Consider the following 56,281-nt stretch of genomic DNA (forward strand, 5'->3'; position numbering starts at 1 on the left):
TGCGGTTCATGGTCGCCTTCTCCAGTGCCTTGCCGAGGGCGAAGAGGAAGGTCACCGCGGCTGATTCCCACCAGTTCTGGAGAAACAGGGCGCCAACGGCGGCGACGATGACCAGCAGGTCAATTGAGATCATCTTGATCCGCAGTGCCTGGTAGGCGGAGAGGGCGATCTGCCAACCGGCGACGACCGCTGCGGCGATCATGAACGCATCCGACAGGATCATCTCGGCAGGGGTGAGCCAGGACAGAATAATCAACAGGCCTGAGACGGCGACGATGCCCCAGGTTTTCCAGGTCTTCATGATGGGTGTCCTTTACTTTTTGAGGGTCTTTTTCTTGTGACACTCATTAAGTTAGGGGCATTCCGGGTTTAACTCCTTGATCTGGATCAATTACCCACCCACCTCCGACCTGACGAGGTGGAGCAGAAGAGCATGCCACGTGGCCTGTCAAGGCCAGAGACCCACCAGCACCGCACGGTGCTGGTGGGTTCCTAGCGTGGAGATGACGTGGCGTCGATCATGCTCCTTTCCCGGGTACTCGGATAGGGGGTGTTTAGTAGGCCGAGGGTTTGGTGGTACAGCCGGCGTCCATGAGAGGGCCGGTGTGAGTGCTCAGCCATTCCCGGATCGGGTAGCGGCCGTGTGGGTCGGGCGCCGCAAGGGAGGGGAACAGGGCGAGGTCGTCATCTACGCGTCGCTGGTAGGCGTCACGGGTCTCCTTGAGATGTCCTAGGTGATAGTGTCGTCCTGGCCCGCAGGATGGCTCACGCGGTACAACGCCGCCACACTGTGGTAGGCGGGAGTAGCCGTTGCGTATGGCATCCTGGATGTCGCCTGTATTCAGGGCTCGAGTTCTTGCGAGAAGATTCGGTCCCTGTCGTTCACGGGTCGGTGTGGGCATGAGGACAGCGCGGCTCCCACTTCGGAAAGATAGTCCAGTCGCTAATGATCGTGGGCGTTGACAATGGCGTTGACCTTGGCATCCACAGCCTCCAGTGTGCTCAAGTCCAGGCGGGCAGTGTCGGTGTCCACGCCGTGCCCCTTCATCAGGAAGTCCAGCTTCGGGTGCAGCTGGGCGAGGGTATCGTTCGCCATGCTAGAGGGGTCACCGCCGTGGGCGGCGCATAACGCGTTCGCCTTGGCGTGCAGTGAGGAGACGGATTCGAGGTCCAGATCCGACTCGTCGAAGTTCTCGACCCCGTGGTCCTTGAGCAGGAAGTTCAGTTTCTCGTGGAGACTGGCAAAGGTCACTTCGGCCATGGTGGCGTCCTTTCATGATGAAGATCAGCTGTTTTTTGTGGCACTCATTAAGTTATGGACAATCCGGAGAAAGTACCTTGATCCGCATCAAGTACCCGCAAAGTGAGATCTGGATCGCAAAAAGACTGTGGTGCTCGTAGCCCGGGGACACAGATGGCCCGCCGGCACTTTCTGGTGCGGGCGGGTTTGTGGGGTCGGGAGTGCGTCAGATCGCCGACGGCTTGGCGGTGTAACCGACCTCGGCTACCGCGGTAACCAGGTCACGTACGGAGGCCTTCTGTGGGTCGTGGGTGACCAGGATGCGTCCGGAGGAGAACTTCACCTCTGCATTCTCCACGCCATCCAAACCATGCAGCTTGTTTTCGATCTTGGCAACACAGCTCGGACAGGTGAACTCATCAGAGCGCAAGGTGGTGTTCTTCAGCATGGCCGGGGCGGTCATCGTAACCAGGTCCTTTCATCTTTTATCGTCATGTTCCTGTGCTTGCACCTTTAAAGATACGGTCCTTTCCGGGTTAATTCCTTGACCTGGATCAAACAACGACAAATCTCTCCTACCAGGAAATTGTTCTGGAAAAGAGAGAGGGATGTGGGCGTTTTAAAGGCCGGTGACCAGGTCGGCCAGGGCCTGGTGGTTGGTAATGGCGATCCATTCGCGGCCAGAGTCGATGACACCGGTTTTCTTCATCCGCGCCATTGCCCGGGAGGCGGACTCGACGGTGGTGCCGGCCATTCCGGCCACATCGTCGCGGCGCAGGCGGACCTGCAGCAGGCTGGATCCGTCTTGTCGGATTTGCCCGAGCTTGGCGTCCAGATGTTGGAGAGCGGCGGCCACGCGCTGCTCGACAGTCGAGGTGGTCTGTGCGGTCTCGCGTTCCCGGGACCGGACCAATTGGTCCTGCTGCATCCGCATGATCGCCAACGCCAGTTGCGGGTAGGCGACCACGACCTCGGCCAGGGCCTCGGCGGGCAGGTAGAGCGCGCAGGTGGTCTCGATCGCCCAGGCGGAGTCGGTGGCTGGGGAGCTATGGGTGTGCAGTGGGCCGATGACATCCCCGGGGGCGGCGATGTCGACGGTGATTTCGCGGCCATTGATGGTGTCCCGGGTGATCCGGGCCCGACCGGAGGCGACCATATAGCTGCCCTGAGCCTGCTCGCCGGCTAGGAGGATGGGATCACCCGCGGCCCAGGCCCAGGAGGTCAGATGCTGGTCAAGCTCCCTGTGCTGTTGTGGGTTCAGCTTCTTGGTCAGCGGAGAACGGGCTAGGACCTGCATGCGCACGTCCAGGGAGCACTGGTGCGGCTGAGCACAGGTGCGACGGACGGGATTGCGGGCCATAAGCCCCATGCTATCAAGCCCGGAGAGCAATGACCGCGGAAGCGGAGGAACAAAAGCCTCCGACACAACCGACAGCCGCGCGCCCTCACCACTCGCTGCCTGAGGAGTGGGCAGTGGAGGTGATGTCGGTGACGACCTTGATGAGCTCGTCCACAGACACCTGTTGTAGGTCATGGGACACCACGAGATGGCCGGGCTGTACTACCACTTCGACGGAGGCCACCGCGTCCAGGTCACTGAGTGCGGTCTGGGCGGTGGCCAGGCAACTCGGGCAGAAAAACCCCGACGTGGACACGGTGGTGTGCTTGAGGATGGGAGTGGTCATGATGAACTGCTCCCCAGAAGTTGGAGTAGTTCAAATGTCGGTGGGGTCCTTCGTGATCACTTCTTTCACTCTTTGATCCACGTTATGGTCTCGCGGTGATCATCTTCCTACCGTGACAGGCAAGGCCGCGAACGGCCGTGACCACAGGAAAGAAATTCACGAGGAGAGGAAGCACACGATGTCGAAGGTATACGTGTTCAACGAGTACGGCGGCCCGGACAACCAGGAACTGATCACCCGCAACACCCCCAGCCGGCCCCGGGAGAACTCGGGGTCAAGGTCCACGCGGCCGGGGTCAACCCACTTGATTGGAAGGTCCGTTCCGGGGTTGCCGGAACCCCGCGAGAGCTTCCGGCACCCCTGGGCGCGGAGGCCTCCGGGATCGTCACCGCCGTTGGAGACGATGTGGAGGGCTTCGCGGTCGGCGATCAGGTGCTCGGCCTGGTGGTCCCCGGCGTCGGCGGATATGCCGAGGACACCCTGCTGGTGGCAGAGAGTACCGTGCTCAAGCCGGAGGAGATCTCGTTCACCGACGCCGCCGCGATCCCGGTCGCTGGGGCGAGCGCCTACGCCGGCACTCACCAGGTCGAGCTTGAACCAGGCCAGTCGTTGCTGATCAATGGGGCCGGTGGTGGGGTCAGGCTGATGGCCGCGCAGATCGGACGGGTCCACAAGTTCCAGGTCGTCGGCGTTGACCACGAGGACAAGCGCGAGCTCATCGAATCCACCGGTGCTATCTTCGTCGCCACCAGCGACGCCGTCGTGGAGCAGGTGCATGCGCTGCTCCCTGACGGTGTGGACATAGTCTTCGACCTAGTAGTACTTCGTTAGGTAGGGGCGTGCCCGCACTACGATATTGGATGCAACCTGTTCTTCTCCCGCCCCATAGAAAAGAACATGGGAGCTGGTGGGTTAAGATTTGAGGGTGAAGTCCCAGCTAGTTGCCTACATCGATGAGTCCTCAGCTCGTCGCCCTCCGCGTAATCAGGAGTACATGGTTTGCGCAGCAATCCTTGACTCTGATGATTTAGATAAGGTGCGGGCGGAGTTACTTCCCCTCCTCCTTCCGGGACAGATCAAGCTGCACTGGACTGATGAACGAACCAGTCGACGTCGCAGGATAGTAGAAACACTATCGACGATTGACTCTATGCAGGCCGTTATCACTCATCGCAGTGAACTAAGCAAAAAGACCGAGCGTTATCGCCGGAAATGCCTGGAGCAGATGTATTTTGAGTTATCTTCCATGGACATCCAGAGCGTGACCTTGGAAAGTCGGCAGGAAGCACGAAACAGCAAAGACATCGAACATATCGTTGCCTTACAGGGCCAGGGTCAAGGCGCTGGTATCCGCTTACAACACGTCCGAGGTGGGGATGACCCGTTGTTATGGATTCCCGATATTGTGCTTGGCGCATTGAATTCGGTGTACCTGGGCGAGGAGCATTACTGGGAACAACTTCATGACAAAGTTATCCTCAATCGCCCCACGCCAGAATCCCTTTAAGCAAAGCGAAGACCCTAGGTCCAGTCGTCCGGCTGGGGTCCTAGGGTCGTCTTCCGATCCTGTCGTAACAGGTGGCTATGTTGGCAATTCTAACATCAATACCCAACAAATCAAGGCAAAACTACTCCGAGTCCGGGGTTGTGTCCGATAGCATGGCGTCCTTTAAGCAGTTTGGAGGGCTAATTGAAGAAATGGCTATGGCGGTCGCCCCGCTCATTGACGAAGTCCTCGTTAGCGGTGACGAATGTATCAAGTGATGAAACCTTACTAAGGTGTGGGCATCTGGCTTTCAGCGGTGCGGGTGTCGTGTGGCCTAGGGCGTGTCTTGCAAATGAATTCTGTGGGAGCTGAGATCGTGGAGGTATGTCTCGATTCCAGCTCCTCTCAGACGACCAATGGACACTGATTGCTGATTTGTTGCCTGGTCCCACGGGCAAGAAGGGCCGCCCGTTCGCCGACGCCCGACTGATGGTCGAGGGGATCATTTACCGGTATCGATGCGGGATCGCGTGGCGAGACCTTCCTGATGCTTTCGGGCCTTGGCAAACGGTCTGGGCGTGGCATAGGCGCATGGCCGACGATGGTGTCTGGGATCGGGCGCAAGCGCGTCTGCACGAGTACGCAGACCGCGAGGGCCTGCTCGACTGGTCGGTATCGGTGGATTCCACGATCGCTCGTGCGCATCAGCACGCGACCAACACCAAACGCGTAAAAAAGGGCTATATCGAATTACAAGAATCCGCTGACCGAGCCGCCTGACCACGCAGTCGGCCGTTCTCGGGGCGGCTTGTCAACGAAAACACATCAGCTCGTCGATGGGCGCGGCCTGCCGCTGGTGACGATTTGCTCAGCGGGACAGGATGGTGACTCGCCGATGTTCATCCCGCTCATGGAACAAGTGCGGGTCGGCCGTCGCACCAGGCCCGATGCCGCGCTCTGCGACAAGGCGTACTCCTCGCGGGCGAACCGGGCGTACTTGCGCAGGCGTGGCATCGAAGCGGTGATCCCCGAACCTCGTGATCAGCAGGGGCATCGGAAGCGGCGCGGCATGCAGGGTGGCAGGCCTGCGAAGTTTGATGCGGAGAAGTATCGGGGAAGGAACGTGATCGAGCGTGGCTATTGCCGGTTGAAACAGTGGCGAGGACTCGCGACTCGGTATGACAAGCTCGCGATCGTGTACCGGGCCGCAGTTGTCCTCAACGGAGTGATAGCGTGGCTCAACCTTTTACAAGACACGCCCTAGGTGGTCCGGGTGCCGTCGGTGCAGTCACCGGTGCTCACGTGGGAGGCGAAGCCCTCGTTGGCATAGTTGTTCATGTTCTTCGGGCGGGCGTAGATGTTGCTGTCCGTCTGTGTCAGCGTGCCCGCGGAGTAGTCGAGGAAGATGCTGGCGCCGTCGCAGACCTCATCGCAGAGCACCTGGAGTTTTCCGGTCGAGGGGGTGTAGTCCAGTGCCATGACGCCCTTGAACGGGGAGTCGAACTTCTGCAGCAGCTTCGGCTCGATCGCACCAAGGTCGACGAGGAGAACCTCGCCGGTTTCCTCGACCCCGGCGGCGAAGACGGTGCCCCCGAGGTGCTCGACGGTTTCCAGGCCGCCGTTCGCACCGATGTCTCCGGTGAAGTCCCGGAGATTCCATTCATCGCTCGCCTGGAGCTTTCCTGACGTTGTCGTGGGGGCATCGAAGCGCAGGATGGAGGGGCGCGAGACGGACTTGTCCTTGTTGTTGCGTTCGGTGGAGAGGTAGATCGCGCCGTCGGTACCGATGGTGATGCCCTCGCCGTCAGGGGTCCCCTGACCATCCGGGTAGGTGGTTGTCCAGTGTCCGGCCTCGGTGTAGGTGTCGGTCACCGGATCATGGTCAAGGACGAAGATGTCACCGGCGTCATTGTTGACGATCCAGGCCCTGCCGTCGGCGTCGAAGTCCACGCCGGACATGTCCTCAACGGCGAAATCGGCACCGAGTGTGAGATTCTTGATCGCAATGTCGTCATAGGGGAGTCTGGCCGTGCTCGGATCGGTGTTCTCACCCTCGGCGACGTTCGCGGCGTTCCTCGTCGGCTCGGCGGTGACGGCGAAGGCGCCTGTCTTGTCGGGGATGCGGCCCCAGGTCGTGGCCGCGTGCTCCGTCCAGGAGGTCTCGTCGATCAGGTCTCCACCGGCGTCGCGGAGGGTGACCGAGTCTTTGCCACCGAGGCCGAAGTCGCTGGGCCCGCCCTCGGTGTAGAAGGAGATGTATCCGCCGGATTCGATAGAGGTGCCGGCCGGGATGACCAGGGGCTGATGGGTGTTGTCATTGTCAATGATCGTCCACCCCGAGATGTCCACGGAGTTGATGTTGTCGGTGTTGGCCAGTTCGACCCAGTCGCCCTGCGGGTCCCCGTTCGATTCGACCTCATTGATCACGATGGACTTCTCGGGGGAGGTCTGGGCGAGGGCGGGGAGAGGGGCGAGGGTGAGTCCGGCGATGACCGGTGCCACGGTGACACTGCGGATGACGCTGCGCTTGTTCATTTTCACTTCTTTCGGGATTTCTCCTGTTGTCCTGCACAAAAAAACTGCGCCATGCCGCCGGCGGATGGCGCGTGCCAGGCAATCGTATGATCAGACAATGATCTCCAGTTGTGCAAGGGGTGAACTGTGTGTGAACGGTGGCGTTCAGGCATGCGCTGCCCGCGATGTGCCGGTTCCCGGACGCGGGTAATTCAGATCCCTTGCACACGTCTGAAAAGTGAACTAAGGTTAACGGAAAGTAAACAAACGGGTCTGGGAACATGAACAACCCGCGAGTTGAGAAAAGGAGAAGCACAATGGCCACCGAGATTACCGCAATCCGCAACATCGAAGCCGACTATCTGTGGAGCGTCCGCGAAGACCTTCAATCCCGCTTCGCCGGCATCGTCGCGGCGGAGATGATCGATGATGTCCTGGACTACGTCGCCTCGAACCGCAGCGCGCGGGTGACGGCCTTCAGCAAGATCTTCATCGAGCGCGAAGCAGCGGAGGCCCTCGTCTCGCTCGCAGGCACCCGCGGGGAACTCTCCCTGGCGGCCTAGGGCGTGTCTTGCAAATGAATTCTGTGGGAGCTGAGATCGTGGAGGTATGTCTCGATTCCAGCTCCTCTCAGACGACCAATGGACACTGATTGCTGATTTGTTGCCTGGTCCCACGGGCAAGAAGGGCCGCCCGTTCGCCGACGCCCGACTGATGGTCGAGGGGATCATTTACCGGTATCGATGCGGGATCGCGTGGCGAGACCTTCCTGATGCTTTCGGGCCTTGGCAAACGGTCTGGGCGTGGCATAGGCGCATGGCCGACGATGGTGTCTGGGATCGGGCGCAAGCGCGTCTGCACGAGTACGCAGACCGCGAGGGCCTGCTCGACTGGTCGGTATCGGTGGATTCCACGATCGCTCGTGCGCATCAGCACGCGACCAACACCAAACGCGTAAAAAAGGGCTATATCGAATTACAAGAATCCGCTGACCGAGCCGCCTGACCACGCAGTCGGCCGTTCTCGGGGCGGCTTGTCAACGAAAACACATCAGCTCGTCGATGGGCGCGGCCTGCCGCTGGTGACGATTTGCTCAGCGGGACAAGATGGTGACTCGCCGATGTTCATCCCGCTCATGGAACAAGTGCGGGTCGGCCGTCGCACCAGGCCCGATGCCGCGCTCTGCGACAAGGCGTACTCCTCGCGGGCGAACCGGGCGTACTTGCGCAGGCGTGGCATCGAAGCGGTGATCCCCGAACCTCGTGATCAGCAGGGGCATCGGAAGCGGCGCGGCATGCAGGGCGGCAGGCCTGCGAAGTTTGATGCGGAGAAGTATCGGGGAAGGAACGTGATCGAGCGTGGCTATTGCCGGTTGAAACAGTGGCGAGGACTCGCGACTCGGTATGACAAGCTCGCGATCGTGTACCGGGCCGCAGTTGTCCTCAACGGAGTGATCGCGTGGCTCAACCTTTTACAAGACACGCCCTAGGTCGTTGAACCCGGCTCCAGATTCCCGGTGGCCCCGGCACCGGGGAGCCGGCTGGACAGGTCCGGATAGGATGCCTGGGCCCCGGCGCCGCGGACCGAGTAGGCCGCGACCCGCGCCGCGTGGGTCGCGGCACGTACCAGTGAATCACCCCTGAGCAGCCGGGCGCACAGAGCCCCGGCGAAGGCGTCCCCGGCCCCAGTGGTGTCCACGGCCGCGACCCGGGGTGTGGGTACCGCGGTGATCCCGGAGGCATCCGCCACCAGCGCGCCGGCCGCACCGAGTGTGAGAACCACCGACGTGAATCCCACCCTGAGCAGCTCCCCAGCGAGCATCTCCGGATCCCGGGCAGTAACGGGCGATCCCAGCTGCCCGAGGATCAGGCCGGCCTCGTGCTCATTCGCCAGCAGCGGATCAGCGCTCAGCAGTGCATCACGGGGAACCTCGATCACGGGCGCGAGGTTGATCACCACACGCCCGCCAGCCCACCTGACCGCCTCGGCGAAGCCCTCGGCCGGGATCTCACCCTGGAGCACGATGATCGCGGCGTCACCGAGCAGGGCGCGGTGCCTGCGCACCAGGTCGGCGTCGACAAGCGCATTCGCGCCGGGGATGACCACGATGCTGTTCTCCCCGTCTGCGGCGATGGTGATCACCGCCAGGCCGGTGGTCTCCTCCTTGGTCTCCACCGCGTCCAGGTCCACCCCCGAGGCACTGAGGTACTCCAGTGCCGGCGCGGCGTAGGGATCCCGGCCGATCGCTCCGATGAAGGCGACATCGGCCCCCTGCAGGGCGGCGGACACCGCCTGGTTGGCGCCCTTGCCACCTGCGGTGATCTCCCCGCCGGTGCCCAGCAGCGTCTCCCCGGGGTTCGGATGGCGGTGGACGTGGACATTGAGATCCGCGTTGATCGAACCGACCACAACGATCCGTTTGATCATGGGATTCTCCTGACTGGGAAGGATGAAAAGCCGAATACCACCAGCATAAGTGCACGAAATCGATTTCGGAACCGATGGCGGGCGGTTCCCCCTGATCTACCATTGCTGCCATGAGCAGCGAAAGCAGAGCACAGGCGGTTCTACTGGGACAGTTGATCGGCGACAGCCTGGGAAGCCAGGTCGAGTTCGCCACCGCGGCGGAGATCTCCGAGCACCATCCCGGAGGTGTGGTCGACCTCGCGGACGGTGGACCCTTCTCGCTCCGGGCCGGACAACCCACCGATGATTCGGAGATGGCGCTGGCACTTGCCCGGAGCATTCTCCGCAACGGCGGCTTCTCGGTGGATGACGTTCTGGAAAGCTACACCCGCTGGGCGCGCAGCGGGCCCTTCGATATCGGCGCCACCACCTCCGCGGCGCTGATGGATCACCGCAGGGACGGTGCCAGCCAGGCGAACGGGGCGCTGATGCGGATCTGCCCACTGGCAATCTACATGGCGCCCTTCCCCGGCGAGACCGCAGAGGAGCTCGCCCGGATCGACGCCGCCCTGACCCACCCCAACCAGCTGTGCCAGGATATCAACGCCGTCTTCGTCAGGGTTATCGCCGCCGCGATCTACCGGGAGTACGACAGGCCGGCCATGCTCGATGCCTTCCGCGAGCATTCCGCCGGCGAGGTCAGGGATCTGATCGAGGCTTCCGTGGTCGCCCCTCCGGCGGAGTTCCAGGAGAGCATGGGATGGGTGAGGATCGCCTTCGGGAATGCGATCTTCGAGCTGGCCAACGGCACCTCCCTGGAGCAGTCGCTGATCAGGACGGTGGGCAGGGGAGGGGACACGGACACCAACGCCGCCATCTGCGGAGCACTGCTCGGTGGTCTGTACGGGGTGCAGGGACTGCCACGGCGGTGGATCGATCCGGTGCTCAGCGCACGCGCGGATGTGTACTCCCCGCGCCCGCGACCCGAGGAGTACTGGCCGGTGGATGCCCCGGATCTCGCCCTGGGGCTTCTCCGGATCGCGACGGCTTAAAACCGGCCCTTCGAGCGGCTATGATGGCCGCATGCGACTGTTTGCTGCGGTCAGGCCACCCCATGAGGTCACGGAGCATCTGGTTCGGGCCCTGCGGCCCCTGCGCGAGGAACTCCGTGGGGATCTCCGTTTCACCGATCCGGATAACTGGCACATCACCCTGGCGTTCTACGGTGAACTACCCGAGGGGGCGGTGGAGGATCTCGTTGATCATCTCGGGCTGGCAACCCGGGTGAATGACAATTTCACCATCAGCATCAAAGGAGCGGGATCCTTCGCGCAGCGTAACCTCTGGATGGGGGCGGGCGGGGAGACCCGTGCGCTGCGCACCCTCATGGCCGACTGCCTGCTCGACCCGGAGGAGCGCAAGCGCCAACGTGCGCACCTGACGGTGGCACGGGCCAGCCAGCGTTCCAGGATCCGGGGATGGGATCCCGTGATCCCGGACCTGGTTCGCGCCCTCGCGGTATACGAGGGCCCGGCCTGGCGGGTGGAGGAGATTGAACTCATCGCCTCCGAACCGGGCAGGGGGCGCGGCGGGGGGCCGCTGTACACGACGGTGGCAACGCTCTCGCTGGGCACCACCCGCTTGTCGACGCTGACCTGATCACACCCCGACGGCCGTGCCGAAGAGCGCTCCCACCGCGTAGGTCACCGCCATGGTGAGCATACCCATGCCCACGTTGCGCACGATCGCCTTGCCCGGCTGCGCCTTCCCCAGCTTCGCGCTGATCAACCCGGTCAGGAACAGACCCGCGGCCACCGAGAGCACGACGATCCAGACGCGCACAGCGGGCTCGACCGGCAGCAGAACCAGCAGCATCGGGATCGCCGCGCCCGCGGTGAAGGACACCAGGGAGGAGAATGCGGCGGCCCACGGGCTGGTCAGCGCATGGGGGTCGATGCCCAGTTCCGCATCCGCATGGGCACCGAGGGCGTCGTGGCGGGTGAGGTCACGGGCGACCAGAGCGGCCACGTCCGGGGTGACCCCGCGGCGGATGTAGATATCGGTGAGTTCCTTGAGCTCCTGATCCGGCAGGTGCTTCAACTCCCACTTCTCCTTGTCCAGCAGCGCCTTCTCGGTGTCGCGCTGGGTGCTCACGGAGACGTACTCGCCGCCCGCCATGGAAAACGCACCGGCAACCAGTGCCGCGAGTCCGGCGGTGATGATGGCGATGAGATTGGTGGTCGCGCCGGCCACGCCGATGATCACACCGGCCACCGAGACGATCCCGTCGTTCGCGCCCAGGACGCCTGCACGCAGCCAGTTCAGCCTGGAACCGACCTGCTCCAGGTGCTCCTCGCCCTCATGGGGCGAAACCGTGGGTGATTTCTCTTGCATCAGGCTCGTGCTTTCTCATAACCGACAGATGACCTCTCGATGATAGGAGACGCCTGCCAAACCTGCAAGCAAGCTGATCCTTATCCTTCACAGCACCGGAATCGCATCCAGGAGCGCTCTGGTGAACTCGCTGCGCGGGTGGTCGTAGACCTCATCGACACGCCCGCGTTCAACTATCCGCCCGTGATCCATGACCACCACCGAGGTGCAGATGTGGCGGACCACCGAGAGATCGTGGGAGACGAAGACAAGGGTCAGCCCGTACTCATCGACGAGCTGGGCCAGCAGATCGAGCACCGGTTTGCGCACGGAGACATCGAGGGCGGACACCGGCTCATCGGCGAGCAGAATCTCCGGCTTCACCGAGAGTGCACGGGCGATGCTGATGCGCTGCCGTTGCCCCCCTGAGAACTCGTGGGGGTAGCGGTCGATCACCTCGGCACCCAGCCCGACCTGCGCTAGCACCTCCAGCGCCCGCTCCCGCTTCTCCCGCGCACCCCAGCCAAGGAGCGGTTCCGCGACGATCTCACCGATGCGCATGCGCGGATTCAGGCTGGACTGCGGATCCTGGAACACCATCTGGGTTCCGCCCTCTACCCGGAGGGTGCCGGAGGTCGGACGATCCAGTCCGGCGAGCAGCTTCAACAAGGTGGTCTTACCCGAGCCGGAACCGCCGACCACCCCGAGACGCTCGCCCCTGCGCAGCGTCAGTGAGATCGAATCGAGCGCAGTGGTGCCCCGGAACTGCCTGCGCACACCGTCGAGGGTGGCCACGGTGGGGCCGTAGTCCTCCACCACGGGCGGGGTGCTGAGGGTGGAGGCGTCGACAAGGCGGCGGGTGTAGGGGTGGCGCGGGGACCGCAGCACTCCGGCCGTGGCGCCCGATTCGACTATCTCACCCGATTTCATCACCAGGAGCCGGTCGCAGGTCTGCGCGACCAGCCCGAGGTCGTGTGTGATGAACAGTAGGGAGGTGCCGCGTTCCTCGGCCATGCGCAGCAGCAGATCGATGATGTGCCTCTGCACGGTGACATCGAGGGCGGTTGTCGGTTCATCGCAGATCAGGACCTCTGGGTCGTTGGCCATCGCCATCGTGATCAGGGCGCGTTGGCGTTGGCCGCCGGAGAGTTCGTGGGGGTAGGCGCGCGCCGTGCGCGCGGGCAGGGAGACATCCGCGAGCATCTCCCCGGTGCGTCTGCGTGCCCGGGCGCGCGTGTGCCCGTGCAGCGTCATCATCTCCTCGATCTGGCGGCCCACGCGCATCAGCGGGTTGAGTGCGGTCATCGGCTCCTGGAAGATCATGGCGATCCGCTGCCCGCGGTGGCGCCAGGAATCCTCGGCGTCGAGAAGCGTGCTTCCGCTGCGTGGCAGGTCCGTCAGCCCCATGATCGCCAGCGCCGTCAGGGACTTTCCCGATCCGGATTCACCGATCAGGCCCACGCGCTCACCTGCCCCGATGCGGAAGGAGATGTTGTTGACCAGTCCCTTCCCTATACTCAGGTTCTCCACCTCAAGCATGTTCCATCTCCACTCTGGGGTCGTTGGCGTCACGGATGCCGTCACCGAGGAGATTGAACCCCAGCACGGTCACCGCGATGGCCAGCCCCGGCCACACCGCCAGCATGGGATGCACGCCCAGGGACGCCTGCGCACTCTGCAGCATCCTGCCCCAGCTGGGTTCCGGCGGCGGGGTGCCCAGGCCGAGGAAGCTCAGCGCGGCCTCCGCCAGGATCGCCAGGGCGAAAGCAACCGAGGCCTGCACGATGAGCATTCCGGAGATGTTGGGCAGCACGTGCCTGATGGCGATCACCGGCTCCGGCACGCGGGAGCTTCTCGACGCCGCCACGAAGTCCCTGCTGACCACCTGCAGGGTGCCAGCGCGCGCCACACGCGCGAAGCCGGGGATCCCGGCCACCCCGATGGCGAGCATCGCCGAGGTGGTGGAGGCACCGAAGACCGCCCCGGAGATGATGGCCAGCAGCAGCGCGGGAAAGGCCAGCATGAGATCGGCACCGCGCATGACGAAGGTCTCCACCGCCCCGCCGCGCATCCCCGCGAGCACCCCGAGGGGGATCCCGAGGACTCCGGCGATGGTGACGGCGATCAACCCGACGAACAGCGTGATGCGTGAACCTACCATGATCTGTGAGAACACATCGCGACCATAGCGGTCGGTGCCGAGCAGGTGGCTGAGGGAGGGGCCCTCCAACCGGCTGGCGGGGGCGACCTGGGTGGGGTCGTAGGGAGTCCAGAACAGCGAGAGCAGAGCGAGCACCATCACCGTGAACACGATCGCGGCGCCGATGCGGCCGGAACGGGGGAGTCGTCTCATCGGCGGATCCTCGGATCGAGCACCTGGTAGGCCAGATCGACGACCAGGTTGACCAGCAGGGTGAAAACCACCAGGAGCATGACTATTGACTGCACCGCAACCAGGTCACGGTTGGACACCGACTCCAGCAGCATCGAACCGATGCCGGGGATGACAAAAACCTGCTCGATGACCACGGCACCGATCAGCAGGGTGGTCAACTGCAGTCCGGTCACCGTCAGCACCGGCAGCGCCGCGTTCCGCAATCCGTGCACCCTCAGTGCACGGGACAGGCTCATCCCCTTCGACATCGCCGTGCGCATGAAATCCTCCCGCATCACCTCGACCACCGAGGAGCGGACATAGCGGGTGAGAATGGAAGCCTGGACCGCGGACAGTGCGAGCACCGGCAGGAGCAGGCGGGAGAGGAAGGCGCCGAAGTCCGCATCCGGGGGCACCCATCCCGAGGCGGGAAGCCAGCCCAGCGCGATGGAGAAGACCGCCACGAGCAGGATACCGGCGAGGAAGCTGGGAACCGCGATGCCGATCTGGCTGACGGCCGAGATCAGTGCCCCGGCGCGACGGGCGGAGAACACCCCCAGCGGGATGGCGATGAGCAGTGACAACACGATGGAGCAGCCGACGAGGATGAGGCTGACCTGCAGCCGGTCAACGATGATCGGAGTCATGTCCTGGCCGGAGCTGAGGGAGGTGCCGAGATCGCCGCTGAGCATCCCCCCGATCCAACCGATGTACTGCGCGATAAGGGGCCTGTCCGTTCCCAGCTGCTGCCGCAGCTCGGCGATGGATTCCGGGGTGGCCGTCACCCCGAGCGCGATGGCCGCGGGATCACCGGGGATGACCCGCAGCAGCAGGAACACGATGACACTCGCCACGACGATCGTGATGAGGTAGCGGCTGAGCGTCCGCACGACAATCATGGCACCACCTGATCCGGGTGCACCCGCGCCTGGGGATCTGTCATGGAACTACAGGGTAGTCGCAGGCAACGCGGAAACTAAACGGAAAACGGGGCACGGCCGCAACCCCGTCGCGGCCACCGGGAGTTCGGCCGGTCTCCGGCGGTGCGCCTTGTCCCTCCGATCCGGTCAGGATCGAGGCTTCGTCAGGGGCGCCGCTCCATCGCGGAGAGCTCAAGAGCCCCGGAGACCACACTGGGGTCCACGCCCGCGATGTCGCGGTCGGTGACAACGATGTTGGCCACGTTCATCAGATTGTCCGCACCCGCCTGATCCATGATCCGGGCCACGGCCGCGCGCATGGGTGTGACCTCATCCCCGCCGCTGTCGGCCAGAGCCAGCAGCTCCCGGGTCTCGGGGTCATCGAAGCCGAGGTAGTAGCCGGGTGCGAACAGGGTGGGAATATCCCTCGCCTCGACATGGGTGATCAGGGAGATGTCATAGTCGTGCTGAGTGAGCACCCGGGAGATCCACACCGCGGGAAACTCCGTGGATTCGATCACCGGGTTCAGGCCCACATCCCGGAGCTGGGAGTAGAGGATCTCGCTGGCGGCCTGGGCGTAGGGGAGGCTGGGAATGGAGAGGGTGACGGTGGTCCCGGTGGCGCCGGCCTCCTCGAGCAGCTCGCGGGCGCGCTGCGGGTCATGGGGGTAGAGCGTGGACTTCTCATACCAGGGATCGGTCGGGGGAACCGGCGCCCCGCCGGTGTCGGTGCCGTAGCCCTCCATGGCGGTATCAATGATCGCCTGACGATCGATGGCGTACATCACCGCCCGTCGGACCCGCACATCATCGAAGGGTGCGCGCTGATTGTTCATGGACAACAACATCTCCCCGTTGGTGGTCCCCACCTCGACGCGGTAGTCCCCGAGGGTGGACAGCAGCTCGGGGGACTGCAGGGCCCACACCACGTCGACGTCGCCGCTGCGCAGGGAGTTGGTGGCGGCCGTCGCGTCGCTGAAGTAGCGGATGGTGGCGGCGTCGTTGCGCGGTGCGGGCCCCCAGTAGTCGCTGCGCGCGGTGAAGCCGATCGCCCGGCCGACCGACCAGTGGGTGACCGTGTACGGGCCGGTGCCCACCGGTTCCCCGGCCAGGTCCGCGATGCCGCTGGGGGTCATCATCGCGCCGATGGCCGTGCCCATATTCCACAACCACTGGTTGGAGGGACGGGCAAGGCGCACGGCCAGGGTGTGCTCATCGACGACGGTGGTGGATTCGACCACATCCATTCCGGACTTGAGCCCGTTGGTCCACCCGTTCTTCACACGGTCGATGGAGAACTTCGCGCTTTCGGCGTTGAAGGGGGAGCCATCGGAGAAGGCGACCCCCTCGCGCAGGTGGAAGGTGTAGTCGCGGCGGTCCGGGGAGAGTTCCCAGGAGGTGGCCAGCAGGGGTTGGACCCCTCCGGCGGAGTCGATGCGGACCAGACCCTCGTAGATGTTCGACATCATGGCCTGGGGGATGGCGGCACCTGAGGCATTGGTGAAATCCAGCGAGGCGGGGGCCGCCGTGGTGGCCACGACGATGGAGGACTGGTCCACCGCGGGTGGCTGCTGGTAGCTGGTGGAACCGGCGGAGCAGGCGCCCAGGGCACCGGCCAGTGCCAGCATCGGCACGAGGGTGCGGACTCTCTTCATGGCTTCCAAGGGTAGTCGGCGCGATTCGGGGGCGAGAAGGCGCCACCCGGCGCTAGCATGATGTCCACACACCTCGAGAATTCAGGTTCCCATGACCCGTTCACGAAGCTTCGACCACCCCGGCACCCCGGTCTGGGCCGCCCAGGCCCGGGCGGGACTACGCACCGACATGGGCACGCGTGCGGCGTACTCCTCGGACGCAGGCATCTTCCGGAGGGTGCCCGCCGCGGTCGCCGAACCCTCCTCGGTCGCCGAGGTGCGTGACGCCATCGCCGTTGCGGTGGCTCGCGGTTGGCCCATCGTCGGCCGCGGTGGTGGGAGCTCCGTCGCAGGCAACGCCATCGGCGAGGGCCTGATCATTGACACCTCGCGCCACCTCAACCGCATCCTCGAGATCGACCCGCGGTCACGCACCGCCGTCGTGGAACCCGGGGTGGTCTGCGATGCGCTGCGCGATGCCGCCGCGGAATTCGGGTTGACCTACGGGCCGGATCCTTCGACGCACTCACGCTGCACCATCGGTGGGATGGTGTCCAACAACGCCTGCGGCTCGCATTCAATCGCCTACGGAACCGCCGCGCAGAATCTCGTCGACATCACCGTGATGCTCGCCGATGGACGCGAGGTCACCATCACAGCACGGGGCTGCGATGACCAGGTCATCGACGAGGCACTCAAGGGTTTGGCCAGGCACCGCCGGCTTATCGACGCCCATCTCGGGCGCTTCCCGCGGCAGGTGTCGGGATACGGACTCCAGTATCTGGCCACCGACGTGGCCAAGGCGATGGCCGGAACCGAGGGCACCACCGGGATCATCACCCGCCTGAGGGTCAATCTCGTCGAGGTGCCGAAGTTCACGGCGCTGGCGGTGCTGGCCTTTGACACCATCTTCGATGCCGCGGAGGCGGCGCCCGAACTGCGGCTACCGGGGGTGGCCACGATCGAGGGAATGGGCGGGGACCTGCTCGCCGCGCTGCGCAGCAGGAAGGGTCGGGAGCGCGACGGAAGCCAACTGCCCGGTGGTGACCGTGCCGGCGGGTGGCTCTACTGCGAAACCGGGGGAGACACCCACGTGGAGGCGGTGGAGGCGGCGCTCGGGCTCGCGGAGGGCGTGGACACCCTCGGACACCTGGTGGTCTCCGACCCCGCGGAGATGCGCGAGCTGTGGCGAATCCGGGAATCGGCCGCGGGAACGGCGACCCGGCTCCCGGAAGGTGGTGAGGCCTGGCCCAACTGGGAGGACTCCGCGGTGCCCCCGGAAAACCTCGCCGCCTACCTGCGTGACCTTTACGCATTGATGGACAGGTACGACTACCGGGGAATTCCCTTCGGGCACTTCGGCGAGGGCTGCGTGCATGTGCGGATCAGCTTCGATTTCACCACCCCGGAGGGCGTGTCCACCTTCGAGGCCTTCATGGGGGAGGCGGCGACACTGGCCAGTTCCCATGGTGGCAGCCTCTCCGGCGAACACGGCGACGGGCGGGCGCGCTCCGCCCTGCTCGATCGCATGTACCCACCGGAGATCCTGGAATTGTTCGAGGAATTCAAGCTGATTTTCGACCCGGACCGGATCTTCAACCCGGGAGTCCTGGTGTGGGCGGATCCTCTAACCCGGGGCCTGCGGATGGACCAGGGCCAGCGCCACCTCGACATCACCCCGGTGCACCGCTTCTCCGCGGACCGGGGTTCGATGATCAATGCCGTCAATCGCTGCGTCGGAGTCTCCGCCTGCCGGTCGGGGGAGAACGCGATGTGCCCCTCCTTCCAGATCACCGGCGATGAGGTGCACTCGACGCGGGGGCGCGCACGTGTGCTCTCCGAGATGTTCCGCGGGGAATCGATCACAGGGGGCTTCCGGAACGAGGAAGTGGCCCAGGCCCTGGACCTGTGCCTGTCCTGCAGGGCCTGCGCCTCGGAGTGCCCGGTCAACGTCGACATGGCCACCTACAAGGCGGAGTTCCTGGACCTGCACTATCGGGGCCGCATCCGCCCGATGGCGCACTATGTCATGGGGTGGCTGCCGTTGCTCGGGCACCTGGTGCACAGGATTCCCCTGCTGCCCCGGATCATCGACGCGGCAATGGGGTCCCGCAGGATCTCCCCGGTGATCCGCAGGGTGGGCGGGCTGGCGGACCGGCCACTGATACGATTCGCCCACCACCGGCTGGAAAGGCCGGAACCCCGCGCCGGGGACACCGTCGTGCTGTGGCCGGATTCCTTCACCTCCACCCTCGATACCGCACGGGCTGAGGCGGCGATTCGGGTGCTCGAGGCGCTCGGCTTCTCGGTGGAGATCCCGCGCGGCTTCGTGTGCTGCGGACTGACCTGGCATTCCACCGGACAGCTCGGCATGACGCGCCGGGTTCTCGAGCACACGGCCTCGGTGATGAAACCCCATCTTGACCGCGGCTTGACCATCGTGGGGCTGGAACCCTCCTGCACCGCCATGCTCTCCGGGGAGATCAGGGAGCTCTCCGACAACCCGGAACTGCACCGACTTAGTGAGCTGACCAGATCCTTCGCGGAGGTCGTAGCCCCCAGGCTGCGGTCCCTCAACCTGCCCGCCACCGGGGTCAGCGCGCTGACCCAGATCCATTGTCACGAGCGCGCCACCGGCGATCCCGGGCCGTCCCGGCTGCTTCTCGACGCCCTCGGCGTGGCAGCGGAGGAGATTACCACGGGCTGCTGCGGACTGGCTGGAAACTGGGGTTTCGAGAAGGGCCATGCCGAGATGTCCTTCGCCCTCGGTGAGCGGGAACTGTTTCCAAGGGTCCGCGCCGCGGAGGGCTACGTGATCGCCGACGGCTTTTCCTGCCGAACCCAGATCGAGCAGGGCACCGGGCGGAGGGCCCTGCACCTGGCGGAGGTCGTCCTGGAGATCCTCCGGAGCAACGGCGTGGCAGAATAGCGCCCATGCAACAGGTTCTCATGGGATTCGCCGTGGTCTTCATCGTGATCGGTGTCGGCGTTATCCTCGGACGCACCGGGGTCCTTGGTCCCGGCGCACAACGTTCGATGGGCCTGTTCGTCTACTATGTCGCGACCCCGGCGCTGCTTTTCGATCGCGTCACCCACACCGACCCCCGGGAATTCTTCTCCACCAACTTCCTGGTCATAGCACTCTCGGCATTGTCGGTCGGTTCGCTGTTCTTCCTGTTGAGCAGATTCGTCCTGCACCGTGGCGCCCCGGAATCCGTCATCGGCATGCTGGCCTCCTCCTACGCCAACGCGGGAAACCTCGGAATCCCGCTGGCCGCCTATGTCCTCAACGACACCTCCGCGGTGGTTGCGGTGATTCTCTTCCAGGTCGCCTTCTACGCCCCGGTCACCATGACCATCCTTGATTTTATGCACAACCGGAGGAACACCAGTCTGCTGCGCAACCTGGTGATCACGCCGTTGAGCAACACCATGGTTCTGGCGGCGATCGCCGGCATCCTGGTCTCGCTGTCCGGTGTCGCCGTGCCACGGGTGATCGAGGAACCGGTGTCGATGCTGGCCGGCGGTGCGGTGCCCGTGGCGCTGGTGGTGTTCGGCCTGTCACTGTCGGGCGCTAAGATCTTGCAGAAAGGTAAGGTGGCGCGCCGGGATGTGCTGCTGGCGGTGGTGTTCAAGAACCTGGTGCACCCTCTGGTCGCGGCTCTGCTCGCGGTGGCTTTCGGGATGGAGGGACAGGCGTTGATGACAGCCGTTGTGCTGGGGGCGCTGCCCACCGCGCAAAATGTCTACACCTATGCGTTGCGCTTCCGCACCGCGGAAACACTCGCGCGCGATACCGGCGTGGTGTCCACTCTGGTGTCATTCCCCGTGCTGGTGCTGATCTCGGTGGTGCTGGGATGAGCATAAGGGTGCGCACGAGCAGGCGGGAGCTGCTTCATTCCAGGGCGATGAAGACGTGCCTGCTCTTCGTCATGGTCTGCGTGCCCTTTCTCCTGTTCTTCCTGTTCTCCATGGAGGACAGTGAGGGGACGTGGCGCACCCTCTACGGTGTGGCCGCAGCGGCGCCCGGTTTCGGTACCGCCGTCGCCGTGGTGTCGATGGCCGTGGTGTGGTGGAGGCGTCGACAGGCTGTGCTGATCATCGATGGGCAGGTCCGCATCCCGGGGAGCGGGGTGGAGTTCCCCCTATCGGAACTGCGCACCGTCCAACTGTGGAGCGGCCCCGGCCCGACGTCGAGTGTGGCTCTCCTGCCCGCACATGTCACCGAGCGCGCACAGCGCGACGGCGTGCGCCCGATCGCACCCTACGTGGTCTCCTTCCCCAAGGGATCCACCCCGCGCCCGTTCGAACTCGTGGAGCTCCTCCTGGAGCTCCACCCCGATCTCGGGGTCGAGCGCCTGGGGGTGTTGTCCGGGCGACGCTGATACCACTGTGGCTAGAGCCACGCCTCCGCGAGGATCTCCAGGTTCCTGTCGGTGGATTCCTGGTCCGGGGATTGCAGCGAAATCATCAGCTCATCGGCCTGCGCTGTGCGTACGAAACCCTCGAGGAAGGCCTTCACATCCCCTCCCGTGCCGATGGCGGTGTAGCGCAGCATGTCCACGATCTGGTGTCCCGAGGCCGATTCCATGATTGCATCCAGCTGCTCGTCGGTGATCTGCCTGCCGCGGGTGGCCATGCTCCTGACACGCTTGCGGGCAACCGTGGCGAAATGCTCCTCCGCGGTCTCCCTGTCATCGGCCGCGGTGACATTGACCGCGGCGATGACATAGGGCTCGGGATGCTCCGCAGAGGGCTGGTAGGTCTCGCGGTAGACCGACACGGCCTGCTCAAGATGGGTCGGGGCGAAATGCGAGGCGAAGGAATAGGGCAGACCCAGCTGGGCCGCGAGCTGAGCTCCGAACAGCGAGGAGCCGAGGATGTACAGCGGAACATTGGTATCCCGACCGGGGATCGCCTGCACACCCGGAATCCTGGAACGCCCGGAGAGATAGGAATGCAGCTCCACCACGTCCTGGGGGAAATGCTCGGCGGCGGACGGCTCACGACGCAACGCCCGAAGGGTGTTCATGTCGGTGCCCGGCGCGCGTCCCAGACCCAGATCGATCCGGTCGGGGTAGAGCTCGGCGAGCGTCCCGAACTGCTCGGCGATGACATAGGGAGAGTGGTTGGGCAGCATCACGCCACCGGCACCGAGCCGGATCGTCGAGGTGCGGGCGCCGATATGGGAGATCAGCACCGCAGGTGATGAGGAGGAGATGTTGGGCATGTTGTGGTGCTCGGCGTACCAGATACGCTTGAAACCCAGTTCCTCGGCCTTCTGGGCGAGGGCGACCGAACGCCGGAAGCTGTCCCTGGGGCGCTCACCCTCGAAGATGGTGGCGAAATCAATCAGTGATAGTGGTACAGACATTTTCTCTCCTGGCATAGGTTCTTCAGGCCGCTTCGGGTCCGCCGCCCAAGTTGGCCCCCGGACCGTCCACGATCGACCCGGCGCGGTCCCGTGCGGTCCGGGCCACCACGGGGGGAGGCAGACACGGCGTGGCAGATAACTCCTGTTTCAACCATGGGCCCGGACCTTTTGTTCCCGCCACCGGACTGAGGATCCGGGACCGGAGGGTGCTTCCGAACAGTGTCTTCGGCCGGCCTCACCGGAGAAAATCAGAGGACGCTGGCGATCCTTCTCAGACCCTCCTCCAGGGTCTCCCTGGAACACGCGAAGTTCAGGCGTGCGCAGGAATCGAATCCGCCGAATGCCCTGCCGTTGTTGAGCATCACCCGTCCCTCCGCCCGCAGCTTCGTGGAGGGCGATTTGCTGATTGCGGTGTCGGAGAAATCGAGCCACATCAGATAGGTGGCGGCGGGGAAATGAACCTTCACGCCCATCTTCTCCAGTTCCGCAGCGGCGAAATCTCGATTCCCGCGGAGAACATCCAGTTCCTTCTCCAGGAACTCCTCACCTTCCGCATAGCAGGTCTCCGCGGCAATGAGCCCGAGGATGGACACGCCGTCCCGGGTGATGTCGGACAGGTTCTTCCAGGCCTTCACATCGGCTTCATTGCTGAAGAAGATCTGTGCGCACTTCAGGCCCGCGGTGTTCCAGGCCTTCGAGGTGGCGGTGACCGTGACACACACGCGGGCGGCGGTCTCCGACACTCCTGCGGCGACAACGTGTGTGCCATCTAGGACCAGCGGCGCGTGAATCTCATCGACGATCACCCGTGCGCCGTACTTGTCGGCCAGGTCCGTCAGTTCCAGAATGTACTCCTCGGTGAACACCGTGCCCATCGGGTTGTGCGGGTTGCAGAACAGGATTGAACCCGCGCCGTCGGCGAAAGCCTTTTCAATCTCCCGGAGATCGAACTTGTAGGCGTCGATGTAGATCGCCTGGCGGCCGGTGACCTTCGGCAGCTCGATGAACGGCGGGTACGCGGGGATCGGAACGATGACCGGGGAGCCGGGTTTGGTGAAGTGCTCGATGGCGAGCTTCAGTCCGCGCACCACATCGGGGATGGCGAAACAGTAGTCCGGGTTGAGTGCGTAGCCGTAGCGGCGCCGGTAAAAACCGGAGATCGCCTCGGGCAGTCCGGTGGTGTCCGGGGGATAGCCGAAGACTTCACGTTCCACGGCGTCGGCGAGGGCCTCCTTCAGCGGGGGACAGGTGCCAAAATCACTCTCCGCGACCCAGAGGGGCAGGACATCCTCATCGAAACGGGTCCATTTCAGGGTGCGGCGGTTCTTCAATTCTTCGAGTTCAGGGAAACGCATAAGCTCTAGGCTAGTAAACTTTTCCCAAGAACCCCGGACAGGCCCCGGACGGCGCCCCAACGGCACCCAGGTAGCTCCTGATCTATCCAAGGCCAGACCCCGGGTTGGTCTGCAGTTTCAGCGATGAATACATTAGGAGTCCGAAGTGAAGTTGAGGATCATCCCCGCACTGGTGGCAGTTGCATTTCTTGCGGGCTGCTCGGGTGACGGTGATCAGAACTCAGGCGCTGGCAGCGAATCCATCGAGGTCAGCACATCGAGCACCCCTTCCTTCGTGGCCCAGGTTGTCTCACCCATCAACGCTCCTGATGATGGCGATCCGGTGGTCGATCCCGGGCTCAACGTCGAATACCGCTTCCAGGGCACCGGTTATGGCACGAATGGTGGCTCGGTGATCTACCTGGCAGTCAAGAACCTCAACGAGGTGCCGCTTCCCGCCGATGCGATCGGGCAGCCGACGCTGAAGATCAAGGACTACAACGGCTCCATGACCGACATTGAGTCCCTGCCGGGTGATGACAACATCCCCCTCGACCTCCCCCTTGGCGTCGGGGCAACGACGAACCTGCAGTGGGCCTTCAACACCTCCACCGGGTCCCTGTGGTCCGCGGAGTTCCGCGTCGGCAATGTCATCTTCCGTGGAAACCTGAACAACATGTAAAAGTTTCAGCGCGCGGGAACCATTCACAAGTTTCTGGAGTCTAACCGGACTGAGCACTAAAGGTGCTCGTCCCGGACCAGAGAAAACTTGGGGGATCCCATGCGAACACGGGGGTTGCTTGTTCTCACCGTTTGCCTCGGCGCCGTCACTGCCTGCTCACAGACCGCAGTCACTGAGGCGCCACCGCCTATCGACGCCCACACCGACACCACCCACCCAACCCACGACCGTTCCGCTGGCCTCTTGGACGCCCAGTTCGATCCGTGCACGGACCTGACAGAGGAGCAGCTTTCTGCGGCGGGGCTCGAAAACAAAATGACTTCCCACATTGAGCTGCCAGAGGGCGTGAAGTCATGCGGATGGGTACATGTTGATCGGGAAAACCATCCCGGGACCTATCTGATCGGCACGGATCAGGTCGATCAAGAGCACATGATTTCTCAAGGTCTGGAAGTCATTCAGCGACCTGATACTCAAACTGCTGGCTTGTACACGCATCGAATGGATCCTTTGGCGGGGGAGGCATGCGGAGCGGCGGTCGATTTTGAATGGGGGCGTGTAATGGTTTCCTACACACATCTCGGAGGCCATGCGGATTACTTGGAACTGTGCTCAAGGCCAGTGATTGTTTTAGACAATTTAATTCAGAAAGTTGGGGAGAACCACTAATGGAAGTTCGAATTAACACGCCTGCGATTCGGCAATCACTGGATAAGCTTGTCAGTCTTGAAGACGGAGTTTCCTATAGCGTTGCTACTACTCAACAATCAGCTATAACATCTGCATATTCACCGGTCTCCGGCCTGGACCAGCTCGGTGGCGAGCACGGAAAGGTCATCAGCGGGGGGATCGGCGCAGCCTATGAGGTGCTGCGGTCCTACAAGGAGCAGGTGGAGTGGTTGAAGGGTGCGCTGAATGCGACCCATGCGGCAATGGTCCAGCAGGACGGGTTGTTCGCGCGCGGTCTGGACATTGCGGATATCGGTGGCAGTGTCGCCGATGATGATGCTGAGTTCCCGATGCGACCCGCTCCGCGTTTCGAATCCTTCGTGTTCCGCCCGCCTATGGTCAGTCCTCCGGCGTCGGTCAATGAGCTGGCATCCCATTTCACGGCGACCGACGCGTCGGCGCCGTCTCAGGCCCAGGCGAAATGGACGGGTGTGGCCAGGGAGATTCTCGCGATCTGCACCGAGATGCGGGGTGTCGCCGGGAGCATCGCCGAGAACAATTCCGGGGAGGCCTTCGATGAGGCGGTGTCGAAGATCTCCGAGGTCGCATCCGCAGGGGAGGTTTTCGCCGCGAACGCCCAGACGATGGCGGCCAGCGTCGGTACCCTCACCCAGATCCACGCCAGGCACGCCTTCCAGGTGCAGCTCGCCGCGATGTCGATCAATGCCATTGTCGATCCGGTGCAGAGGAGTGCCGCCGAGGCCGCCTACATAGCATCGTTCGTTCCCGCGTTTCAGGCGGATCTGCTCGCGGCGGTGCCGCCCATCGACAATCTGATGCGTGCCCCCGAGTCCGCTGGTGGTGGTGGAGGAGGACATGTCGCCCTCGGCGTTGATGACGTCGCGGGTAGTGGTCGGGTGCTCGAGACGGCGGGACTGGCGGCCCGGGGGTTGGCCGGTGCGGCCGCGCAGGCTGCCTCCTCCGCCCAGGTCGCAGGTGGCGGGGCCTTCGGCACCGTTGATGGTGCCCTCGGTGGCCTCGACATCAATCAGCTGGGCACCGATGCGGCGAACGCGGTGCTCAGCCCGTCGGCGCTGAACGGTGCGGTGTCTCCGGCCCAGCTGGGTGGTCCTTCCGCATCCGGTGCGGCCACAGGTGCGGGACATCTTGCGGGAGTTCCGGGGATCAGTGGCGTGGGATCACTGGGACGACATGCCCGGGAGGCTCTCGGTGGTGGGTTGTCGCCGGCCGCCGGTGCGGGTCCGAGGGCGGATCCACTCTTGGCCGCCCACACCCAGAGCGCCTCCGCGGGGATGGGGGCGGCACCACCGGTGGCCGCGAAAGGTGCCTCTGGCCCCTTCGGCGCAGCCGGGGTCGCGCGGGGTGGTGCCGGTGCCAGGGGCCAGGGTGCGCCGACAACCGGTAACGGATCCTCACAGGTCGGTGCCGGGACGGGAGGAAGCTCGACGCCGCGCCCGGGTGTGGCCGCCGCGCCCGCACGCACCCCGATGATGATGCCCATGGCGCCGATGGGTGCGGGAACCGGAGCTGCGGGAGGCGCCAACCGACGAAACCGTGGCAAGGTGCAGACGGTGACCTCCGCGGTGGAGCGCAGCGGAAACCTCAGGGCGCTGCTGGGCGAGCAACCTCCCGTAGTGCCCGGAGTCATCGGGGACTGGGTACGGGGATAGGTTGCCCGGACCGTGGCACGGCTATGGTGGAGGGCATGATTAATGAGGTTGAACTGGTTGTGCTCGCTGATGAGGAGGGCAATGCCATCGGCACTGCACCAAAGGACACGGTGCACACCACTGAAACACCGCTGCACTTCGCCTTCTCCTGCTACGTGCTCAATCCCAGGGGCGAGCTTCTGATCACCCGCCGCGCACTGAGCAAGAAAACCTGGCCGGGGGTGTGGACGAACTCGATGTGCGGGCATCCGGCACCCGATGAGACCAACGCCGATGCCATCAGGCGACGTGGGGTCGATGAGCTGAATCTGGATGTGGATTCACTCGTTGATATTCAGGAGGTTCTCAGCGATTACGAGTACCGCGCGGTTGATGCCTCGGGGATCGTCGAGTGGGAGATCTGCCCCGTCTACGTCGCCCGCGTCGCGGTCGGGGAGCATGTCGATCCCCGCCCCGGGGAGGTCGAGGAGTACGCGTGGGTCGATCCGCAGAAGCTCTTCGATGCCGTGGACAACGCCCCCTTCGCCTTCTCCCCGTGGCTGGTGGATCAGTTGCGCAGCGCGGAACTTCGCCACGCCATCATTGAGTTCGTCTAGGAACCGAGCACTCTCCTGACCGCGGCGAGGGGGATGTGCACCCAGTCGGGGCGGTTGTTGGTTTCATAGGCCACCTCGTAGAGTGCCTTGTCAAGAACGTAGGCGTCGAGAAGCCGGGGGTGGGAGATTTCCCCGTAGCCGGCGAGGAAACCCTCGGCGGCCTCCCGCCCCCATCCGGGGCGGGAGCCGGCGAAGTGTGCGGCGTAGTCGATGGAGCGCAGCATGCCGGCGACATCGCGCAGCGGGGAGTCCGGCCGTCGCCGCTCCGGCAACGGTCGCGCGGGTTCACCCTCAAAATCGATGAGGATGAAGCGGTCCTCGGTGCGCAGCACCTGCCCGAGGTGCAGATCTCCGTGGATTCTCTGGATATCAACCTCCCCCTGCACACCCGCGTAGACCTCCTCGACCTGCCCGCGGTAGGGTTCAAGCACCGGGGCCTGAGCGAGGAGACTGTCCAGGCGAGCCAGCAGTCCCTCGGAGACCGAGGCGCGGGTGGCGCCGAATGCCGTGGCCAGCGCGGTGTGGACGTTGCGTGTCGCGGCGCCGAGAAGGCGGGCGTCCTCGGCGAAACTCCCCTCGACAGTGCCCAGTGCGTAGTCCCAGCCGTCGCGGCCGGGGATGAATTTCTGCGCCATCGCCAGTGTGTAGGGTTGTCCCCCGAGATCGATGGTGGAATGGCCGGTCACCGGGGCGATGTTGGGGCAGTCACTGATTCCGCTGAGCAGTTCGACATCGGGATTGGTGCCCGCCTCGAGTTTCCGGAAGTATTTCACGATTGTCTCGCCGGCCACCAGGGAGGTGTTTGACTGCTCACCGCCGAGTTGGCGGAAGGGGCCCGCGGGGAAGGGGGTGTCTGAGATCCACTCGCCGAGCCCCGGGCCGACCTCCGCCGCGTGGGCGGCCAGGACGTCGTGGCCGGTGGCGTCGACAAGAAGTTGGTACAGGGCGTCATTGACTCTCGCAATCACCAGCGTGTTTGCACCGATCTCGCGGGAGACAAGGATGTGCACGCTGGTGATCGGCTGTGATTTCGCGCCGTAGAAGCGCTCCCCGGGGAGGAATTCTGCGATGCTCATGGCTGATCACCGCTGAGGTCGAACCAGAAGAAGCCGTGGGGGGCGAGGGTGACCACCCATTCCCTTTCCGAGATCGTCGGGAAGAGCTGCCCGCCGGACACCTCCCTGGGAGTGCGTCCGGCGAATTCCCGGAGATCCAGGGACACGGCCTGCGGATGCCTGGACATGTTGTTCACGCACAGCACCGTCTGCCGCTCATCCTCACGGATGAAGGTCAGGACGGCGTCGTTGGTGGAGTCCACCTCGCGGTAGTCGCCGGTTCCGAATGCTCGGTACTGTCGTCTGATCATGATCTGATTGCGGATCCACTGCAGCAGCGAGGTGTCCTTCTTCAGCTGGCTCTCCACATTGACCTGGGCGAAACCGAAGCGGTCATTCTGGATCGCGGGCAGATACAGCCGCTCGGGATCCGCCTTGGAGAATCCGCCGTTGCGGTCGCTGGACCACTGCATGGGGGTGCGCACGCCGTCCCGGTCGGGAAGCCAGATGTTGTCGCCCATGCCGATTTCATCACCGTAGTAGAGGATTGGTGAGCCGGGTAACGAGAGCAGCAGCCCGTGGAGCAGCTCGAGCTGGTTTCGGTCGGCGTCCAGGAGCGGGGAGAGTCGGCGCCGGATGCCCACGTTCGCCCGCATCCGGGGCTCGAAGGCGTACTGCTGGTACATGTAGGCGCGCTCATCATCGGAGACCATCTCCAGGGTCAGCTCATCGTGATTGCGTAGGAATATCCCCCACTGCGCCGTGGACGGGATGTCCGGGGTGGCGGCGAGGATCTCGCTGATCGGGGTCCGCGATCCCTGGCGGGCCGCCATGAAGATCCGCGGCATCAGCGGGAAGTGGAAGGCCATGTGGCATTCGTCGCCGGTTTCCTTCTCGCCGAAATAGGCAACGACATCCTGCGGCCACTGGTTGGCCTCCGCCAGGACGATGCGCCCCGGGTACTCCCTGTCGATCACCGCGCGGCAGCGCTTGAGAAACTCGTGGGTCTCCGGCAGGTTCTCGCCGTTTGTTCCCTCGCGTTCGAAGAGGTAGGGCACCGCGTCGAGGCGGAACCCGTCGAGGCCGAGGTCCAGCCAGAACCGCAGGACGTCGATCATCGCCTCCTGGACCGCCGGGTTGTCATAGTTGAGATCGGGCTGGTGGGAGAAGAAGCGGTGCCAGAAGTACTGCTTGCGCACCGGATCGTAGGTCCAGTTCGACTCCTCGGTGTCCACGAAGATGACCCGGGCCTGATGGTAGAGATCCGGGTCATCGCCCCAGAGGTAGAAATCTCCGTAGGGCCCGTCAGGGTCGTGGCGGGACTCCTGGAACCAGGGGTGCTCGTCGGAGGTGTGGTTCATCACCAGGTCGGTGATCACACGGATACCCCTGCGGTGCGCCTGGGAGACCAGCTCCACGAAGTCCTCGACGGTGCCGAACTCGGGCAGGATCTCGCGGAAATTGCGGATGTCATAGCCGCCGTCACGCAGCGGAGAGTCGTAGAAGGGGGGAATCCATATGCAGTCGATCCCGAGCCACTGGATGTACTCCAGCTTCTCCGTCAGACCCTTCAGCGTTCCGGAGCCGCTACCCTCCGGATCGTAGAAGGATCGCACCAGGACCTCATAGAAAACCGCGTTTTTGTACCACAGGGGCTCGCTCTTCTCCCAGGGTTGCTCGCCTGGCGCGGGGGCGGGTGTGGAGAAGTCCTCGGATTCGCGTTCGCGGATGAAGCCCTCAGCATCGACGACGGGGCGTGCGGTCGACTCTGGAATCAGTTCTGAACCGGGTGGAGTGGTATCGGTCATGAAAACCAGGGTAGAGATATTCACGCCCGTGTGCCGTCGGACAGTACAGCTGGAGCATCACCCCACAGGATCGGGCCCCGGCGTGCCCTGGAAGGATATCCGCACCATCCTCAGCGGATCCCGGACCACTTCAGGTGTGTCGCCGAGTAGCGACAGCGCCGCGCGGTCCTCCGCGGAGTACTGGGGCCAGCGCGGGGTCTCACCACGGGCGAAGTCGGCCACGATGCGGTGTGCGGTACCGTTGCTCCGGAAAATCGCGGGCAGATCATCACAATGCCTGCCGGGAAACTCGATCCACCAGCCCTTCTCCGTCATCGCGACGTAGCGGCGGATCATCGAGTCCCCGATCATGCGGCCGACCACGCGGTCGTCGATGTCGAGCGCGGACCTGATGTAGGATTCCGGCACCGTGACACCCAGCAGCCGTGCGGCCAGCTTGCGCCCCCGGTGACGTTCATCGAACCACCGGCCGATGCCGTGGTTGTACAGCTCGTCCCTGGTGGAGGTGATGATCAGCGGGATGTCCACGAGCTCGGAGGGGTCGTAGGGGGAGGGGCCCAGGGCGAGGTCGGAGAAGAAGCGTCGGGCGAAACGCCGATACCCCCGCTCCAGCGCGGAGGCGTCGAGTGCGGACAGTGATGCCCTGGTCACCGGCTTGCGCAGGGCGAGACGCAGCGCCGACCTGCGTTCCGGGAAGCCCCGGCGCGGGAAGCTCGGTGAAAGGGCGATGACCCGTCGGAAGGCTCCCCGGTAGTGGTCGCGGCGGGTGAGCCAGAGCACGATGCCGCCTCCCGCGGATTGTCCGATGAGCGTGACGTTTGTGGGGTCGCCGCCGAAGTACTCGATGTTCCGTTGCACCCATTCCAGGGCGAGGACACAGTCGTCGGTGCCGCGGTAGTGGTTGGGTTCGTCGTCGTGGAAGGGGACGAAACCCTCGAGTCCCAGGCGGTAGTCAATGAGCACCACGACGAATCCCTGCTCCATGAACAGCGTCGGGTCGGTGCGCTCATCGAAGCGGGTGCCGCTGTCGTAGCCGCCACCGTGGATGAACACGATCACCGGCAGGTCCGCGCCGAAAGACGCCTTCGGTGTTGCCACCGTCAGGGTGAGGCCGGGGGGTGTGGTGGTGGCGTCGATACGCTGCGGGGGCAGCTTCTCCGCGTTGCCGAAGGCCTCGGCCCGCGCATAGGGGATGGAGCGGAAAAGGTGGGGGCCGCCGCTGATTTCGCCCGCGGGGCAGGTGACCGAGACAGACATGGGATTTACTCTAACAACTAGGATCGACTTCCATGAGTGTTGATGCCCTGCTGAAGCCCAGCAATCTGCCCTACCAGCTGCCCGCTTTCGCGTCGATCGAGAGCGGCGACTTTCTGCCCGCCTTTGAGATCGCCATGGCCGAGCATGATGCCGAGATCGCCGGAATCGTCGCCGATCCCGAACCCGTCAGCTGGGAAAATACCGTCGAGGCGCTGGAGCGCGCCGGGCGGGCGCTGTCCCGGGTGTCCGCGGTGTTTTTCAACCTCCACGGCACCGACTCCTCTCTGGACATGGATGAGATCGCCCGCGACATCGCGCCGAGGCTGGCCGCGCATTCCGATGCCATCTACCAGAATCAGGACCTATACCAGCGGATTCTGGAGGTTTCCGCACCGGGGGACGAGGAATCGCAGCGCCTGCACGAACACCTGAAGAGAGCTTTTCGACGCCGCGGGGCAGCCCTCGACGCCGCCGGGCGGGCCCGGCTCTCCGACATAAACCAGCGCCTGTCGGCGCTGTCGGAGGAGTTCGGGCGCAATCTGCTCGCCGACACCAGGGAGCTTGCGGTCTCCTTCAGCGAGAGTGAGTTGGAGGGCTTTGATCGAGCACGCGTCTTGGCCGCAGCTGACTATGCGCGGCGCAGTGGGGCCCCGGGGTTCGTCATTCCGCTGGAGCTTCCCACCGTGCAGGCCTCGCAGGCGGTGCTCGCCAACCCGGTGGCGCGTGCCCGCCTGTACTCGGCCTCGCAGGAACGGGGAAGAACCAGCAATGCCCCGGTGCTCCTGGAAACGGTGCGGCTGCGAGCGGCCAGGGCCGCGCTGCTCGGCTATTCCACGCACGCCGACTATGTCATCGAGGAGGAGACCGCCGATGACGTCACTGCGGTGCGGGACCTGCTGTTCGAGCTCGCACCCTCCGCCGCGGCCAGCGCGGATGCCGAATACAAACTGTCCGTCGAGGAGGCGGGGGAGGAGATCTCCGCCGCGGACCGGCCCTACTGGGAATCGCGCGTCAGGGAGCGCGACTATGCCCTCGACGATGCCGAGTTGCGCAGGTACTTCCCCCTGTCGCGGGTTCTCGAGGACGGGGTGTTCTATGCCGCCGAGCGTCTCTATGGAATCACCGTGGTGCGGCGGAGCGACCTTCGGGGATACGCGGAGGGCGTCGATGTCTGGGAGGTCCTGGATGCGGACGGCTCCGGCATCGGTCTGCTGCTGACCGACTACTTCGGCAGACCATCCAAGCGCGGAGGCGCCTGGATGAGCTCCTTCGTGGATCAATCGGAGCTGTTGGAGACGAAGCCGGTGGTGGTCAATGTCATGGGGATCACCAGGCCTACCACGGGCGAGGCGCTGCTGAGCCTGGACGAGGTGACCACCATTTTCCATGAGTTCGGCCACGCCCTCCACGGGTTGCTCTCGGCGGTGCGCTATCCCACCTTCTCCGTAACGTCGGTGCCAAGGGACTATGTGGAGTTCCCCTCCCAGATCAATGAGAACTGGGCCTTCGACGAGACCGTGGTGCGACACTTCGCCCGTCACGTCGAAAGTGGTGAGGTGATCCCCGAGGCCATGCTCGGGGCGATCAGTGCCTCCCGGCAGTTCGGACAGGGCTTTGCCACCACCGAGTACCTTGCGGCCTCCATCATCGACCTGGCCTGGCATTCACTGAGCGAACAGGAGGCGGCCGCAATCGATGACATTGAGAAGTTCGAGGAGGAGGCACTCGCCGAGGCCGGTCTGGATCCGGAAAAGGTCGCCCCGCGCTACCGCTCGACCTATTTCAACCACATCTTCGCCGGCGGCTACTCAGCCGGCTACTACTCCTACCTGTGGGCCGAGGCTCTCGACGCCGATGGTTTCGACTGGTTCACCGAGAGCGGCGCAGCGGGTCCGCAGGCGACGGACACCGCCACCAGGGAGGCGGGTCGGAGGTTCCGTGAACTCGTGCTCTCCCGGGGAGCGGCGGCGGACTACACCACCGCATATGAAACACTGCGGGGGCGTCCGAAGGACCTTGGTCCGTTGTTGCGCCGCCGTGGATTGGCTGGGGCCATCTGATCGGGGCCGTGTAAACTGCTAGCGCATGACCGCGTTGCTCGACTGGATCACCCAGCATCTCACATCGGCCCCGTTGTGGATCCAGTCACCAATCGTGATCGGGGGTGCCCTGATCGTGTGTGCGCTTCTTGCGATCCCCGTGGTGCGCGTCATCGATGCAACTGACAACCGCATTATGCGTGCCAGAGCCACCAGATCCGCTGTGGCCGCAGATGCCGGAGGAAAAGAAGACAATGGCTAATCCAGAAGAACTGCGCAAACGCGACCGGGAACTGCCCAGGCGCAAGCGAAAGTATCCGCAGTCCAGGGTCACCCAGGCTCTGGTTATCCTGCTCGTCGTCGTGCTGGTGGCCTGGCTGGTCACCCTGGTGTGAGCGATGTCGGGGCCGGGTTCACGGGTGAACCTCCGCTGCCCAGGGATCAACGGGAATATGCAGACGTGAACGTCCCCGGTTATCGAGGATCCTGCCGTAGACCTTCGCCATCCGCATAGAGATGGAACGGGAGGCGATCTCCGCCGGTATCCCCATGAGCGCGATGCGGGAGGTGAAGTTCTCGCCGTCCAGGAGACTCCGTAGTCCCGCCACCACGATAACGTTCGCGGTGCTCGCGACGGAAGCACAGAATCTTGTTTCCTTGAGACCACCGATCCTGAAAGCCAGTTCCTCGGCGAATTCCGGCGGTGTTCTCAGGGAGAGGATGGTGGAGATCGGGTAGTCGAACAGTGGGCGCGCCACATCGCAACGAAAGATCGCTTGCCGTCGCGACTGGAGCTGGGTCACCATTCGTTTCACCGTGGAGGTTGTGCTCCCGAGTTCCTCAGCGAGCTGATTGAGTGGTCTGCGGGCATCTGCGCCCAGGGCGAGAAACAACGGACGAAAACTCGCGCTTGGCGCCTGTGTCACGCCTCGCGTCGATTGGTGAAGATTCTGGAACTCCTCCATGACCTCCGAAGGAGGGGGAGCATCCCTTGCGGATGTCGTCGTCCCTACGATTTCCTGCCGCCAATCCACACCTCCGGTTATCTGGTGAAAGAGGTTTATCCTGGTCCTTTCGCATAGACGGAGTTCAATAATGTCCTCATTGATCCGGCGCAGAATGCCAGGCAGAGAAACCCCGATCAGAATGCAGTACAGGTTGAAGTCTCCGGTGGTCGTGCCCACGGTGATGATGTCCGGGTACCTGCTCAGATTTTCGATGACGTGGGACAGATTAGCGTGTGAGCAGCTGACTTCGATAAAAGCGCCTTGAGAAGCAGCGGGGTGCAGAGCGATGCCGGTCCAGGCCAGGTGGGCCCTGCTCATCCGATTCCACCTGCGCGCGACAGAGACCGGCGAGCGGTCCACCATTGTTCCTACAGAGGTCCACCCCGCCCGTGGATCGCGCTGCAGTGCATCGACAATTTCAAGATCGAGTGCGTCGACATGATCCGTTCTCATTTCAACATTATGCACGGGGAAAATCTTCATTTACGTCATTTGGCGCATCCAAACGGTCAATTTCTATCATATTAAAGAAACTTGATTGCGGAGGGCTAGTGTTTCCTCACACCGAAAGGAGACCCATGTCATACCAAACAGCAACATCTTCCGTGGAGAGAGGGCGAGCAGGAGAAAGCGCGGTTTTCGGAAAGATCAACCGTAGAATTCTCCCGCTGCTTCTCATCTGCTACACCTTCGCCTATCTCGATCGAGTCAATATCGGGTACGCGAAACTCCATATGCAGGAAGACATACCGCATCTTACCGAGGCTGTCTTCGGCGTCGGCGCCGGATTGTTCTTCCTCGCCTACGCAAGCCTGGAGGTTCCCAGCAATCTCCTGATGAATCGGATCGGAGCCAGGAAGACCATCACCCGGATAATGGTGCTGTGGGGCTTCACCTCGGCATCGATGATGTTTGTGACAAACGAGACAACCTTCTACGTGCTCCGAATCATGTTGGGGATCTTCGAGGCAGGATTCGCTCCGGGAATCATTCTCTATCTCACCTATTGGTATCCGGCCAAACGAATGGCGTCGGTGATGGGAATCTACATGCTGGCGGGACCGATCGGCGCCATTCTCGGATCTGCCGGTTCTGCGATGATCATCGCGGCTACCGATGATCTCGGTGGACTATCCGGTTGGCAGTGGATGTTCCTCATCCAGGGTCTGCCCTGCGTGCTGCTCGGGCTTTTGTTCTGGAAACTGATGGTGGATAAACCCTCACAAGCACCCTGGCTGAGTGACCCGGAGAAGCAGATTGTTCAGCAGCATTTGGAGAAGACGCGGGAGCAACAGCACACCAGCAGCTTTCTTGTTGCGCTGAGGAGTCCGGCGGTCTATGTCATGTCCATGGCGTACTTCGGAATCATGTGTGGAATCTATGCCGTGAGTTTCTGGCTACCGACAATCCTCCTTGAAAACGGAGTAACAGACTTCTTCTCCAATGGGATGCTCTCGGCCCTGCCCTATGTGTTGACTATTCCGGTGATGATACTGCTAACGCGCAGCTCGGATCTGCGTGCAGAGAGAACGTGGCATTCAATCATTCCCGCGTTGTTCGCCGCTGCCGGTCTAATTGTCGCGGCGTTGTTCGCGGATACTTTCCTCGTCTCATTCATCGCCCTGAATGTCGCGGTAGCCGGCGTGTGGGGAGCATACACGGTGTTCTGGGCGGTCCCGGCACAGCACTTCGGAGGGACCGCCGCAGCTGGTGGCATCGCGATGATCAATACCGTGGGCATTCTGGGTGGGTTTGTCGCCCCGACGATCATGGGTCTTGTCAAAGACTCGACCGGGAGCACACAGAATGGGCTTCTTACGATGGTCGTTCTTCTCCTGATCTCGATCGTGGCGCTCGCACTTCTTCCGCGACAGATGAACCGGGAGGTCACGGCGCAGAAGGGGGAGCATCGATGAGAACCGTCATCTCGCAGGCATACATCGCCAACGGTGGCTCCATTGGAAGCCAACCAAAGGACATCGTTGTTGAGGGTGCACGGATCGTCGGCATCGCTGCTCCAGGAAGCGTCGGATCAAGGATCGCGGATCGACTTATCCGCGCCGATGGGCGCGTCCTGGCACCTGGATTCATTGATACCCACGCCCATGCCGACAACTCCCCTCTTCTAACGGAGGATGATACGTCGAAGATTCTTCAAGGGGTGACCACTGAGATCAACGGCAACTGTGGATTCAGCCTCGCGCCGATCAACGCAGAGACCGAGGGGGACTTCACCTCTCTGGTTGAGCGGATCTTTCCGCCGATGACCTATGGTTGGGACAGCTTTCGCAGCTACGTCGAGGCCCTGCACAGGGGCGAGTTCATCACCAACTTTGCGACGCTGATCGGGCACAATACGATCAGGATCGCGGCGATGGGTTCCGAGAACAGACCACCCGCGCCGGCTGAGATGGCGATGATGGAGGCCCTGATCGATGAAGCTCTTGAGTTGGGTGCGGCGGGACTGTCCACCGGTTTGATCTATCCACCGGGAGTATTCAGCTCCGAAGAGGAACTGATCCGATTGGCCTCTCGATTACCGCAGGGAGCGGTTTATGCCAGCCACATGCGCAATGAAAGCCGGCATCTTCTGGCAAGCGTTGAAGAGACGATCGCGGTGGCCCGCCAGGCCGGAACCCGATGCCACATTTCGCATCTTAAGATGGCAGATCGTCGTCTCCCAGGACAGATGACGAGAGTCCTGGAGTACATCGATGATCGAAACCGGGAAGGAACTCCCATTACACAGGATGTGTACCCATACACCGCGGCCAGCACGATGCTCTCGGCCATCCTCCCGCCTTGGATGCACGATGGGGGATCGCAGGCTCTCCGGGAAAGGCTCACATCGGCGTCGCTCGTCTCGGAAGCGGCACGGCAGATCCATGATCCGCTGGCCGACTTTGAGAATTACGGTCTGCAGGCGGGTTGGGAGAATATCGTCATCGCAAGCACCGCGTCCCACCGATTCGAGGGTGAATCCATACTCGCCATTTCGCGGCGACTGTGCCTGGACCCGGTCGCTGCCGTGGCAGCGATACTCAGTGAGGAGAACCTGGCCGCCACGATGATCGTCCACGCGATGCGCGAGGAGGATGTGCAGACGGTACTTCGCCATCCCAACACCATGGTGGGTACGGATGGTCTCCCAGTCGGTACAGGTGGGCGGCCGCACCCACGCGGATACGGCAGTTTTCCGAGAATTCTGCAGAAGTACGTGAGGGAGATGAAAACGCTGTCACTGCCGGAAGCATTGCGAAGGATGACTGCCCTGCCAGCGGAGGTTTTCGGGCTGCACGGAAGAGGATGGATCAAGGAGGGTTACATCGCTGATCTGGTCTTGTTCGATCCGACCGGGGTCGTCGACAATGCCAGCTATTCCGAGCCGACCGCGGCTCCGCAAGGAATCGATGACGTGATCATCGGTGGTGAAAGGGTCGTGGAGAATGGCAGTTGGACCGGCCGCAGGGCCGGTAAGTTTCTTGCTGTGAACCACTAGTCGAATCGGACCGGTGCGCACACCGATGATGGAAGGGTAGGAAATCGTGGGAGATGAGTTGACAGGACCTCTGGTGCCACATGATGTCACCGCGGATTCGGTGGTGTCGGCGCTGGCGCAGGGGAGCCCGACGGTGTGGCTGCGGCCGGGACTTCCCGGTGCCAGCGTGACCCTGGGAGCCACGGAATCGGTGATCGATCCTGACCTTATGGATGACGCGGAACAGCGGCTGCAACGTTTCGCCCCCTGGTTCGCGCGGACCTTTCCCGCGACTGCTGAACAGGACGGGATCATTGAATCCCCGTTGATCCGGGCACCGCGCACCCGCGACTATCTGAACGCACGGATGGGTGTGGAGCTTGAGGGGGACCTCTGGTTGAAGCGTGATGATCTGCTTCCGGTCAGCGGCTCGATCAAGGCGCGGGGCGGCTTCCACGAGGTCCTTGAGTTTGCGGAGACGGTCGCCCGCGGGGCCGGTCTGGACCACCCTGATCCCGCGACCTTCGGCTCCGGCGTATTCCGCGACCTGGCCTCTACCTACCGCATCGTGGTGGGATCCACCGGCAACCTTGGCCTGTCCATCGGCATTCTCAGTGCCAGCCTGGGGTTTACAACGACCGTGCACATGTCGAGCGATGCCCGTGGGTGGAAGAAGGAGCTGCTCCGGCGACAGGGGGTCACCGTCGTAGAGCACGATGGGGATTTCGTCGAGGCGGTTGAGGCAGGACGTGCCTCGGCAGCTGGTGCCCCGCGCACGCACTTCGTCGATGATGAGCGGTCCACCAGTCTCTTCGCCGGATACTCGGTGGCCGCGGTCCGGGTGCGGGAGCAGCTTGCGGCCGCGGGTGTGACGGTGGATGACCACCACCAGCTGGTGGTGTACCTGCCCTGCGGGATCGGTGGTGGACCGGGTGGGGTGACCTACGGGTTGAAGAAGGTGTTCGGTGACAACGTCCACTGTGTGTTCGTCGAGCCGACGGAGGCGCCGGCGATGCTTCTCGGCGTGCGCACGGGGCTCCACGGTGATATCGCCGTGCAGGACATCGGATTGTCCGGGCGCACCGCAGCCGATGGACTGGCGGTGTCGCGACCATCCCGCTTCGTCGGATCCACCGTCGGGGATCTCATCGATGGGTTCGCCACCGTCTCCGATGACACGATCAGGGCAGGCGTGGGGGTTCTCTACGATCAGGAATCCATCGAGGTCGAACCCTCGGCGACCGCGGCCCTGACCGTTCCCTGGCGGGCGGTGGGTGCCGCCGCGGACGTTCCCTGGCCGCAGGGCCCGTGCACCACGCATCTGGTCTGGCTGACCGGTGGGGCGATGGTTCCCGGCGATGAGCGCTCCACCTATATCACCGAGGGAAGGCGTCTGCTGGATTCAACACCGGACGTCCTCGGTTCCTAGACCTCATCCTCATTCTCCGGAACGTCGCCGGTGAACCCGAAGGCGCGGAGCCGCTGACGATCGGATTCCGCGGTGGACTGCGTGAGGGTGAGCAGCTGGGAGTATATGCCGCCGGAGACGGCCAGTTCGGCGGGGGAACCGATCTCGTCCACCCTGCCCTCGTTGATGGTGACGATGGTGTCCACGTCCGCGATGGTGGACAGCCGGTGGGCGATCATCAGCGTGGTGCGGTTCATCATCAACTGCTCCAGACCCGCCTGGACCGCACGTTCAGATCTGGTGTCCAGCGCCGAGGTGGCCTCATCCAGAATGAGCACCGGGGCGTCCTTGAGCATCGCCCGTGCCACGGCGACGCGCTGCCTCTGCCCACCGGAGAGCTTGAGTCCGCGCTCACCGATGATGGTCTGATAACCCTCGGGGAAACCCTCGATGAACTCGTGGGCGTTGGCCTTCCTCGCCACCTCGATGATCTCATCCATGGACGCGCCGGGGCGACCGTAGGCAATGTTCTCCGCGATCGATCCGGAGAACAGGCTGGCGTCCTGGAAGACCACACCCACCGACGCCCGCAGCTGCTCGGTGGTCAGCGTATCGACGCCCCTGCCGCACACCGTCAAGGTTCCCGAACCGGGCTGATAGAGGCCGAGGAGCAGGTTTACCAGGGTTGATTTGCCGCCGCCCGACTCGCCGACGAGGGCGATCCGCTCACCGTGGTGTGCGCTGAAGGTGACGTCGTCGATGACGGGTTTGCCCGCCTCATAGGCGAAGGAGACGTGATCGAATGCGAGCGCCGGCTCCCCGCAGGGCAGCGGCGCGATCGCAGCGGTGCTCAGGGAGGGGACGGTGCTGGTGGTCGTGGCGTCGACAAGCTCCCTGTTCGCAGTGGGCTCCAGGGGCTGCGCCATGACTTCGAAGTAGTCGCGGGATCCGGCGATCGCGCGCTGCGCGGAATCGACGATCCAGCTCATCATGAACACCGGCTGCTTGGCCATGTTGACCAGTTGAATGAGCATGACCATGTCGCCGAGCGTGAAGTATCCGTGCAGGGTGCGGTAGAACAGCAGGAGGTAGATAGCGAGGAAGATGAGATTCATCGCGACGCCGCGCAGTGAGTCCATCTGATGCCACCAGCGGGACTGCGGGCGGGTGATCTCGACGGTCCGTCCGTAGCGGGTGCTGAAATCATCGAGTTCCCGGGTCTCCGCGACGAAGCTCTTGACCACCTTGACCTGCCCCACGACCTCGGCGAAACGACCGTTGGCCAGATCGATCTCCCCGTTCTTCGCGGCCTCGAGCTTCTGCCAGCGTTTTGAGGTCAGTGCCGTCAACCACATGTAGATCGGGAAGAGCGCGGCCAGCAGGACGGCCAGCGGCCAGTAGTACACCGCTGAGATCGCCAGAACGGCCGCGGCGGTGATGAGCATGGGGAAGAAATTGTTGGAGAAGCTCTGCATGAACTGCGTGACGCCATTGATCGAACGGTCCAGGCGCGCGATGATGGTCCCCGTCACCTGGTTGTCAAAGTACTTCTGCGGCAGCGCGAGCAGCTTGGCGTAGTACCGGGTGGCAAGTATCTGGCGCATCCGCGCGGACATGACATCGCCGATGTAACCGCCGATGTTGCTGATCACCGTGTTGAGGGCGTCCGCGATGAACAGGACCAGTGCCAGGATGATGATGGTGCGGGTCACGGAGTCGAGGGCGCGTTCTCCGTTGACTGCGGAGACGATGGTGTTGGTGGCCTCACGCAGGATGAAGGGCGACACCAGGGCCAGCGCCGCCACCGTCACCGATGCGAGGATGATTCCGAGGTAGTAGGGCCAGAGAGCGGAGGTTGTCTTGAGAATGCGTCCAAGAAGTCGCATGGTTTACTGGACCTTCCTCGGGGTGGGATGGAGGGGAGCCCCGAGAAAGCCATTGTGGACCAAGTCGCGTACCCACCACAACTCCGCCGGCGGGGCTGCGACCGGCGCCGGTTGCCACCCGATCCCGCTCCGGTGACCGGACCCGGCGGGGGTCAGTGCCTCCGCGCAGCCCTGGAGACCCTGTGATAGAGCTCATTGTCGCGCAGGGACTCGATGGTTACGGGGTTGCCGTCGTTGTCGCACAGCGGCACGCACCAGTTGGGGTAGAGGTCACTGGTGGTCCCCGGCTGATTCTGGGCACGTTTGTCGCCGACGAGATCCACCAGTGAGACGCAGGCGAGCGCCGCGGGTGTGCCGGCGATGAAGCGATGCAGCGCGACCATGAGATCGGCGAGGTCGCCACGGTCGTGCCTGTCCGTGCCGAAGAACACGCCATCGAGCTCCCCGGCCTCCACGACGCGGTCGAGGATCTCGTTCTGCCACACCAGATCCTCGGCATCCTCGGTGGCGGCATCGCGGGTCAGTACACCCAGGCGATCGCGCAGGGTAATGTGCTCGCCCGCGAGATACCCGGCGGTGGGCGGGAGGTCATGGGTGGTCACCGATGCCAGCGCCAGGGCGCGGTACTCCTCCTGACGACGGGGACCGGGGCCGTTGGGGGAGTGCTCGAACCAGAGAATGGAGGTGCCAAGGATCCCGCGCTCGGCGAGGAAGTCCTGGACCCAGGGTTCGAAGGTGCCCAGATCCTCCCCGATGACCACGGCTCCCGCGCGCTCAGCCTCGAGGGCGAGGATGCCCACGAGTGCGTTGTGGTCGAAGCGGATGTAGGTTCCGGTGGCCGGCGACTGCATCCTCGGCATCACGAAGAGGCGGAAGAGCCCGAGGATGTGATCGACGCGGATCCCCCCGGAGTGCCTGAGCACGGTGCGCAGGAGGTTGCGCCAGGGGATGTATCCCTGTTCGGCGAGTCTGACCGGGTGCCACGGGGGCTGGGACCAGTCCTGTCCCTGCTGATTGTAGCCGTCCGGCGGGGCACCGACCGAGATATCGGGGGCGAGGACGTAGGCGAGGTTGTGGGCATCGGCACCGCCGGGATGCACCCCCACGGCCAGATCCGCCATGATCCCGATGCTCATGCCGGCGTCCGTGGCACGATGCTGGGCGAGGGCGAGCTGGTCATCGCAGATCCACTGCAGCCACATGTAGAAGGTGGTCAGCTCATCGCGATCGGGTTCGGCGCTGTGCGCCGATGAGGTCTGCGAGATCTCACGGTCGGCGCACCAGGTGGCGAAATCGATCAGGCCACGGCCCTCACGTTGGACGAAATCCCTGAAGGCGCCCTCGCGGGCGGCCGAACGCGGGAGCGTGAAGATCTCCCTGAGCACCTGGAGCTTCGCGGCGTAGATCGGGTTCCGGTCGATGACATCGGAGGTGTGATTGAGCTCGCGGAACTCCTCGGCGATCTCCGCCACATCATCGCGCAGCTCGACGGGCAGCTGGTTGAACTCCGGAACATCCTCGACACGGATGTAGATGGGATTGCTGAAGCGCCTGGTGGTGGGCAGGTAGGGGGAGTCCTCGGTGGGGGGCAGGGGTTCCGCCGCGTGCATGGGATTGATCAGCAGGAAATCCGCGCCGTCCTGTGCGAGGATCCCGGCCAGGTTGCCCAGGTCGTTGAAATCGCCCATTCCCCAGGACAGGGTGGAACGCACGGAATAGATCTGGGCCATCACACCGGTTGCGGGTGATTTGAGGTAGGTGTCCGCAGTGGACAGCCGCGCCGGGGTTATGATCAGCCCGCAGGATGCGCTCGATCCGTTGGACTCCAGGTGGAGCTGATGCCAGCCCAGGGGAAGATCCCCGGGGAGGCTGAACGAGGCCTCACCCCAGGTGATGCCGTCCACCTCCCGCGGCGGGGTCCAGTTCTCCACCTGGAGGGCCTGCCGGATCGAGCCGTCCTCGAGCTCGATGCTGACCGCGGCGGGCGCACCGTCATGGACGTGGACCGGGAACACATGGCTGTCCCCGGCAACGGCGACGACACACGGTGGGAGCATGCGGGTGGATTCGCGATCGCGGAGACGCTCGATGGCGGACTCCAGTACGTCATCGGTGGGCACGTATGCGGTGGCGGGATCCCCGAGATCCACGTCGAGCGCGCGCAGCACCGTGATCAGGGTGTCATCGCTGACATCAATTCGTTCACCCCGGTAGTCGGTGTACGAGGTTGATACGCCGTATGCTTCGGCAAGGTCATGTAAGGGTCCACGAGCAGTCACACTTGATCATCATGCCACCTGTGGGCGAATTGGACACGGGGAACAAACACCAAAGGCGCGAAACAGGTAACTTCGGGGGCAGAACTTTTCTTGGTCACACCGTCGGATCGTGCCCGTACCACTGAGAGAATCATCTTCTGGTGGCTAGGGTGTAATGAGCATTAGTCAAAAGGACACGAGCGGTCTCCGGTGGGCAGCCACCGGTTTTCGGCGCCCTGCTGAAGAGCCGTACCGAGAGCCGTATTGAGAAAGGCGAGACACATTTCCATGAGTTCAGAGTCAACACTGGAGGAATTCACCACCCCTGCCCAGTACACGGTCGGTGAGCACGAAACGTGCCTGAGCGCGCTGATCGACCAGGTCAGGGCCCGTCCCTACGGTATTCTCTTTTCCCGCCCTGCCAACTACGAGTGGGTCAATGTCACCGCCCAGGACTTTCTCGACGAGGTCTTCGAGGTGGCCAAGGGAATCATCTCCACAGGTGTCGCACAGGGTGACCGCGTGGCACTGCTGGCCAACACCCGCTACGAGTGGTCGGTTCTCGATTATGCGATCTGGGCCGCGGGTGCGGTCAGTGTGCCGATCTACAGCTCCTCCTCACTGTCACAGGTGCAGTGGATCATCGAGGACTCGGCGGCCGTGCTCGCCATCACGGAGACACCAGAGCACACCGATCTGATGAAGCACCTGGTCCATGATGAGGAGGGGACCCCCGGGCTGCGCGGATCGACCTCCCAGCTGCGCCGGATCCTGGAGATCAACTCCTCGGCCATGGACACCCTGAAGTTCGAGGGTCGCGGGCTTGACGACGCCCAGGTCTGGGAGCGCATCAACGCCACCAGGTCCGCTGACCTCGGCTCACTGGTGTACACCTCGGGCACCACGGGCAGGCCGAAGGGGTGCGAACTCACCCACGCCAACTGGCTCTCGGAGGTCCGCGCGCTGTTGACGCATCCCATCGGGGCGATCGCGGTCCCAGGGACCCGGGTCCTGACCTTCCTGCCCATGGCGCACGTGCTCGCCAGGGCGGTCTCCCTGGCCATGGCGATCGGGGGTTCCACCCAGTCACACTGGTCCGATTTCTCCACCATCGCCCTGGAATTCCAGCGTGCACGGCCGAACCTGATCCTCGGGGTGCCGAGGGTGTTTGAGAAGGTCCGGAACTCCGCGGCCGCAAATGCGGCCGAGGGTGGGCCGGTGCGGGCGGCACTGTTCGCCCGCGCGGAGCGGACCGCGATCGAATACTCCCGGGCGCTCGACACTGCGGAGGGACCCAACCGCGGATTGAAGACGGCCCACCGTTTCTTCGACCGGCTTGTCTACGGAAAGATCCGCGCCGCCGTGGGCAATGATGTCCAGTACTGCATCACCGGCGGTTCCGCGATGAGCCACGAGCTGCTGCACTTCTTCCGGGGACTCGGAATCCCGATATACGAGGGCTACGGATTGACCGAGACGGCGGCCGCGGCCGCGGTGGACTTCGAGGACCAGAAGATCGGCACCGTCGGCCGCCCCATGGGTGGCATGACCATCCGAATCAACAGTGACGGTGAGATCCTGCTCAAGGGCGAGATGCTGTTCAAGGGGTACTGGAACAATCCGGAGGCGACGGAGGAGGCGCTCCACGACGGCTGGTTCAACACCGGCGACCTGGGTGAGCTTCTGGAGTCGGGGCACCTTGTGATCACCGGCCGGAAGAAGGATCTCATCGTCACCGCCGGGGGCAAGAACGTCTCCCCGGGGCCGCTCGAGGACATCATCCGCGCGCATCCCATGATCAGTCAGGCGATGGTGGTCGGAGACGGCAAGCCCTTCGTCGGTCTCCTGGTCACCCTCGACCCCGACGCCCTGAAACGATGGAAGCTCAACCGGAACATTCCGGAGTCGCGCACCATCCAGGATCTCGCGGTCGATCCGGCCCTGCGTGCGGAGGTACAGGATGCGGTGAACAAGGCCAATGCCACGGTCTCGCATTCGGAGGCCATCAAGAAATTCTTCATCCTCGACACCGACCTCACCGAGGAGGCCGATGAACTGACGCCCACGCTGAAAGTCAAGCGCAACGTGGTGTACCGTCGCTACGCAGACGCCATCGAGCACATCTACCGGCGATGAGTACCCAGGTGCAGTTCGACTGGGACGGTTCCGCATGGAGCGCAGCCGAGGTCGGTGATGAACCGACCGTCTTCGCCTTCGGCGTGATGGACGGCTTCGCCTTCATCATCGCCGGCGGTTCCGGGGAGGAGTCGGAGTTTTTCACCCTGGGGTCCAATCCCGGCCTGGAGTACGGCGACCCGGAATGGATCTTCGCCCAGAATGATCCGGACCATGTGGTGGCCCGCATCGGTGCTCCCGCGGCGCGGGCGGTGGTGGACAGGTACCTGTCCAGGCTCGAGGATGAGGCGCCCAGGGGTCTGCCCCGCCGGATTCTGGATGAGATCGTCGGTGCGGCGGCACTCCCACCGCTGCCCTGGTGATCGGGATGGGGGTATTCCGGCGTGCCGGAACACTTTTCCAAGCGTTCTCCCATAAAGTCAGTGTCCGAAAGCATGAACCTTCAACCATCCGTTGAGGTTCTCTGTTCCTGAGAAGAAAGGACGGTGTGCAGGAGAGCATGGCCAACTCCATCGCGCAGTTACGCCACCGTGAACTGACCCAGGAAATCTACAATATCGGCGACGAGGTCGCGGAGTACATCGAACATCTCATGGAGGCCATCGCCGACTGGGATGTCGAGCTGGTGGAGGACTGCCTGGCGGAGTTCCGGGAGATCGCCACCGAGGCGGTCGCGGACTCCAGGATGGTGGTCGCCGAACTCGCCGGCCTGAGGCAGGCGCTGACCTCAGGGATCCGCAGGGGCACGGTCAGTGCACGCGCCTCGGTGGGGCACGGTGCGCCCCGCCCGGAGTCGATCACCGCGGCGGATCTGGAAAGGTGTTTCCCCATCGATGAGGGCCTCGTGGTGGTCCGTGACCTCGCGGACGCACTCAATGCGCGCAGCGAGGCGGTGCGTTCACGGCTGGGTGATTTCGTGGAGTGGATCCTGGCGCAGACGGAGGTCGCCGCCGGGGACCTGGACGCGCTGTCCCTGCCCCGCACCCACGCGCTGCTCGCCGAGGAGGTGGAAACCACGGTGGGGGCGTGGACGGAGTCGGTGGCGGTGTCAAATCCCGCCTATGTGCGTACCCGCAGGGGCGACAACCCGCCGGCGTTCCTCGCCGAGCGCGCACGTGTCGACGCCGTGGTGGCACGGGTGGCGAGCACCCTGCAGGGCAAGCGCGACGCCGTATCCTGAGAGGGAAGGTTCAGTTCCGGAAGAGTCCGGCCACGAAGGGGATCTGCGGCAGTCGGAACGCCAGCTCCGAGATGATCCGGACCAGGAGGTTCATGTCCTCGGTGTGCCTGGCCAGCTTCGGCCGGAGGTATTGGACGTTGACCTGGAAGGTGTCAATTTCCCGTCCATTCTCCGAGACGGTGAACACCGGGGACACCTCGGAGGCACCTGGGAAGAGGCGGGGAACGGTGACCAGAATCGACTGATCTTTCAGGACGCGGGTGGAGAACCCGGTGAAGGCGTCGGGGACACCGACGGTGATGTCGCCGACCGCATCCGTGCCCTCGAAGGGGACCACGATGGACTGCCCGGGCGTGCCGCTGGTGTTCTTCCACGGATCACTGTGCTCAACGGTGGTTTCAGTGGCATGGGAGGGAGCGACCTGCCCCGTCATGAGTGCCATCGACATGATGACAGCTAATCCCAACCGCTTCATAAGCTGCACTATAGCGGAATCTACATCTTTTTCACAGCCCGACGTGAAATGGGACCTTTTCGGAACAGGTACTATGCTTGCCGCATGTCAGTTTTCGGTGTCTATGTCCATGTGCCCTTCTGTTCGACGCGGTGCGGCTATTGCGACTTCAACACCTACACCGCGGGGGAGCTCGGCAGCTCCGCGGGCCCGGACACCTATCTGGATTCACTCGAAATGGAGCTGGAGATGGCCGTGGCCTCCCTCGATCCCGGCGACCGCCGTGCCGCGGAGACCGTGTTCATTGGTGGCGGCACCCCCTCGCTCCTGGGTGCCGACGGCCTCGGCCGGGTGCTCGGCGCGGTTCGGAACACCTTCGGTCTCGCCCCCGGTGCGGAGGTGACCACCGAATCCAACCCGGAGTCGACCTCACCGGAGTTCTTCGCTGACCTGCGTGAGGCCGGCTACACACGGGTGTCCCTGGGCATGCAGTCGGCGTCGTCACGCGTTCTCCGGGTTCTTAACCGCGCGCACACCCCGGGTCGGCCGATCGCGGCGGCCAGGGAGGCCAGGGCCGCCGGCTTCGAGCACGTCAACCTGGATATGATCTATGGAACCCCGACCGAGACCGATGATGATGTACGCGCCACCCTCGACGCCGTGATCGAGGCCGACGTGGACCATGTGTCGGCCTATTCCCTGATCGTCGAGGACGGTACGGCCATGGCGCGGAAGGTGCGCAGGGGCGAGCTGCCGGAACCGGATGAGGATGTCTACGCCGATCGCTACGGTCTGATCGATGACCACCTGCGCGCGCACGGCTTCGACTGGTACGAGGTCTCCAACTGGGCGAGGCCGGGCGGGGCCTGCCGCCACAACATGGGGTACTGGGTTGACGGGGACTGGTGGGGTGCCGGCCCCGGCGCCCATTCACACATCGGTGACCGCCGTTTCCACAACGTCAAACACCCGGCACGCTATTCGTCCATGATCTCCGCGGGCGAGCTGCCCATCGCGGAGGTCGAGGATCTCAGCGCGCTGGATCACCACACCGAGAGGGTGATGCTGGGTCTGCGTCTGAGGCAGGGGCTCCCGCTGGAGATCTTCCCGCCGGCCTCGCTGGAGGTCATCGCCGGGTACACCGGCACCGGGCTGCTCCACCGCACCGCGGGCAGGGTCGCGGTGACCGATGCGGGCCGCCTGCTCGCCGACGGTATCATCGCCGATATTCTGCTGGCGGGGGAGCGATAGTAGAGTACAACTCATGGTTAGTGCAACGGAGAAACGCAGGTACGAGGTTCTGCGCGCCATCGTCGCCGACTACATTGCCCTCCAGGATCCGGTGGGTTCCAAGGCACTCCTGGAGCGTCACCACCTCAATGTCAGTTCCGCGACGATCCGCAACGACATGTCGGTGCTCGAGACGGAGGGATACATCGTTCAGGAGCACGCGAGTTCCGGGCGGGTGCCCACCGAGAAGGGATACCGCCTTTTCGTGGACTCCATCCATGAGATCAAGCCCCTGTCGCTGGCGGAACGCAAAGCCATCATGGGTTTCCTCGAGGGTGGTGTGGACCTGGAGGATGTGCTGCGCCGCTCGGTGCAGCTGTTGTCGCAGTTGACCAGGCAGGCGGCAGTGGTGCAGCTGCCCACGCTGAAGACCTCCCGCGTCAAGCACTGCGAGGTGGTGCCTTTGTCACCGGTGCGGTTGCTGCTGGTGCTGATAACCGACACCGGGAGGGTGGAGCAGCGCAACGTCGAACTCGACGAGCCCCTGGGCCAGGAGAAGGTCAATGTGCTCAAGGAACTGCTCAACGGTGCCCTGGCGGAGAAGACACTTCACGACGCCTCGGTGGCGCTGGAGGAACTCGCCGAGAGAGCCCCGGCCGATATCCGGGCCACCATGGACAAGTGCCTGAGGGTCCTGCTGTCCACACTGGTGGAGCAGCCATCGGACCGGCTGATCCTGGCGGGGGCGTCCAACCTCATGCGCTTCCCCCGCGACATCGCCGCCAGTGTCCCCATGGTCCTCGAGGCCCTGGAGGAGCAGGTGGTCATGCTCAAGCTGCTGTCCAACGTCACCGATCTCAACCAGGTCAGTGTTCACATCGGTGAGGAGAACGAGGATGTGGAGCTGCGCAGCTCCTCGGTGGTGACCACCGGTTACGGATCCCAGGGCAACACACTCGGTGGACTGGGAGTGGTCGGTCCCACATACATGGACTATCCGGGAACAATCTCCAAGGTCTCAGCCGTTGCTAAGTATGTTGGGCGAGTTCTCGCGGGGGAGTAGTTCCCGGCTAGAATGGGCCTTTTGTCTGATCTGTTCGCCTAAATGAGAGTTAAAGGAAGAAACATCCACCGTGGCACGTGACTATTACGGCATTCTCGGAATCGACCGCAACGCAACCGAATCGGAGATCAAGAGGGCGTACCGGAAACTCGCCCGCAAGTACCACCCCGATGTCAACGGTGGCGAGGAGGCCGCGGAGAGATTCCGTGAGGTCTCCGTGGCCTATGAGGTGCTCACGGATGCGGACAAGCGCCGCATCGTCGACATGGGAGGCGATCCCATGGAGCAGAGCGGCGGGGCGGCCGGCGGTTACGGCGGTTTCGGCGGCGGCGGGCTGGGAGACATCTTTGACGCCTTCTTCGGCGGTGGCGCCGGAACCTCGCGGAGTCCGCGATCCCGCGTCCAGCCGGGTTCTGATACCCTGTGGCGCGCCTCCATCACCCTGGAGGAGGCCTTCACCGGGACGAAAAAGGAGATCACCCTGGACACCGCGGTGCTGTGCACCGTCTGCCACGGTTCCGGCTCGGCGAGCAATGCCGCCCCGGTGACCTGCGGCACCTGCCACGGTTCCGGTGAGATCCAGGAGGTGCAGCGCAGCTTCCTTGGCAATGTCATGACATCGCGGCCCTGCCACACCTGCAACGGCACCGGCGAGATCATCCCCGATCCCTGCCCGGAATGTGGCGGGGACGGTCGGGTCCGCGCACGCCGTGAGGTCACCGCGACGATTCCCGCCGGAATCCAGTCCGGGATGCGCATCCGGATGGCCAGCCAGGGCGAGGTCGGCCCCGGCGGCGGTCCGGCGGGCGACCTCTACGTGGAGGTCCAGATCCGTCCACACGCCGTGTTCACCCGCGACGGTGACAATCTGCACGCCAGCATCCGGGTGCCCATGATCGACGCCGCCCTCGGCGTGGAACTCGATGTGGAGAACCTCGTCGGTGATGAGGTCAGGGTCACCATCCCGGCCGGCACCCAGCCCAACCAGATGATCGTCTTCGCCGATGAGGGTATGCCGCGCCTACGCGCGGAGGGCAGGGGCGACCTGATCGCCCATGTCGATGTCATCGTTCCCACGGAACTGGATGAGACCACCCGGGAGCTGCTCGAACGGGTCCGCGACCACCGCGGCGACGGTGCCTCCGTGCACCGTGAGGACGATGAATCGACGGGGTTGTTCAACAAGATCAAGAACAAGTTCCGTAAGTAGCCATGTCGCTGCCCGTGTTCATTTCAGACACCGACGCGGACGTCGGTGAGTCGGTGGAGCTCGGCGGTGCCGAGGGCAGGCACGCCGTGACCGTCCGGCGCCTGCAGCCCGGTGAGAGGATCGTGCTTATCGACGGCCGCGGCGGCAGGCGCACCTGTGTGGTGCGCAGCACCGCGGGCAGGGACCGGCTCGGGCTGGTTGTTGAGTCCCTCGAGGTTGTGGCGGCGCCGGATCCCCGGGTCACGATCGTGCAGGCCATCCCGAAGGCGGAGCGTTCGGAACTGGCCGTGGACCTGCTGACGCAGGCTGGAGCGGATCGCATCGTGGCGTGGCAGGCCTCGCGCAGTATCGCAAGGTGGGCGGGCAAGGAGGCGAAATCCCTGGCCAAGTGGCAGGCGGCCGCGGAGGCGGCCGCCAAACAGGCACGGCGTGCGTTCATCCCGCAGGTCAGCGGGGTCGTCGGTGCCGCCGGCGTCGAAAAGCTCATCGCCGACGCCGATCTGGCGCTGATCCTGCACGAGGAGTCCAGCACACCGATCCGCGAGTTCACCTTCAGCGGTGAGGTGGTGGTGATCATCGGCCCCGAGGGCGGGGTCGCCCCGGAGGAGGTGGAGGCCTTCAGCGCCGCCGGTGCGCATCCGGTCCGGCTGGGTCCGGAGGTGCTGCGGACCGCCTCGGCGGGAATGGTCGCACTTTCAGCCATCGGCGTTTTGTCGCAGCGCTGGTAAAGTGACCCACAAAACTTATTGGAAAATCCCAGAAAGCAGGCAGATTCAGCACCTTGACCGCACAGCGAAGCACCCGCACCGACGTGGTCACCACCGTCTATGAGCTTGATCGTGAGCTGGCGCAGACGGTTCTGGGGATCACCGACGACAACCTGAAAGTGCTGGACAACCAGCTTGACTGCGATATTTTTGTAAGAGGGACCCGGGTCGAGCTCACCGGCCCGGCCCATGAGGTGTCCCGGGCCACCAAGATCTTCGATGAACTGCAATCCATCGCCAGACGGGGTCATGTGATCAGCCCGGACACCGTGAAGAGCGTGGTGGGGATTATCCGGGTGGAAACTCCGCAATCGGCCGCGGAGATCCTTTCCGGGGAGATCATAGCGCGCCGTGGCAGGGTCGTCCGCGCCAAGACCCTCGGGCAGAAGGAGTACGTCGACGCCATCGACGTCAACACCATCGTCTTCGGCCTCGGGCCGGCCGGTTCGGGCAAGACCTACCTCGCGGTGGCCAAGGCGGTCCAGGCCCTGCAGCTCAAGCAGGTCAGCCGGATCATTCTCACCCGTCCCGCCGTCGAGGCGGGGGAGAAGCTGGGATTCCTGCCGGGCACGCTCAATGACAAGATCGACCCCTACCTTCGTCCGCTCTATGATTCCCTGCGCGACATGCTGGAACCGGAGATGATCCCCAAGCTCATGGAGGCCGGGGTGATCGAGGTGGCGCCGCTGGCGTACATGCGCGGGCGCACGCTCAATGATGCCTTCGTGATCCTCGACGAGGCCCAGAACACCACCCCTGCGCAGATGAAGATGTTTCTTACCCGCCTGGGGTTCGGCTCGAAAATGGTGGTCACCGGCGATATCACGCAGGTGGACCTGCCCGGTGGGCAAAGATCCGGGCTGCGTCTGGTCCGGCACATTCTCCGCGGCGTGGATGATGTGCACTTTTCCGAGCTGACTTCCGGGGACGTGGTGCGCCACCAGCTCGTCGGAAGGATCGTCGACGCCTACCAGGACTATGAGGACCTCGAGGAGCTGCGCGCCGCCGAGCGCAAGCGTGCGCGGGCGGCCCTCCGTGAGAAAGCGACTGAGCAGTGAGCATCGAAGTTTTCAACGAGTCCGGATATGACGGCGTCAATGAGGAGATGCTCATCGATGTCCTCTCCTTCGCGCTCGGCGAGATGGATATCCACCCCGACGCGGAGGCTTCCATCCACATCGTGGACATGGACACCATCGCCGATCTGCATGTCAAGTGGCTCGACCTTGAGGGCCCCACCGATGTGATGAGCTTCCCCATGGATGAGCTCACCCCCGGCTACTCGCGCCCGGACGGCGCCACCCCGGGACCCGCGATGCTCGGCGATATCGTGCTGTGCCCGGAGTTTGCGCAGAAGCAGGCCCACAAGGCGGGTCACGGTCTCGGCCACGAGCTCGCCCTGCTCACGGTGCACGGCTGCCTCCACCTGCTGGGCTATGACCATGTGGAGCCGGCGCAGGAACGGGAGATGTTCGCCCTGCAGAATGAGCTTCTCGCCGATTGGTACGACAACGTGGAGGCCCGCGGAATCGAGTTTCAGACCAAGCCCTCGGGCCCCGGTGCCTTCCCCACCGCCTCCGAGCGTCTCGAGCTCGATCTGAGGCTTGATGCAGATGATCATGATGAATCCGAAGGTAAGTAAATAGATGGATGATCCCGTCATATGGTGGATGCCCGTCGCCATCATCGCCGCGCTGCTGCTCTCCGGATTGCTCGGGGCGGTGGAGTCCGCGGTGTCCGCGGTGTCGAGGGCCCGCGTCGAACAACTGCACAAGGATGATGAGCCGGGGGCCGCTGCGCTGCTCGGGGTGATCGACAACCGGGCGACCAACATCAACATCCTGGTGCTGCTGCGCACCCTGCTCGATGCGACCGCAGCCGTGCTCGCCGGTGCCGTCGCGGTGATGGAACTGGGCAATGACGGCGGGGCGATAGCCGGCGCCATCGTTGTGATCGCCCTGGTCACCTTCGCGGTCGTCGGAGTCTTCGCCCGCACCGTGGGACGGAAGAACCCCTACACCGTTTCGCTGCGCTCCGCCGTGGTCCTCGGTGTCGTGGCCAAGATCCTCGGCCCGCTGGCACGGCTGCTGATCTGGATCGGCAACATCCTCGCGCCCGGTCCGGGGTTCCGAAACGGCCCCTACGCCACCGAGGTGGAGCTGCGCGAGATGGTCGATATCGCCCAGGAGCACGGCGTCGTGGAGATGGAGGAGCGGCGCATGATCCAGTCTGTCTTCGATCTCGCCTCCACCACGGCACGCCAGGTGATGGTCCCGCGTCCGGAGATGATCTGGATCGAATCGGGGAAGTCCGCCGGGCAGGCCACCGCGCTGTGCGTGCGTTCGGGGCATTCGCGGATTCCGGTGATCGGGGAGAACGTCGATGACATCATCGGCATCATCTATCTCAAGGATCTGGTGCAGAAGACCTACTATGCGACCGACGGCGGGCGTTCGGTCACTGTCGACGAGGTCATGCGCGCACCCACCTTCGTCCCCGATTCGAAGTCCCTGGATGCCCTGCTCCAGGAGATGCAGGAACAGCACAACCACATCGCCATGCTCGTTGACGAGTACGGCGGTGTGGCCGGACTGATCTCCATCGAGGACATCCTCGAGGAGATCGTCGGCGAGATCGCCGATGAGTATGACAACAGTGAGGTCGCCCCCATCGAGGAGCTCGGGAAGCGCACCTACCGTGTGGTGTCCAGGCTGTCGCTTGAGGATCTCATCGAACTGATCAAGGACGAGCTCGATGAGGACCTGGTGTTCTCGGAGGAGATCGAGGATCAGGTGGATACCGTCGGCGGCCTGCTCGCCTTCGAACTCGGGAGGGTGCCGCTGCCCGGTGTTTCGGTGCGTACCTCCGGGCTGACCCTGACCGCGGAGGGCGCCAGAAACCGCCGTGGCCGGCTGCGGGTGCATTCCGTGGTGGTGGAGGTGGGAGATCTCAGTGTGGACGATGAGGACTGAGTCCGCGGTGCCGGCAGCGCCGGAACGATGCCCGGATTCCCGCATCGAGCGACTATGCTGGTAGATCAACCGTCAAATGAGATCTAGTAAGAGGATCAATGAGTTTTAGCGATACCCCGGAGGGTTTCCGTTCCGGTTTCGTCAGCTTCGTCGGACGCCCCAACACGGGCAAGTCCACGCTGACCAACGCGCTGGTGGGGGAGAAGATCGCGATCATCGCCGATCAGCCGGAGACCACCCGCCACCCCATCCGTGGCCTGGTGCACCGGGAGGACGCACAGATCATCGTGGTGGACACCCCGGGTCTGCACCGGCCGCGCACCCTGCTCGGCGAGCGGTTGAATGAATCCGTCAGGGACACCTACGCCGATGTGGATCTGATCGGTCTGACCATCCCCGCGAATGAGAAGATCGGTCCCGGCGACCGCTGGATCCTCGAGGCCGTCCGCACCGTCGCCCCGCGGACGCCGATCGTGGGCATCATCACCAAGATCGACAGGGTCAGCCGCGATGAGGTCGCCGCCCAGTTGATGGCGGTGCACGAGCTTCTCGACGGACGCTCCGAGGTTGTCCCCGTATCCGCCGCCACAGGCGAGGGGGTGGACGTCCTCTCCGACGTCATCGCCGGGCTTCTTCCCGAGGGGCCGAAGTTCTACCCCGATGACCACGTCACCGACGAGGACAGGGACACCAGGATCGCCGAGGCCATCCGCGAGGCGGCCCTTTCCGGGCTCAAGGAAGAGCTCCCGCACTCGGTCGCGGTGGAGGTCGATGAGATCCTGCCGGATCCCGAGCGGGAGAACACCCTGAGCGTCCATGCGATACTCTACGTCGAGCGTCCCGGTCAAAAGGACATCATCACCGGTTTCAAGGGGCAGCGGCTGGGCCGGATCATCCACAACTCCCGTCTGGAGATCATCAGGATCCTGGGCCAGAACGTCTACCTCGATCTGCGTATCAAGGTGCTCAAGAACTGGCAGTCCGATCCCAAGGCCCTGAACCGACTGGGTTTCTAGGGAGCCGGGTGCGCAGGGGCAGTTACCGGGACCGCGCGCTGGTGGTGCGGACCCATGACTTCGGTGAGGCCGACCGCATCATCGTGCTGCTGACCAGGGAACACGGAATCGTTCGCGGTGTGGCCAAGGGCGTACGCAGGGCCAAGTCGCGCTTCGGCTCCCGCCTGCAGCTCTTCGTCGAACTCGATGTCCAGCTCTACCCGGGCCGGAATCTGGCCACGATCTCGGGCGCCGACACCGTCGGCTACTACGCCTCGGGGATCATCGACGATTTCATCCGCTATTCCTGTGCCTCCGCAGTCCTGGAGATCGCCGCGCAGATCAGCGACGGCGATCCCGAGCTTTTCGACGCCACCACCGGCACCCTGCAGGACCTGCAGGGTGCCCGCGAACCGCTGCTGCTCCTGGATGCCTACATGCTGCGGGCGATGGATCACGCGGGCTGGGCACCCAGCCTGTTCAACTGCGCCCAGTGCTCCCGTCCGGGGCCGCACAACGCCTTCCACCCTGGTGCCGGTGGGGCGGTGTGCCTCTACTGCCGCCCACAGGGCAGCGCGGAGGTGCAGCCGGAGGTTCTGCACATGATGTGGCTGCTCGCACGGGGCGATCAGTCCGAGGTGCTCCGCCGCCGCCCGGAGATGATCCCCACCATCCACCGCCTGACAACCGCGCATCTGCAGTGGCATCTGGAGCGCAGGCTGCCAACCCTGGCGGTCCTGGATCAGGCGTAGTGGGTGCGGGTCAACGGGCATGGCACAATAGTGACTTGTGAGTGAACTTGTACCACCGAACATCCCCGCGAAATTCCTCCCCGGACACATTGCCCTGGTGATGGACGGCAATGGCCGCTGGGCCACCGACCGCGGGCTCAAGCGCACCGAGGGGCATCGGCGCGGGGAGGCGGTGCTCCTCGACGTTGTGGATGCCTGCCTGGCCCTGGGGATCCCCTATCTCTCCGCCTACGCCTTCTCCACGGAGAACTGGCGACGCTCCACGGATGAGGTCCGCTTTCTCATGGGATTCAACCGCGACGTGCTGCGCCGGCAGCGCGATGGACTCAACGAGAAGGGGGTCCGGGT

The 56,281-nt window shown here is 63.9% G+C and carries 55 protein-coding genes and 2 pseudogenes (2 of these 57 cut by a window edge); 35 read left to right on the forward strand and 22 right to left on the reverse strand.

Annotated features, from left to right (window positions below; all coding sequences use genetic code 11):
• The 6 genes from B7E02_RS05535 to B7E02_RS14745 form a co-directional block, all read right to left on the reverse strand.
• Positions 1-301, reverse strand: partial view of a heavy metal translocating P-type ATPase gene (locus B7E02_RS05535; RefSeq protein WP_080793797.1) — the start only. It extends 1,577 nt beyond the left edge of the window; the window shows 301 of its 1,878 coding nt (coding positions 1-301); its start codon is at positions 299-301; the stop codon falls past the left edge of the window.
• Positions 302-943: 642 nt separating this feature from the next.
• Positions 944-1,261: a hypothetical protein gene (locus tag B7E02_RS05540; RefSeq protein WP_080793799.1), complete on the reverse strand. Its 318-nt coding sequence runs from the start codon at positions 1,259-1,261 to the stop codon at positions 944-946.
• A gap of 205 nt (positions 1,262-1,466) precedes the next feature.
• Complete coding sequence (locus B7E02_RS05545; RefSeq protein WP_080793801.1) at positions 1,467-1,703, reverse strand: heavy-metal-associated domain-containing protein; 237 nt, start codon at positions 1,701-1,703, stop codon at positions 1,467-1,469.
• Positions 1,704-1,859: 156 nt separating this feature from the next.
• Positions 1,860-2,600: a Crp/Fnr family transcriptional regulator gene (locus tag B7E02_RS05550; protein WP_080793803.1), complete on the reverse strand. Its 741-nt coding sequence runs from the start codon at positions 2,598-2,600 to the stop codon at positions 1,860-1,862.
• An 85-nt stretch (positions 2,601-2,685) separates the two neighbouring features.
• A complete protein-coding gene (locus B7E02_RS05555) occupies positions 2,686-2,925 on the reverse strand; it encodes a heavy-metal-associated domain-containing protein (RefSeq protein WP_080793804.1) in 240 nt (79 codons plus the stop codon).
• A gap of 156 nt (positions 2,926-3,081) precedes the next feature.
• Positions 3,082-3,210 carry a hypothetical protein gene (locus tag B7E02_RS14745; protein ID WP_281248232.1) on the reverse strand — a complete coding sequence of 43 codons (129 nt, stop codon included), beginning with the start codon at positions 3,208-3,210 and terminating at the stop codon, positions 3,082-3,084.
• Positions 3,211-3,243: 33 nt separating this feature from the next.
• Between B7E02_RS14745 and B7E02_RS14650 the strand changes: the two are divergent.
• The 4 genes and pseudogenes from B7E02_RS14650 to B7E02_RS14755 all read left to right on the forward strand — a co-directional run.
• Positions 3,244-3,756: pseudogene (locus B7E02_RS14650) on the forward strand (quinone oxidoreductase family protein); the annotation flags it as partial.
• A 94-nt stretch (positions 3,757-3,850) separates the two neighbouring features.
• Positions 3,851-4,432 (forward strand): hypothetical protein, encoded by a 582-nt coding sequence (locus tag B7E02_RS05565; protein WP_245802175.1) that lies wholly within the window; start codon positions 3,851-3,853, stop codon positions 4,430-4,432.
• Between the two features lie 363 nt (positions 4,433-4,795).
• Entirely contained in the window at positions 4,796-5,191 is a 396-nt protein-coding gene (locus tag B7E02_RS14750) for an IS5 family transposase (RefSeq protein WP_080793216.1), read from the forward strand.
• On the forward strand, positions 5,175-5,675 hold the full coding sequence (locus tag B7E02_RS14755) for an IS5 family transposase (RefSeq protein WP_218672379.1): 501 nt from the start codon (positions 5,175-5,177) through the stop codon (positions 5,673-5,675). Before B7E02_RS14750 ends, B7E02_RS14755 begins: the two co-directional genes overlap by 17 nt.
• On the opposite strand, the gene B7E02_RS05585 is transcribed toward B7E02_RS14755, so the two are convergent.
• Complete coding sequence (locus B7E02_RS05585) at positions 5,672-6,946, reverse strand: lamin tail domain-containing protein (RefSeq protein WP_080793809.1); 1,275 nt, start codon at positions 6,944-6,946, stop codon at positions 5,672-5,674. The two genes, B7E02_RS14755 and B7E02_RS05585, sit on opposite strands and share 4 nt — an antisense overlap.
• A gap of 296 nt (positions 6,947-7,242) precedes the next feature.
• On the opposite strand from B7E02_RS05585, the gene B7E02_RS05590 reads away from it, so the two are divergent.
• From B7E02_RS05590 to B7E02_RS14765, 3 genes are read left to right on the forward strand one after another with little or no spacing between them, the layout of a single operon-like run.
• A complete protein-coding gene (locus B7E02_RS05590) occupies positions 7,243-7,488 on the forward strand; it encodes a three-helix bundle dimerization domain-containing protein (RefSeq protein ID WP_143336656.1) in 246 nt (81 codons plus the stop codon).
• A 46-nt stretch (positions 7,489-7,534) separates the two neighbouring features.
• A complete protein-coding gene (locus B7E02_RS14760; RefSeq protein WP_080793216.1) occupies positions 7,535-7,930 on the forward strand; it encodes an IS5 family transposase in 396 nt (131 codons plus the stop codon).
• The gene (locus B7E02_RS14765) at positions 7,914-8,414 is read left to right on the forward strand and encodes an IS5 family transposase (RefSeq protein WP_218672379.1); all 501 of its coding nucleotides are present in this window, start codon (positions 7,914-7,916) and stop codon (positions 8,412-8,414) included. The genes B7E02_RS14760 and B7E02_RS14765 overlap by 17 nt, the downstream gene beginning before the upstream one ends.
• Here B7E02_RS14765 and rbsK2 read toward each other — a convergent pair.
• Positions 8,411-9,352 carry a ribokinase RbsK2 gene (gene rbsK2 / locus B7E02_RS05605; protein ID WP_080793813.1) on the reverse strand — a complete coding sequence of 314 codons (942 nt, stop codon included), beginning with the start codon at positions 9,350-9,352 and terminating at the stop codon, positions 8,411-8,413. The genes B7E02_RS14765 and rbsK2 overlap by 4 nt on opposite strands.
• A 110-nt stretch (positions 9,353-9,462) precedes the next feature.
• Here rbsK2 and B7E02_RS05610 point away from each other — a divergent pair, with 110 nt between their 5' ends.
• Complete coding sequence (locus B7E02_RS05610) at positions 9,463-10,383, forward strand: ADP-ribosylglycohydrolase family protein (protein ID WP_080793814.1); 921 nt, start codon at positions 9,463-9,465, stop codon at positions 10,381-10,383.
• 31 nt (positions 10,384-10,414) lie between these two features.
• Positions 10,415-10,990, forward strand: a complete 576-nt coding sequence (thpR, locus tag B7E02_RS05615) for an RNA 2',3'-cyclic phosphodiesterase (protein ID WP_080793816.1) — start codon at positions 10,415-10,417, stop codon at positions 10,988-10,990.
• Here the strand turns inward: thpR and B7E02_RS05620 are convergent, their stop codons facing one another.
• The 5 genes from B7E02_RS05620 to B7E02_RS05640 all read right to left on the reverse strand — a co-directional run bounded on the left by B7E02_RS05620 (position 10,991) and on the right by B7E02_RS05640 (position 16,653).
• Positions 10,991-11,725, reverse strand: coding sequence for a VIT1/CCC1 transporter family protein (locus tag B7E02_RS05620; RefSeq protein ID WP_080793818.1), 735 nt, complete (start codon positions 11,723-11,725; stop codon positions 10,991-10,993).
• 87 nt (positions 11,726-11,812) lie between these two features.
• Complete coding sequence (locus tag B7E02_RS05625; RefSeq protein WP_080793820.1) at positions 11,813-13,243, reverse strand: dipeptide ABC transporter ATP-binding protein; 1,431 nt, start codon at positions 13,241-13,243, stop codon at positions 11,813-11,815.
• Positions 13,236-14,057 (reverse strand): ABC transporter permease, encoded by an 822-nt coding sequence (locus B7E02_RS05630; RefSeq protein WP_080793822.1) that lies wholly within the window; start codon positions 14,055-14,057, stop codon positions 13,236-13,238. Before B7E02_RS05630 ends, B7E02_RS05625 begins: the two co-directional genes overlap by 8 nt.
• Positions 14,054-14,977: an ABC transporter permease gene (locus tag B7E02_RS05635; RefSeq protein ID WP_080793824.1), complete on the reverse strand. Its 924-nt coding sequence runs from the start codon at positions 14,975-14,977 to the stop codon at positions 14,054-14,056. Before B7E02_RS05635 ends, B7E02_RS05630 begins: the two co-directional genes overlap by 4 nt.
• Positions 14,978-15,162: 185 nt before the next feature.
• Positions 15,163-16,653, reverse strand: coding sequence for an ABC transporter substrate-binding protein (locus B7E02_RS05640; RefSeq protein WP_080793825.1), 1,491 nt, complete (start codon positions 16,651-16,653; stop codon positions 15,163-15,165).
• A gap of 91 nt (positions 16,654-16,744) precedes the next feature.
• Here B7E02_RS05640 and B7E02_RS05645 point away from each other — a divergent pair, with 91 nt between their 5' ends.
• From B7E02_RS05645 to B7E02_RS05655, 3 genes are read left to right on the forward strand one after another with little or no spacing between them, the layout of a single operon-like run.
• On the forward strand, positions 16,745-19,561 hold the full coding sequence (locus tag B7E02_RS05645; RefSeq protein WP_080793827.1) for an FAD-binding and (Fe-S)-binding domain-containing protein: 2,817 nt from the start codon (positions 16,745-16,747) through the stop codon (positions 19,559-19,561).
• A gap of 5 nt (positions 19,562-19,566) precedes the next feature.
• The gene (locus tag B7E02_RS05650) at positions 19,567-20,493 is read left to right on the forward strand and encodes an AEC family transporter (protein WP_080793830.1); all 927 of its coding nucleotides are present in this window, start codon (positions 19,567-19,569) and stop codon (positions 20,491-20,493) included.
• The gene (locus B7E02_RS05655; protein WP_080793833.1) at positions 20,490-21,017 is read left to right on the forward strand and encodes a hypothetical protein; all 528 of its coding nucleotides are present in this window, start codon (positions 20,490-20,492) and stop codon (positions 21,015-21,017) included. The genes B7E02_RS05650 and B7E02_RS05655 overlap by 4 nt, the downstream gene beginning before the upstream one ends.
• Before the next feature lie 11 nt (positions 21,018-21,028).
• On the opposite strand, the gene B7E02_RS05660 is transcribed toward B7E02_RS05655, so the two are convergent.
• Both B7E02_RS05660 and B7E02_RS05665 read right to left on the reverse strand, forming a co-directional pair.
• Positions 21,029-22,006: an LLM class flavin-dependent oxidoreductase gene (locus tag B7E02_RS05660; RefSeq protein ID WP_080793835.1), complete on the reverse strand. Its 978-nt coding sequence runs from the start codon at positions 22,004-22,006 to the stop codon at positions 21,029-21,031.
• Between the two features lie 248 nt (positions 22,007-22,254).
• Complete coding sequence (locus B7E02_RS05665; protein WP_080793837.1) at positions 22,255-23,361, reverse strand: MalY/PatB family protein; 1,107 nt, start codon at positions 23,359-23,361, stop codon at positions 22,255-22,257.
• Between the two features lie 145 nt (positions 23,362-23,506).
• Here B7E02_RS05665 and B7E02_RS05670 point away from each other — a divergent pair, with 145 nt between their 5' ends.
• The 4 genes from B7E02_RS05670 (at position 23,507) to idi (ending at position 26,978) form a co-directional block, all read left to right on the forward strand.
• Positions 23,507-24,022 (forward strand): hypothetical protein, encoded by a 516-nt coding sequence (locus tag B7E02_RS05670; RefSeq protein ID WP_080793839.1) that lies wholly within the window; start codon positions 23,507-23,509, stop codon positions 24,020-24,022.
• 99 nt (positions 24,023-24,121) lie between these two features.
• Positions 24,122-24,691 carry a DUF3558 domain-containing protein gene (locus B7E02_RS05675; protein ID WP_080793840.1) on the forward strand — a complete coding sequence of 190 codons (570 nt, stop codon included), beginning with the start codon at positions 24,122-24,124 and terminating at the stop codon, positions 24,689-24,691.
• On the forward strand, positions 24,691-26,382 hold the full coding sequence (locus B7E02_RS05680; RefSeq protein WP_245802176.1) for a TrbL/VirB6 family protein: 1,692 nt from the start codon (positions 24,691-24,693) through the stop codon (positions 26,380-26,382). Before B7E02_RS05675 ends, B7E02_RS05680 begins: the two co-directional genes overlap by 1 nt.
• Before the next feature lie 35 nt (positions 26,383-26,417).
• Positions 26,418-26,978 carry an isopentenyl-diphosphate Delta-isomerase gene (gene idi, locus B7E02_RS05685; protein ID WP_080793842.1) on the forward strand — a complete coding sequence of 187 codons (561 nt, stop codon included), beginning with the start codon at positions 26,418-26,420 and terminating at the stop codon, positions 26,976-26,978.
• Here idi and B7E02_RS05690 read toward each other — a convergent pair.
• The 3 genes and pseudogenes from B7E02_RS05690 to B7E02_RS05700 all read right to left on the reverse strand — a co-directional run.
• Positions 26,975-28,054 carry a phosphotransferase gene (locus tag B7E02_RS05690; RefSeq protein ID WP_080793843.1) on the reverse strand — a complete coding sequence of 360 codons (1,080 nt, stop codon included), beginning with the start codon at positions 28,052-28,054 and terminating at the stop codon, positions 26,975-26,977. The genes idi and B7E02_RS05690 overlap by 4 nt on opposite strands.
• Positions 28,051-29,841, reverse strand: a complete 1,791-nt coding sequence (gene treS, locus B7E02_RS05695) for a maltose alpha-D-glucosyltransferase (RefSeq protein WP_080793845.1) — start codon at positions 29,839-29,841, stop codon at positions 28,051-28,053. Before treS ends, B7E02_RS05690 begins: the two co-directional genes overlap by 4 nt.
• A 57-nt stretch (positions 29,842-29,898) precedes the next feature.
• Positions 29,899-31,206 (reverse strand): annotated as a pseudogene (locus B7E02_RS05700) (alpha/beta fold hydrolase); the annotation flags it as partial.
• Between B7E02_RS05700 and B7E02_RS05705 the strand changes: the two are divergent.
• From B7E02_RS05705 to B7E02_RS14050, 3 genes are read left to right on the forward strand one after another with little or no spacing between them, the layout of a single operon-like run.
• Positions 31,131-33,158: a M3 family metallopeptidase gene (locus tag B7E02_RS05705; RefSeq protein ID WP_080793849.1), complete on the forward strand. Its 2,028-nt coding sequence runs from the start codon at positions 31,131-31,133 to the stop codon at positions 33,156-33,158. The pseudogene B7E02_RS05700 and the gene B7E02_RS05705 sit on opposite strands and share 76 nt — an antisense overlap.
• A 25-nt stretch (positions 33,159-33,183) precedes the next feature.
• Positions 33,184-33,399: a hypothetical protein gene (locus B7E02_RS05710; protein ID WP_080793850.1), complete on the forward strand. Its 216-nt coding sequence runs from the start codon at positions 33,184-33,186 to the stop codon at positions 33,397-33,399.
• Positions 33,392-33,532: a hypothetical protein gene (locus tag B7E02_RS14050; protein ID WP_143336657.1), complete on the forward strand. Its 141-nt coding sequence runs from the start codon at positions 33,392-33,394 to the stop codon at positions 33,530-33,532. The genes B7E02_RS05710 and B7E02_RS14050 overlap by 8 nt, the downstream gene beginning before the upstream one ends.
• An 18-nt stretch (positions 33,533-33,550) precedes the next feature.
• On the opposite strand, the gene B7E02_RS05715 is transcribed toward B7E02_RS14050, so the two are convergent.
• Complete coding sequence (locus B7E02_RS05715) at positions 33,551-34,597, reverse strand: Lrp/AsnC family transcriptional regulator (protein WP_179129663.1); 1,047 nt, start codon at positions 34,595-34,597, stop codon at positions 33,551-33,553.
• 125 nt (positions 34,598-34,722) lie between these two features.
• On the opposite strand from B7E02_RS05715, the gene B7E02_RS05720 reads away from it, so the two are divergent.
• The 3 genes from B7E02_RS05720 to B7E02_RS05730 all read left to right on the forward strand — a co-directional run bounded on the left by B7E02_RS05720 (position 34,723) and on the right by B7E02_RS05730 (position 39,051).
• Complete coding sequence (locus tag B7E02_RS05720) at positions 34,723-36,060, forward strand: MFS transporter (protein ID WP_080793855.1); 1,338 nt, start codon at positions 34,723-34,725, stop codon at positions 36,058-36,060.
• A complete protein-coding gene (locus B7E02_RS05725; RefSeq protein ID WP_080793857.1) occupies positions 36,057-37,643 on the forward strand; it encodes an N-acyl-D-amino-acid deacylase family protein in 1,587 nt (528 codons plus the stop codon). Before B7E02_RS05720 ends, B7E02_RS05725 begins: the two co-directional genes overlap by 4 nt.
• 73 nt (positions 37,644-37,716) lie before the next feature.
• Positions 37,717-39,051 (forward strand): D-serine ammonia-lyase, encoded by a 1,335-nt coding sequence (locus B7E02_RS05730; RefSeq protein ID WP_218672377.1) that lies wholly within the window; start codon positions 37,717-37,719, stop codon positions 39,049-39,051.
• On the opposite strand, the gene B7E02_RS05735 is transcribed toward B7E02_RS05730, so the two are convergent.
• Positions 39,048-40,916: an ABC transporter ATP-binding protein gene (locus B7E02_RS05735; protein ID WP_080793859.1), complete on the reverse strand. Its 1,869-nt coding sequence runs from the start codon at positions 40,914-40,916 to the stop codon at positions 39,048-39,050. The genes B7E02_RS05730 and B7E02_RS05735 overlap by 4 nt on opposite strands.
• Positions 40,917-41,068: 152 nt before the next feature.
• Complete coding sequence (gene malQ / locus B7E02_RS05740) at positions 41,069-43,195, reverse strand: 4-alpha-glucanotransferase (protein ID WP_080793861.1); 2,127 nt, start codon at positions 43,193-43,195, stop codon at positions 41,069-41,071.
• 267 nt (positions 43,196-43,462) lie between these two features.
• Here malQ and B7E02_RS05745 point away from each other — a divergent pair, with 267 nt between their 5' ends.
• The 3 genes from B7E02_RS05745 (at position 43,463) to B7E02_RS05755 (ending at position 46,490) form a co-directional block, all read left to right on the forward strand.
• Positions 43,463-45,310: an AMP-dependent synthetase/ligase gene (locus tag B7E02_RS05745; protein WP_080793863.1), complete on the forward strand. Its 1,848-nt coding sequence runs from the start codon at positions 43,463-43,465 to the stop codon at positions 45,308-45,310.
• On the forward strand, positions 45,307-45,672 hold the full coding sequence (locus tag B7E02_RS05750; RefSeq protein ID WP_080793865.1) for a hypothetical protein: 366 nt from the start codon (positions 45,307-45,309) through the stop codon (positions 45,670-45,672). The genes B7E02_RS05745 and B7E02_RS05750 overlap by 4 nt, the downstream gene beginning before the upstream one ends.
• A 137-nt stretch (positions 45,673-45,809) precedes the next feature.
• Positions 45,810-46,490, forward strand: a complete 681-nt coding sequence (locus tag B7E02_RS05755; protein WP_080793866.1) for a hypothetical protein — start codon at positions 45,810-45,812, stop codon at positions 46,488-46,490.
• A 10-nt stretch (positions 46,491-46,500) separates the two neighbouring features.
• Here the strand turns inward: B7E02_RS05755 and B7E02_RS05760 are convergent, their stop codons facing one another.
• Positions 46,501-46,938, reverse strand: coding sequence for a hypothetical protein (locus tag B7E02_RS05760; RefSeq protein WP_080793868.1), 438 nt, complete (start codon positions 46,936-46,938; stop codon positions 46,501-46,503).
• A gap of 111 nt (positions 46,939-47,049) precedes the next feature.
• Here B7E02_RS05760 and hemW point away from each other — a divergent pair, with 111 nt between their 5' ends.
• The 10 genes from hemW to B7E02_RS05810 form a co-directional block, all read left to right on the forward strand.
• Positions 47,050-48,195, forward strand: coding sequence for a radical SAM family heme chaperone HemW (gene hemW, locus B7E02_RS05765; protein WP_080793869.1), 1,146 nt, complete (start codon positions 47,050-47,052; stop codon positions 48,193-48,195).
• A 13-nt stretch (positions 48,196-48,208) separates the two neighbouring features.
• Positions 48,209-49,237, forward strand: coding sequence for a heat-inducible transcriptional repressor HrcA (gene hrcA, locus B7E02_RS05770; RefSeq protein WP_080793871.1), 1,029 nt, complete (start codon positions 48,209-48,211; stop codon positions 49,235-49,237).
• 70 nt (positions 49,238-49,307) lie between these two features.
• Positions 49,308-50,447, forward strand: coding sequence for a molecular chaperone DnaJ (gene dnaJ, locus B7E02_RS05775; RefSeq protein ID WP_080793873.1), 1,140 nt, complete (start codon positions 49,308-49,310; stop codon positions 50,445-50,447).
• 2 nt (positions 50,448-50,449) lie between these two features.
• Positions 50,450-51,175, forward strand: coding sequence for a 16S rRNA (uracil(1498)-N(3))-methyltransferase (locus B7E02_RS05780; RefSeq protein WP_080793875.1), 726 nt, complete (start codon positions 50,450-50,452; stop codon positions 51,173-51,175).
• 83 nt (positions 51,176-51,258) lie between these two features.
• The gene (locus B7E02_RS05785) at positions 51,259-52,272 is read left to right on the forward strand and encodes a PhoH family protein (RefSeq protein WP_425429788.1); all 1,014 of its coding nucleotides are present in this window, start codon (positions 51,259-51,261) and stop codon (positions 52,270-52,272) included.
• Positions 52,269-52,856: an rRNA maturation RNase YbeY gene (ybeY, locus tag B7E02_RS05790; RefSeq protein ID WP_080793881.1), complete on the forward strand. Its 588-nt coding sequence runs from the start codon at positions 52,269-52,271 to the stop codon at positions 52,854-52,856. The genes B7E02_RS05785 and ybeY overlap by 4 nt, the downstream gene beginning before the upstream one ends.
• A 4-nt stretch (positions 52,857-52,860) precedes the next feature.
• Positions 52,861-54,186 (forward strand): hemolysin family protein, encoded by a 1,326-nt coding sequence (locus B7E02_RS05795; RefSeq protein ID WP_080793885.1) that lies wholly within the window; start codon positions 52,861-52,863, stop codon positions 54,184-54,186.
• A gap of 98 nt (positions 54,187-54,284) precedes the next feature.
• Positions 54,285-55,202, forward strand: a complete 918-nt coding sequence (gene era / locus B7E02_RS05800) for a GTPase Era (protein ID WP_080793887.1) — start codon at positions 54,285-54,287, stop codon at positions 55,200-55,202.
• Between the two features lie 8 nt (positions 55,203-55,210).
• The gene (gene recO, locus B7E02_RS05805; protein WP_080793889.1) at positions 55,211-55,933 is read left to right on the forward strand and encodes a DNA repair protein RecO; all 723 of its coding nucleotides are present in this window, start codon (positions 55,211-55,213) and stop codon (positions 55,931-55,933) included.
• A 37-nt stretch (positions 55,934-55,970) separates the two neighbouring features.
• Positions 55,971-56,281 carry the 5' portion of an isoprenyl transferase gene (locus tag B7E02_RS05810; RefSeq protein ID WP_080793892.1) on the forward strand. It continues 421 nt past the right edge of the window, so the window shows 311 of its 732 coding nt (coding positions 1-311); it begins with the start codon at positions 55,971-55,973; its stop codon lies beyond the right edge, outside the window.

Origin of the sequence: Corynebacterium pacaense (assembly GCF_900169525.1) — a bacterium.
Classification (GTDB): domain Bacteria; phylum Actinomycetota; class Actinomycetes; order Mycobacteriales; family Mycobacteriaceae; genus Corynebacterium; species Corynebacterium pacaense.

Coding starts and splice junctions, on each gene's coding strand:
- B7E02_RS14750 (WP_080793216.1), top strand. CDS start 4,796: ATGTCTCGATTCCAGCTCCTCTCAGACGACCAATGGACACTGATTGCT.
- B7E02_RS05585 (WP_080793809.1), bottom strand. CDS start 6,946: ATGAACAAGCGCAGCGTCATCCGCAGTGTCACCGTGGCACCGGTCATC.
- B7E02_RS05625 (WP_080793820.1), bottom strand. CDS start 13,243: ATGCTTGAGGTGGAGAACCTGAGTATAGGGAAGGGACTGGTCAACAAC.
- B7E02_RS05655 (WP_080793833.1), top strand. CDS start 20,490: ATGAGCATAAGGGTGCGCACGAGCAGGCGGGAGCTGCTTCATTCCAGG.
- rbsK2 (WP_080793813.1), bottom strand. CDS start 9,352: ATGATCAAACGGATCGTTGTGGTCGGTTCGATCAACGCGGATCTCAAT.
- B7E02_RS05690 (WP_080793843.1), bottom strand. CDS start 28,054: ATGAGCATCGCAGAATTCCTCCCCGGGGAGCGCTTCTACGGCGCGAAA.
- B7E02_RS05735 (WP_080793859.1), bottom strand. CDS start 40,916: ATGCGACTTCTTGGACGCATTCTCAAGACAACCTCCGCTCTCTGGCCC.
- hemW (WP_080793869.1), top strand. CDS start 47,050: ATGTCAGTTTTCGGTGTCTATGTCCATGTGCCCTTCTGTTCGACGCGG.
- B7E02_RS05590 (WP_143336656.1), top strand. CDS start 7,243: ATGGCCACCGAGATTACCGCAATCCGCAACATCGAAGCCGACTATCTG.
- idi (WP_080793842.1), top strand. CDS start 26,418: ATGATTAATGAGGTTGAACTGGTTGTGCTCGCTGATGAGGAGGGCAAT.
- B7E02_RS05650 (WP_080793830.1), top strand. CDS start 19,567: ATGCAACAGGTTCTCATGGGATTCGCCGTGGTCTTCATCGTGATCGGT.
- B7E02_RS05760 (WP_080793868.1), bottom strand. CDS start 46,938: ATGTCGATGGCACTCATGACGGGGCAGGTCGCTCCCTCCCATGCCACT.
- B7E02_RS05755 (WP_080793866.1), top strand. CDS start 45,810: ATGGCCAACTCCATCGCGCAGTTACGCCACCGTGAACTGACCCAGGAA.
- B7E02_RS05795 (WP_080793885.1), top strand. CDS start 52,861: ATGGATGATCCCGTCATATGGTGGATGCCCGTCGCCATCATCGCCGCG.
- treS (WP_080793845.1), bottom strand. CDS start 29,841: ATGACCGATACCACTCCACCCGGTTCAGAACTGATTCCAGAGTCGACC.
- B7E02_RS05705 (WP_080793849.1), top strand. CDS start 31,131: ATGAGTGTTGATGCCCTGCTGAAGCCCAGCAATCTGCCCTACCAGCTG.
- B7E02_RS05645 (WP_080793827.1), top strand. CDS start 16,745: ATGACCCGTTCACGAAGCTTCGACCACCCCGGCACCCCGGTCTGGGCC.
- B7E02_RS05550 (WP_080793803.1), bottom strand. CDS start 2,600: ATGGCCCGCAATCCCGTCCGTCGCACCTGTGCTCAGCCGCACCAGTGC.
- B7E02_RS05660 (WP_080793835.1), bottom strand. CDS start 22,006: ATGTCTGTACCACTATCACTGATTGATTTCGCCACCATCTTCGAGGGT.
- B7E02_RS05610 (WP_080793814.1), top strand. CDS start 9,463: ATGAGCAGCGAAAGCAGAGCACAGGCGGTTCTACTGGGACAGTTGATC.
- B7E02_RS05635 (WP_080793824.1), bottom strand. CDS start 14,977: ATGATTGTCGTGCGGACGCTCAGCCGCTACCTCATCACGATCGTCGTG.
- B7E02_RS05745 (WP_080793863.1), top strand. CDS start 43,463: ATGAGTTCAGAGTCAACACTGGAGGAATTCACCACCCCTGCCCAGTAC.
- hrcA (WP_080793871.1), top strand. CDS start 48,209: ATGGTTAGTGCAACGGAGAAACGCAGGTACGAGGTTCTGCGCGCCATC.
- B7E02_RS05675 (WP_080793840.1), top strand. CDS start 24,122: ATGCGAACACGGGGGTTGCTTGTTCTCACCGTTTGCCTCGGCGCCGTC.
- B7E02_RS05710 (WP_080793850.1), top strand. CDS start 33,184: ATGACCGCGTTGCTCGACTGGATCACCCAGCATCTCACATCGGCCCCG.
- B7E02_RS05640 (WP_080793825.1), bottom strand. CDS start 16,653: ATGAAGAGAGTCCGCACCCTCGTGCCGATGCTGGCACTGGCCGGTGCC.
- B7E02_RS14760 (WP_080793216.1), top strand. CDS start 7,535: ATGTCTCGATTCCAGCTCCTCTCAGACGACCAATGGACACTGATTGCT.
- era (WP_080793887.1), top strand. CDS start 54,285: ATGAGTTTTAGCGATACCCCGGAGGGTTTCCGTTCCGGTTTCGTCAGC.
- B7E02_RS05715 (WP_179129663.1), bottom strand. CDS start 34,597: ATGAGAACGGATCATGTCGACGCACTCGATCTTGAAATTGTCGATGCA.
- B7E02_RS05780 (WP_080793875.1), top strand. CDS start 50,450: ATGTCGCTGCCCGTGTTCATTTCAGACACCGACGCGGACGTCGGTGAG.
- B7E02_RS14050 (WP_143336657.1), top strand. CDS start 33,392: ATGGCTAATCCAGAAGAACTGCGCAAACGCGACCGGGAACTGCCCAGG.
- B7E02_RS05725 (WP_080793857.1), top strand. CDS start 36,057: ATGAGAACCGTCATCTCGCAGGCATACATCGCCAACGGTGGCTCCATT.
- B7E02_RS05555 (WP_080793804.1), bottom strand. CDS start 2,925: ATGACCACTCCCATCCTCAAGCACACCACCGTGTCCACGTCGGGGTTT.
- B7E02_RS05630 (WP_080793822.1), bottom strand. CDS start 14,057: ATGAGACGACTCCCCCGTTCCGGCCGCATCGGCGCCGCGATCGTGTTC.
- B7E02_RS05620 (WP_080793818.1), bottom strand. CDS start 11,725: ATGCAAGAGAAATCACCCACGGTTTCGCCCCATGAGGGCGAGGAGCAC.
- B7E02_RS05665 (WP_080793837.1), bottom strand. CDS start 23,361: ATGCGTTTCCCTGAACTCGAAGAATTGAAGAACCGCCGCACCCTGAAA.
- B7E02_RS05540 (WP_080793799.1), bottom strand. CDS start 1,261: ATGGCCGAAGTGACCTTTGCCAGTCTCCACGAGAAACTGAACTTCCTG.
- B7E02_RS05750 (WP_080793865.1), top strand. CDS start 45,307: ATGAGTACCCAGGTGCAGTTCGACTGGGACGGTTCCGCATGGAGCGCA.
- B7E02_RS05720 (WP_080793855.1), top strand. CDS start 34,723: ATGTCATACCAAACAGCAACATCTTCCGTGGAGAGAGGGCGAGCAGGA.
- B7E02_RS05680 (WP_245802176.1), top strand. CDS start 24,691: ATGGAAGTTCGAATTAACACGCCTGCGATTCGGCAATCACTGGATAAG.
- thpR (WP_080793816.1), top strand. CDS start 10,415: ATGCGACTGTTTGCTGCGGTCAGGCCACCCCATGAGGTCACGGAGCAT.
- B7E02_RS05545 (WP_080793801.1), bottom strand. CDS start 1,703: ATGACCGCCCCGGCCATGCTGAAGAACACCACCTTGCGCTCTGATGAG.